The following is a 56688-nucleotide window of genomic DNA, read 5'->3' on the forward strand; positions in this document are numbered from 1 at the left end:
CTCGGTGGTGGCCGCGATCAGGGTCACCCAGCGGTTCTCCACCGCGGGCAGCAGGGAGTCCTGCTGGGCCTTGCTGAAGCGGTGGATCTCGTCGAGGAAGAGGACGGTGTCCTTGCCGTAGGCGCCGGAGGCGCGGCGCGCCCCGTCGATGACACTGCGTACTTCCTTGACTCCGGCGGTGATCGCCGACAGCTCCACGAACCGCTTGTCGGTGGCCTGGCTGACGACGTAGGCCAGGGTCGTCTTCCCGGTGCCCGGCGGCCCCCACAGCAGCACGGAGGAGGTTCCGGCCGGGCCGCCGCCGCCCTCCCCCACCAGGCGGCGCAGCGGAGATCCGGGGCGCAGCAGATGCTGCTGCCCCACGACCTCGTCCAGGGTGCGCGGACGCATCCGGACGGCGAGGGGGCTGGCCGACGGGTCCTTCGCCTGGCGGTCCTCTGCTGCTGCGGTGAATAGGTCGGGCTCCACGACGGAAACCCTAAGTCAGCGCACCGACAGTCGCGGCATCCCGTTCGCCGGGCCGCACGGACCCGGCCTCAGCCGGTCCAGAAGTCCCACCAGCGGGTCAGCACCAGAATGCCGATCACCCCGATGTGCAGCACCGGCACCACCCACGGGAACTCGTCCGCGAAGCCGCGCACCGCCGCGGGAGCCGGCAGGAAACCGCTGCGGACGTTGTGCGCGGTCACGTACCAGAACATGATGATCGTCGCGACCCACGCCAGGCAGCACCACAGGCACAGGTTCCCGATGGTGTACAGCGACTCGTACTGGAGCCAGGTCACGAAGCCGACGCCGAACAGACAGCCCGCGTTGAAGGTCAGCCAGTACCAGCGGGGGAAGGCGGCGCGGGTGAGCAGGGTGACCCCGACGCAGATGACGATGCCGTAGGCCACCAGCCCGATCATGGGGTTGGGCGCGCCGAAGGCCGAAGCCTGGTCGCTCTGCATGATGTTGCCGCAGGCGACGACCGGGTTGATGCTGCAGGCCGGCTTGAAGTCCTTGTCCTCCAGGAGCTCGAACTTGTCGAGCGTGATCACCCAGGCCGCGAGCAGCCCCGCGGCTGCGGTGACGATGAGCATCCAGGAGAAGGCCCTGCTCGCACCGACGGCACCCCCCTTCGGTGTGTTCGCGCCCGTGTGCGCCTCGTCGAGGGGTGCCGTCGTCGTCATAGCCGTTCTCGTCCCGTCATCTGGTCATGGCCGGTTGGGGCACATTCTGCCTCAACCGGCCCGCCGGTCACCGCAGCTCGGCTCGCACTTCGGCCACCACCCGGTCCAGCGGGAGGGCCTGCTGCTCGCCGCTGGCGAGGTCCTTGAGCTGGGCAACGCCCTCGGCGAGGTCGCGGTCCCCGAGCAGCAGCGCGAACCGCGCACCGGAGCGGTCGGCCGATTTCATGGCGTTCTTCATGCCCTTGCCGCCGTAGGCCAGGTCCGCCGCGACGCCTTCCCGGCGCAGCTCGGTGACCAGCCGGAAGAGCGCACGGCGCGCCTCGTCGCCCAGCGGTACGGCGAACAGCTCGGTGGCCGGTGCCAGTTCGAGCTCGACCCCCTCGGCCTCCAGCGCCAGGACCGTGCGGTCCACTCCCAGGGCCCAGCCGACGGAGGGCAGCGCGGGGCCGCCGATCATCTCGGAGAGGCCGTCGTACCGGCCGCCGCCGCCGATGGCGGACTGCGCGCCGAGGCCGTCGTGGACGAACTCGAAAGTGGTACGCGTGTAGTAGTCGAGTCCGCGCACCAGCCGGGGATCGTCCTCGAAGGGCACGCCCGCCTCGGTGAGCAGCGCACGCACCTCCTCGTGGAACGCCTTGCACTCCGCGCACAGGTGGTCGCGCATCATCGGCGCACCGGCCAGTTGCCGCTGCACGCTCTCCCGCTTGTCGTCCAGCACCCGCAGCGGATTGATGTCGATCCGGGCGCGGGTGTCCTCGTCCAGGTCGAGGCCGCGCAGGAAGTCCTGGAGCGCGGCGCGGTAGACGGGGCGGCAGGTGCGGTCGCCGAGCGAGTTGAGCAGCAGCCGGAAGCCGGTCAGCCCCAGCGAGCGGTACGCGTCGCAGGCGAGGACGATCAACTCGGCGTCGAGCGTGGGGTCCTCGGTGCCCACCGCTTCTGCCCCCACCTGCGAGAAGTGGCGGTAGCGCCCCTTCTGCGGGCGCTCGTAGCGGTAGTAGGAGCCCGAATACCACAGCTTCACCGGGAGGTTGCCCGCCCGGTGGAGGTTGGCCTCCAGCGCGGCGCGCAGCACCGAGGCGGTGCCCTCGGGGCGCAGCGCCAGCTCGTCGCCGCCCTTGGTGGTGAGGGTGTACATCTCCTTGGTCACGATGTCGGTGGACTCGCCGACACCGCGTGCGAACAGTTCGACGCTCTCGAACCCGGGTGTCTCCACATATCCGTAGCCGGACCTGCGCAGCGGTGCGGCGATGGCCTCGCGCACGGCGAGGTAGGTCGCGGAGCCGGGCGGCAGAAGATCGTAGGTGCCCTTGGGGGCCTTGAAGGTGCTCATGTGGCTTCTCGTCACATTCCTCGTCGCGGGGCGGCCGCGGCGTCGCTGCCGCCGCCTCCCGGGCCGTGCTCCGCCACCTGTCGCAGAAAGGGGTTGGTGGCGCGCTCGCGGCCGATGGTCGTCTGGTGCATGTGCCCGGGCAGGACCACGGTCTCGTCCTCCAGCGGAAGGCACACGCGGGCCAGGGAGCGGAGGATCTCGTCCGGGTCGCCGCCGGGCAGATCGGTGCGTCCGATGGAGCCGGGGAACAGCAGGTCGCCCGAGAAGAGCACCGGCGGGACATCCGCCTGCTCGGGCATCCGGAAGGTCACCGACCCCTTGGTATGGCCGGGCGCGTGGGCGACGCTCAGCTCCAGCCCCGCCAGGTCCAGGACCGCGCCGTCGGAGAGTTCCGCCACGTCGTCCGGCTCGCCGACGGTCAGCTCGCCCATCAGGGGCTGCCCGATCGTCATGCCCAGCGCCTTCTCCGGGTCGCTCATCATGTAGCGGTCGTCCGGGTGGATCCAGGCGGGTACGCCGTGCGCGCCGCAGACCGGGACGACGGACGCCACATGGTCGAGGTGGCCGTGCGTGAGGATCACCGCGACCGGCTTGAGCCGGTGCTTGGCGACGGCCTCCTCGACGCCCTGCGCGGCCTGATGGCCCGGATCGATGATCACGCACTCCTCGCCGGCGGCGGGGGCGACCAGATAGCAGTTGGTCCCCCAGGCCCCGGCGGGGAACCCGGCAACGAGCACGATCGTCCTTCATTCGTCCGACAGCGGGAGCGGCGACGCGGCCGGGCAGGCCGTTCGCCGGTCAGGAGCTGCCAGCCTACCGGCGCGGGTGCGCGCGGAGCCAACCAGCAGCGGGCGGCGCGTACCCGTGAGGGTGGCGTATACGGTACGTGAGGTCCCGCAGGTGCGACGCCTCGAAGACGCCCTCGCCAGACGCCTCGAAGGAGACGAGACCGTGGTCAGCAGTGAGCAGCGCAGAAAGCAGCTCGCCCGTGAGAAGTACGCGCGGCAGCTCAAGCGGCGGGAGGCGGCCCGCCGCAAGGCCCGTATACGCAACATGTCGATCGCCCTCGGCCTGGTGATCGTGCTGGCCGCGGGCGGGGCCTACGCCGCCTCGGGCGGGCTGAACGGCGACAAGAAGAAGGACGAGTCCGACAGCGCCGCCGACAAGCCCTCCGCGCCGCCCACCAGCAAGGCGCCGGACCCCTGCGACAAGCCGGCCAAGGGCAAGCCGACCGGCAAGCAGTGGAAGAAGGAGCCGGCCATGAAGGTGGACAAGTCGGCGTCCTACACCATGCAGCTGAGCACCACCTGCGGCGAGATCGACATCACGATGGACGCCGGCGAGGCCCCGCACACGGTCAACTCCTTCGACTTCCTGGCGGGCGAGAAGTTCTTCGACCACACTGCCTGCCACCGGATGACCGGCCCGCCCCAGCAGCTCTCCGTGCTGCAGTGCGGCGACCCGACCGGCACCGGCAGCGGCGATCCCGGCTACGAGCTGCCCGACGAGAACCTCAAGGGCGCGACATACCCCGCGGGTACCGTCGCGATGGCCAACAGCGGCCCGGACACCGGCGGCAGCCAGTTCTTCCTCGTCTACGAGGACAGCGAGCTGCCGCCCAAGTACACACCGTTCGGCAAGGTCACCGACTCCGGCATGAAGGTGCTGAAGAAGATCGCCAAGGCCGGGCTGACCCCGATGCGGGTCCAGGGCGACGGGCGGCCCAACGCCACCGTGGTGATCGACGAGGCCACGGTCCGCAAGTCCTGACGCTCCCCGGCCCCCGGCCGGGTTGAGCGCCCGCGGCCGGTCGCCGCCCGCGCGGTACGTTCCCGACCGGCAATTCGCCGCTCGCCGGATGCGGACAGCGCGGGCGCCGGTCGCCTATGTTGGCTGTGACGAGAACCGTGAACGATGCCGGGGGGCCACAGTCCCGCCGGGCATCTTGTGGAGGAGGCGCTGTGAGCAGCGACCCGTGGGGCCGCGTCGACGACGCGGGGACTGTGTACGTGCGTACGGCGGAGGGCGAGAAGGTCGTCGGGTCCTGGCAGGCGGGTTCGCCGGACGAGGCCCTCGCCTACTTCGAGCGCAAGTACGACGGTCTGGTCGTGGAGATCGACCTGCTTGAGCGCCGGGTGAGGACCACGGATCTGGCGGCCAAGGACGCCGAAGCCGCGATCGCGCATCTGCGCGAACAGGTGGACGCGCACCACGCCGTCGGCGACCTGGACGCGCTGCGCACCAGGCTCGACCAGCTCACCGAGGGTGTCGAGAAGCGCCGTGAGGAGCGCAAGGCCCGCAAGGTGCAGCAGGCCGAGGAGGCGCGCCGGGCCAAGGAGGAGCTGGTCGCCGAGGCGGAGGAGCTGGCCGGGAGCGAGCAGTGGCGGGCCGCCGGCGAGCGGCTGCGGGCGCTGGTCGACACCTGGAAGGGCCTGCCGCGGCTGGACCGCAAGAGCGACGACGAGCTGTGGCACCGCTTCTCGCACGCGCGCTCGGCGTTCTCCAAGCGCCGCAAGGCGCACTTCGCGCAGTTGGACGCGCAGCGCGAGGAGGCACGGCAGCGCAAGGAGAAGCTGGTCACGGAGGCCGAGGCGCTCTCCGGCTCGCGGGACTGGGGTCCCACCGCGGCCAAGTACCGCGAGCTGATGCAGGAGTGGAAGGCCGCCGGGCGGGCGCAGCGGGAGCACGAGGACGATCTGTGGGCCCGGTTCCGCGGCGCCCAGGACATCTTCTTCCAGGCCCGCGGCGAGGTCTTCGCCGAGCGCGACAGCGAGCAGCGGGAGAACCTCGCGCGCAAGGAGGAGCTGGCCGCCGAGGCGGAGAAGCTGCTGCCGATCACCGACCTGAAGGCCGCGCGGAGCGCCTTCCGCACGCTCAACGAGCGCTGGGACGCCATCGGGCACGTGCCGCGGGACGCGCGGCCGAAGGTCGAGGGGCGGATGCACGCGGTCGAGCGGGCCGTCCAGGAGGCCGAGGAAGCCGAGTGGCGGCGCAGCAACCCCGAGGCGCGGGCCCGTGCCGAGGGGCTGACCGGCCAGCTCCAGGACGCGGTGGACAAACTGCGCGACCAGATCGACAAGGCCCGGGCCGCGGGGAACACCGCGAAGGTGGCCAAGCTGGAGCGCGAGCTGGAGGGCCGCCAGGCCCTCCTGGACCAGGCGCAGAAGGGCCTGCAGGAGTTCGGCGGCTGAGGCTCTCCTGTGGGGCGGCGGGGCCGCGGGGCACCGGCCCCGCGGCCCCGCGGAACACTGCCGCGGAGCGGTGAGCGCCCCGGTCCGCCTGTGCGGGGGCGCTCCCCGGTCCGACTGTGCCGGGCCCGGTCCCCCTGTGCGCGCCGGAGAGCGTCCGGCGCGGCCCGGGACCGCCCGACGGGCGCACCCCCGACCGCTGCGGGAGCCTCCGGATTACTGCGGGCGCCTGGCCGAGGTGACGCGGTAGACGTCGTAGACGCCCTCGACGCCGCGGACGGCCTTCAACACATGGCCGAGGTGCTTGGGGTCGCCCATCTCGAAGGTGAAGCGGGAGATCGCGACCCGGTCGCGGGAGGTCTGCACCGCGGCCGAGAGGATGTTGACGTGCTGGTCGGACAGCACCCGGGTGACGTCCGAGAGCAGGCGGGAGCGGTCCAGCGCCTCGACCTGGATGGCGACCAGGAAGACCGAGGACTGGGTGGGCGCCCACTCGACCTCCAGGATCCGCTCGGGCTCCCGGGTGAGGGAGTCGACGTTGACACAGTCGGCGCGGTGCACCGAGACGCCGTTGCCGCGGGTGACGAACCCGATGATCGGATCGCCGGGCACGGGTGTGCAGCAGCGGGCCAGCTTGACCCACACGTCGGAGCCGGCGCCCTTGACGACGACGCCCGGGTCGGCGTTGGAGCGGCGCCGGGTGCTGCGCGCGGGCATCGGCGGCGCGGTCTCGGCGATGTCCTCCTTGGCCTCGTCCTCGCCGCCGAGCGCCTGCACCAGCTTGTGGCAGACGTGCTGCGCGGAGACGTGGCCCTCGCCGATGGCGGCGTAGAGCGCCGAGATGTCGGGGTAGCGCATCTCGTGCGCGAGAGTGACCAGCGAGTCGCCGGTGAGGATGCGCTGGATGGGCAGGTTCTGCTTGCGCATGGCCCGCGCTATGGCGTCCTTGCCCTGCTCGATCGCCTCGTCGCGCCGCTCACGGGTGAACCAGGCGCGGATCTTGTTGCGGGCGCGGGGTGACTTGACGAAGCCGAGCCAGTCCCGCGAGGGCCCGGCACCGGACGCCTTGGAGGTGAAGACCTCGACGGTGTCGCCGTTGTCCAGGGTGGACTCCAGCGGCACCAGGCGGCCGTTGACGCGGGCGCCGATCGTCCGGTGGCCGACCTCGGTGTGGACGGCGTAGGCGAAGTCGACGGGGGTGGCGCTCGCCGGGAGCGCTATCACGTCGCCCTTGGGCGTGAAGACGAAGACCTCGTTGCGGGACAGGTCGAACCGCAGGGACTCCAGGAACTCGCCGGGGTCCTCGGTCTCCTTCTGCCAGTCGAGAAGCTGCCGCAGCCACGACATGTCGTTGACCGTCTCGTCCGCGGCACCGCCCTTGCCCGCGCCCTTGGGCGCGTCGGTGCGGACCTTGGAGGCGCCGGCGACCGCCTGCTGCTTGTACTTCCAGTGCGCGGCGATGCCGTACTCGGCGCGGCGGTGCATGTCGAAGGTGCGGATCTGCAGTTCGACGGGCTTGCCGCCGGGCCCTATGACCGTCGTGTGCAGCGACTGGTACATGTTGAACTTGGGCATCGCGATGTAGTCCTTGAACCGCCCCGGAACCGGGTTCCACCGGGCGTGGATGGTCCCCAGCGCGGCGTAGCAGTCGCGGACGGTGTCCACCAGGACGCGGATGCCCACCAGGTCGTAGATCTCCGCGAAGTCCCGGCCGCGGACGATCATCTTCTGGTAGACGCTGTAGTAGTGCTTCGGCCGCCCGGTGACGGTGGCCTTGATGCGCGCCGCCCGCAGGTCGGCCTGGACCTCGTCGGTGACGACGGCCAGGTACTCGTCCCGCTTGGGCGCACGCTCGGCGACCAGCCGGACGATCTCGTCGTACATCTTGGGGTAGAGGATCGCGAACGCGAGGTCCTCCAGCTCCCACTTGATGGTGTTCATGCCCAGCCGGTGGGCGAGCGGGGCGAAGATCTCCAGCGTCTCGCGGGCCTTCTGCTCCTGCTTGGAGCGCTTGAGATAGCGCATCGTGCGCATGTTGTGGAGCCGGTCGGCGAGCTTGATGACCAGGACGCGGGGGTCCTTGGCCATCGCGACGACCATCTTGCGCACCGTCTCGGCCTGGGCGGCCTCGCCGAACTTGACCTTGTCCAGCTTGGTGACGCCGTCGACCAGGAGCGCCACCTGGTCGCCGAAGTCCCGGCGCAGGGTGTCGAGCCCGTACTCGGTGTCCTCGACCGTGTCGTGCAGCAGTCCGGCCATCAGCGTCGCCGGGTCCATGCCCAGCTCGGCGAGGATCGTGGTGACGGCCAGCGGATGGGTGATGTACGGGTCGCCGCTCTTGCGCTTCTGGCCGCGGTGCCAGCGCTCGGCGACCTGGTAGGCGCGCTCGATCTGGCGCAGCGTGGAGGACTCGATCTTGGGGTCGTTGCTGCGCACGATCCGCAGCAGCGGCTCCAGCACCGGGTTGAACGGACTCGACCGCTGGACGCCCAGACGCGCCAGACGGGCGCGTACGCGGTTGGAGGAGCCGGAGCGGCCCGACACTCCGGAGACCGCACGCGCGGGCGCCACACGGTCGCGAGCGCCGTTCTCGGCGCCCTTGGTGCGCTCCCCGCTCTTGCCGCCGCGCGCCGGAGCGGCGGGGGCGCCGGACCGCTGCCCGGCGTGGTCCTGCGCACCGGAGCGGCCGCCGGTCCCGCTCTTCGAGGGCAGCCCGCCGTCGGCCGCGGCGCCGGACCGCTGCCGGGCCGCCTCGCCGGCGGCCTCCGCTTCCTGGCGCTGAGCGGCGGTGAGCTGCTGGGCCTCGTCTGGCAAGAGCACTCCTCGGTGGACCGCAGGTCGGACTGCCATGGTAGCCACCCCGGCCGGACCGGGCGCTCCCGGACGGCGAAGCGGTGGACGCGCGGCCGGGGCGGACCGCGCGGCCGGGCCCGCGAGGACGGCACAGGCGGCCACCCTCCCCGGCTCGGCCCGGGCACTCCCGGGGAACCGTATCGGGTGACCGCCTGGCGCCCGCAGGGGCCGGAGGCCGGTCGGGGACCGGGATTCAGACGCTGACGAGGACCTCGAGCGGCGCACCGGCCAGGGCGCGCTCCAGCCGCTCCCGCCCGGCGAGGAAGCCGAGCTCCAGCAGTATGGCCACGCCCGCGACCTCGGCACCGGTGCGCCGGATCAGCTCGACGGACGCCTCGGCGGTGCCGCCGGTGGCCAGGACGTCGTCGATCACCAGCACCCGGTCGCCCTCGGCGAGCCCCGAGGCGTGCACCTCGATCTGGGCGCTGCCGTACTCCAGGTCGTACGCCTGGGAGAGGGTGGCGCCGGGGAGCTTGCCGGACTTGCGCACGGGGACGAAGCCGATGCCGGCGCGGACGGCAGCCGGGGCGCCGAGGATGAACCCGCGCGCCTCCAGGCCGACGATCTTCGTCGCCCGGTGCCGCTCGGCGAGCCCGGCGAACGCGTCCGTGAGGACGGCGAACGCCCGCGCGTCGGCGAGCAGCGGGGTGATGTCCTTGAACATCACCCCGGGCTTGGGGTAGTCGGGCACATCGTGGATCCGGCTGGTCAGCAGCTCCCGCACCTCGGCGGGGACCGGCAGGGACGGCGAGGTCGGCGAAGCCGGCGAGGAATCCGTGGCACTCATCGGCTCACCTGCGCTTTCCGGAGGGCCTGCCGCGCCCTCGGCCGCGGGCGGGCGGCTGGCGGCGCTGGCCCCCGACTCCCGCACCGGCCGCCGCGGGACCGCCGCCGCGGCCGTTGTCCACGGAGACCGGCGGGCGGACGCCGCCCCCGCCTCCGCCGTCGCCCGGCTCGTCGCCGGGGTCCTCGCCCTGCTCGTCGTCCGGCTCGTTCGCCTCGCGCTCGGCGGCCTTGAGCCGCTTGTTCCGCACGCGCTTGGCGAGGGCCTTCATCTCGGGCTGGCGCTCCTTGAAGTCGGCCACCAGCGGGGTCGCGATGAAGATCGAGGAGTAGGCACCGGCGGCCAGACCGACGAACAGCGAGAGCGCGATGTCGTTGAGCATGCCGCCGCCGAGCATGCCGCCGCCGATGAACAGCAGTCCGGCCACCGGCAGCAGTGCGACGACGGTGGTGTTGATGGAACGCACCAGGGTGCCGTTGATGCTGCGGTTGGCGATCTCGCTGTAGGTGTACTTGGTCTGCTTGGTGACGCTCTTGCTGCTCTCCCGCAGGCCGTCGAAGACCACGACCGTGTCGTAGAGCGAGTAGCCGAGAATCGTCAGCAGACCGATCACCGTGCCCGGGGTGACCTCGAACCCGACGAGCGAGTAGACGCCGACGGTGATCGTGATGTCGTGGATCAGGGCGATGAGCGCGGCGAGCGCCATCCGCCACTCGAAGGCGATGGCGAGGTAGATCACCACCAGGATCATGAAGATCCCGAGCCCCTGCCACGCCTTGTTGGCGATCTGCTCGCCCCAGCTGGGACCGACCAGCTGGGCGTCGATCTTCTCCGGGTTCACCTTCAGCTCGTCGGCCAGCTCCTCCTTGACCTGGGTGGAGGTCTTGGTGTCGACGCTGGCGATCTGCACGCGCTTACCGCCGTCGCCCAGTTCCTGGACGATGGCCGTGTGCCCGGAGACCCGCTCGGCGGCCTCCGTGGTCTGCTGCACGGAGGCCGAGGTCTTGGGCGTGGTGAAGACGGCACCGCCCTCGAACTCGATCCCCATGTTCAGGCCGCGGACGACGAGCCCGACGATGGCCGTGATGGTGATCAGGATCGAGAGGCCGTACCAGAGCTTGCGGTGCCCGATGAAGTCGTAACCGACCTCACCGCGGTACAACCGGGCGCCGAGAGTGCCGAGACGGGACACCTCAGACCTCCTTCGGGTCGGTGCTGACGGTGCGACGGCCGCGCCGCAGCGGGGGCCGGGCTCCGAGCCGCTTGGGGTCGAGTCCGGACCAGGGGTGCCCGTCGGCGAAGAACGGCTTGCGGGCGAGCAGCGTCATGATCGGCTTGGTGAAGAAGAAGACCACGACGACGTCGAGCGCGGTAGTCAGACCGAGGGTGAAGGCGAAACCCTGCACCTTGCCGACCGAGACGATGAACAGGACCGCCGCGGCCAGGAACGAGACGAAGTCGGAGACCAGGATGGTGCGCCGGGCGCGCGGCCAGGCACGCTCGACCGCCGGCCGCAGCGTGCGGCCCTCCCGTACCTCGTCCCGGATGCGTTCGAAGTAGACGATGAACGAGTCGGCCGTGATGCCGATGGCGACGATGGCGCCGCAGACCGCGGGGAGGTTGAGCGCGAAACTCATCGCCGGCCCCAGCAGCGTCATGATCGAGTACGTCATGGCCGCCGAGACGAGCAGGCTGAGGATGGCGATCAGCGAGAGGCCGCGGTAGTAGGCGACGAGGTAGACGATCACCAGCGCGAGCCCGATGGCGCCCGCGATGAGTCCCGCCTTGAGCTGGTCGCTGCCGAGTGCCGCGGTCACCGTGGTGACGTCCGACTCCTCGAAGGAGAGCGGCAGCGCGCCGTAGGAGAGGATGTTGCCCAGTTCCTCGGCGGACTCCTGGGTGAAGCTGCCGGAGATCTCCGCGTTGTTGGTCAGCCGCTGGTTCACGGTCGGTGCCGACTGGACCTGGCCGTCGAGCGCGATGGCGAACTGGTTCTGCGGCTGCGGCTTCTTCATCAGCTCGCCGGTGATCTCACCGAACTGGTCGGAGCCCTTGTCGTTGAACGACATCTGGACGATCCACTGGCCGCGCTGCTGGTCGAAGACGGCCTTGGCCTTGCTGACGTTCTTGCCCTGCACGGCGACCGGCCCGAGCGCGTACTTGATCGGGTCCTTGGCGTCGCAGGCGACGATCGGCTCGGAGCCCTTGGTGCTCGCGGCCTTCTCGCTGGCCTTGGCGCGGGCCTCCTTGGTGGTGCAGTCGAGCGCGTTCAGCTGCTTGGCCAGCGCGGCCGGGACGCCGGGCTGCTGGGGCTGCTGGGGCGGCGCCGTGGGCTGCGGGCTCTTCTTGCCGCCGGACTCGCTCGCCGAGGGGGTGGGGCTCTTGTCCGTCGTGGCGGTCTTGGCGGTCAGCCCCTCGGTCACGGCCCGGCCCTGGCCGGAGGAGTCCGAGGAGGGGTTGGCCTGGTCGCCCTGGCTGCCCTGCTCCTTCTCGTCCTTCTGGTCTTTCTGGTCCTTCTGGTCCTGGCTCTTGTCCTGCTTGCCGGAGCCGGAGGGCGAGGGGGACGAGGAGGGCTGGGGCTGCTGGGACTTGCCGACCTGGGCCAGCGTCAGCACCGGGCGGAACGCGAGCTGCGCCGTGGTGCCCACCTGCTCGCGCGCCTGCTTGGAATTGGTGCCCTTGGGGATGTTGACGATGATGTGCCGGTCGCCCTGGGTCTGGACCTCGGCCTCCGTCACACCGAGACCGTTGACGCGCCGCTCGATGATGCCGACGGCGGTGTTCATGTTGGTCTTGTTGATCGCGTTGGGCTTGCCCGGCTGATTCTTCGCCTCAAGGGTGATGCTGGTGCCACCCGCCAGGTCGATGCCCAGCCGGGGCGTCTTGTGGCCCGAGGCGAACATCCCCGCGACCAGCCCGGCCGTGATCACCAGAATCAGCCCTAGGGAGCGCCATGGCCTCCCCTTGGCGCCGGAGGCCCTGCGACCCCTTTTCGGTGCTGCCACCTTCTCGTCTCTCCCTGTCCAACCGCCCGTGCCGCCCCCGCGAGTTCGGCCGGGCGCGGCACAGCGGCGCGCGAAGTGGTCTGTGGACGTGCTACGCCGCCGGACCCGGTCCTCTCCCCCAGCCCGGCGGCGCTGACCTTACTTGGAGTCGGCGTCCTCGTCCCGCTTGGCGTCCTCGGCCTCGGCGGTGTCGGCCTTCGCCGCGTCCGCGCCCTTCGGCTCGTCGGACGCGTCGGCGGACTCCTCGCCCTCCTGCTTCCCGGCCTCCCCGGCGGCGTCGCCGTCGGCGTCCTTCTTCCGCAGGTCGGGCTTCGCGTCGGAGGAGGCGTCGTCCTCGTCCCGGGTCAGCGAGGAGGCGTCGTCCGGGACGACCGTGTCGACGTCGAACTCCTCGCCCTCGGGACCGTTCGTGATGCGGTCGAACTCCTCGTCGGAGAGCACGGCGCCGATGGCGTTCTTGGCGAAGAGCGCGTGCGTACCGGGCTCGATCTCCACGAGGACGCTGTCCTCGCGGATCTCCTTGACGACGGCGTACATGCCCCCGATGGTGCGGATGCCCGTGCCAGGCTGCATCTGGTCACGCATCTCAGCGGCCTGACGCTGCTTCTTCTTGGCGGAGCGAGTCATCAGGAACATGGCCCCGATGATCACAATGAACGGGAGCAGAGCAATAGGATCCACGGCGGAAGATATTCCTTCGCATGGCCGCGTCTCAGCGGCCTGGGTATTCGGGGTGGGCAAGCCTCCGCAAAGGGAGGGCGTCGGCGGAGTCTAAGCGAGCCTTCGCCGATGGAACAACGTCAAGCATGGCACCGAGGTTCCCCGCCCGACGAGTCTCCGCGCCGTCACGCTCCGAACAGGCCCTGTTGTCCAGGCCCTCCGGAAACCGGCCCCGAGGACTGCTGGGGCGGGGTGAGACCCAGGTGAGCCCATGCGGCCGGAGTGGCCACGCGGCCACGCGGAGTGCGGGCCAGCAGTCCCTCGCGCACGAGGAACGGCTCGGCCACTTCCTCCACTGTCTCACGCTCCTCGCCGACCGCGACGGCAAGCGTGGAGAGGCCGACGGGACCGCCGCCGAACAGCTTCAGCAGCGAGCCGAGCACGGCGCGGTCGAGCCGGTCGAGACCCCGCCCGTCCACCTCGTAGACCTCCAGCGCGGCACCGGCCACCTCACGGGTGATGACGCCGTCCGCCTTGACCTGTGCGTAGTCCCGCACTCTGCGCAGCAACCGGTTGGCGATCCGTGGCGTGCCCCGGGAGCGCCCGGCGATCTCGACCGCACCCTCCGGATCCGTGCGCACCTCCAGCAGCTCGGCGGAGCGGCGTACGACCTGCTCCAGCTCGGCCGGCTCGTAGAACTCCATGTGCGCCGTGAAGCCGAAGCGGTCCCGCAGCGGCGGCGGCAGCAGCCCGGCCCGGGTGGTGGCGCCGACCAGCGTGAAGGGCGGCAGCTCCAGCGGGATGGCCGTCGCACCGGGCCCCTTGCCGACGATCACGTCGACCCGGAAGTCCTCCATGGCCATGTAGAGCATCTCCTCGGCCGGACGGGACATCCGGTGGATCTCGTCCAGGAAGAGCACCTCGCCCTCCTGGAGGGAGGAGAGGATCGCCGCGAGATCGCCCGCGTGCTGGATGGCCGGGCCGGAGGTGATGCGGATGGGGGCGCCCATCTCCGCCGCAATGATCATCGACAGCGTGGTCTTGCCGAGACCGGGCGCCCCGGACAGCAGGACGTGGTCGGCGGTACCCCCGCGGGCGCGCGCGGCGCGCAGCACCAGATCGAGCTGCTCGCGCACCTTCGGCTGCCCGATGAACTCGCCCAACTGCTTGGGGCGCAGCGCGGCTTCGACCGCCTGCTCGTCCCCGTCGACCTCGGCGTCGACGAGCCGTTCGTCGGAGCTCATCGCGTCACCGTGCCCGGTTCAGGGACTGCAGGGCGGCCTTCAGCAGCACACCGACCTGAGGCTCGGCCCCTTCCGCGGCAACCGCCTCGGCCTGCGGTGCGACAGCCGTGACCGCTTCCTCCGCCTCCTTGGCGGCGTACCCCAGCCCGACCAGCGCCGCGTGCAACTGCTCCTGCCAGCCCGCGGCTGCCCCGGCCGCGGCACGCGAGGCGGGCACCGCGCCCAGCGGCGCTCCGAGCCGGTCCTTCAGCTCCAGCAGCAACTTCTGCGCACCCTTCTTCCCGATCCCGGGCACGGCGGTCAGCGCCTTCTCGTCCCCGCCGGAGACGGCCAGCCGCAGCGCGTCGGGACTGTGCACCGCGAGCATCGCCTGGGCGAGCCGGGGCCCCACCCCGCTGGCGGTCTGCAGCAGTTCGAAGGTCTGGCGCTCGTCCTCGTCGGCGAACCCGTAGAGGGTCAGCGAGTCCTCCCGCACGACGAGCGAGGTCGCGAGCCTGGCCTGCTCGCCGGTGCGCAGCCCGGCGAGGGTGCCGGGGGTGCACTGGACCGCCATGCCGACCCCGCCGACCTCGAGCACGGCGGAGTCGGGGCCGAGCGCGGCGACGGATCCCGAGACGGAGGCGATCATCGGACTGTGCCTTTCGTGCGGTGCTGCGGACTGCCGGACTGCGGACGCCGGGCGCGCGCGGAGGGGGCCGGCTGCCGGGCGGCGAGGGCCTGCTGCAGCCGGTTCTGCGCGGGGCCCCGCCAGATGTGGCAGACCGCGAGGGCCAGGGCGTCCGCGGCGTCGGCGGGCTTCGGCGGGGCGGACAGCCCCAGCAGACGCGTCACCATCGCGCCGACCTGGGCCTTGTCGGCCCGCCCCGAACCGGTGACCGCGGCCTTGACCTCACTGGGCGTGTGCAGCGCCACGGGCAGCCCGCGCCGGGCCGCGCACAGCATGGCGACGGCGCTGGCCTGCGCGGTGCCCATGACCGTGCGGACGTTGTGCTGGCTGAACACCCGCTCCACGGCGACCGCTTCGGGGCGGTGCTCCTCCAGCCACTCCTCCAGCCCGCGCTCGATCAGCACCAGCCGGTCGGGGATCTCCGCCTCGGCGGGCGTGCGGACCACGCCGACGCCCGCCATGGTCAGCCGCCGCCCGGCGACCCCGTCGACCACGCCCACACCGCAGCGGGTCAGCCCGGGGTCGACCCCCAGCACACGCAATGCCCTCCCCCTCTCCGTACGCCCTGCGCAATCGTCCTTGTGTTCCCGCAGGTTATCGGGAAGCACCGACAGAACGCAGAACCGACGGCCCGGCGGAGGTGTCTCCGCCGGGCCGTCGGGAGCCGTCGCCGACGAACAGGGCGCGCCACGCGCGCGGGCGGGCCGCCACCGGGTCGCGTCCGCACCACCGCTCGGGCGGCTGTGTCGTGCCGCCGCCTGCACGGCAGCACCGTGTCGCGCTTACGCGGCTGTGTCGTGCCGCCGCCTGCACGGCAGCACCGTGTCGCCGCTTACGCGGCAGCGCCGTGTCGCCGCTTACGCGGCAGCGCCGTGTCGCCGCTTACGCGTCGACCTTCGCCATCACATCGTCCGGCACGTCGAAGTTGGCGAAGACGTTCTGCACATCGTCGCTGTCGTCCAGTGCGTCGATCAGCTTGAAGATCTTGCGCGCGCCGTCCTCGTCCAGCTCGACCTGCATGCTGGGGACGAAGCTGGCCTCGGCGGAGTCGTAGTCCATCCCGGCCTCGACGAGCGCGGTGCGCACCGCGACCAGGTCGGTGGCCTCGCTGATCACCTCGAAGTTCTCACCGAGGTCGTTGACTTCCTCGACACCGGCTTCCAGGACGGCGGCGAGGACGTCGTCCTCGGAGCTGTCGCCCTTCGGGACGATGACGACGCCCTTGCGGTTGAACAGGTAGGAGACCGAACCCGGGTCGGCCATGGAGCCGCCGTTGCGGGTCATGGCGACCCGGACGTCGGACGCCGCGCGGTTGCGGTTGTCGGTCAGGCACTCGATCAGCACGGCGACACCGTTGGGGCCGTAGCCCTCGTACATGATCGTCTCGTACTCGGCGCCGCCCGCCTCCAGGCCCGCGCCGCGCTTGACCGCGCTGTCGATGTTCTTGTTGGGAACCGACTGCTTCTTCGCCTTCTGGATGGCGTCGTAGAGGGTCGGATTGCCCTCCACGTCAGCCCCGCCCATCCGGGCCGCGACCTCGATGTTCTTGATCAGCTTCGCGAAGAGCTTGCCGCGCTTGGCATCGATCACGGCCTTCTTGTGCTTGGTGGTAGCCCACTTAGAGTGGCCGGACACAGCCTCGCTCCTTCACAGTCCCAACTACTTCTCGACGCGGAGATCCTACCGCCAGCCACTCAGTGTGCCGACCGCACCATCTCCGTGAACAGCGCGTGCACCCGCTGGTCGCCGGTGAGCTCCGGGTGGAAGGCGGTGGCCAGCAGATGGCGCTGCCGGACGGCCACCGGGTGGCCGTCGTAAGAGGCCAGCGTCTCAGCCGCCGCCCCCGTCGACTCCACCCAGGGGGCCCGGATGAAGACGCCCTCCACCGGGCCGCCGGGCACGGCCGGCATGTCGACCGCCGCCTCGAAGGACTCGTTCTGGCGCCCGAAAGCGTTACGCCGGACGATCATGTCGATGCCGCCGACGGTCTCCTGCCCGGAGCGGGGGTCGAGAATCTTGTCGGCGAGCATGATCATGCCGGCGCAGGAGCCGTAGGCGGGCATCCCCCGGGACACCCGCTCGCGCAGCGGCTCCATGAGGCCGAACGTGACCGCGAGCTTGCTGATCGTGGTCGACTCGCCGCCCGGGATGACCAGGCCGTCGACGGCGGCGAGTTCCTCGGGGCGCCGTACCTGCACAGGGTCGGCCCCCGACGCCCGGAGGGCTGCCAGATGCTCGCGGACGTCGCCCTGCAGGGCGAGCACGCCGATGGTCGGCGCTGTCACGGTCACGGTGCGGTCCTTCTTCGTCGCTGGACTGTTCCACCGGGCGGAGCCCGGTCCTCGGGCGGCCGGCCGGGCGCCGCGCCGGTGGGCACTGCGGCCGCCCGGCGCGGCGCCGACCGCGTCACCAGCCGCGGCTGGCGTAGCGCTCCGTCTCCGGCAGGGTGTCGCAGTTGATGCCGACCATGGCCTCGCCCAGGCCCCGGGAGGCATCGGCGACGATCTTGGGGTCGTCGTAGAACGTGGTGGCCTTCACGATGGCCGCGGCGCGCTTGGCCGGGTCGCCGGACTTGAAGATGCCGGAGCCGACGAAGACGCCCTCAGCGCCGAGCTGCCGCATCAGCGCTGCGTCGGCCGGGGTGGCGACACCGCCCGCCGAGAAGAGCACGACCGGCAGCTTGCCCGCCACCGAGACCTCCTTGACCAGCTCGAACGGCGCACGCAGCTCCTTGGCGGCCGCATAGAGCTCGTTGTCGTCCAGCACGGTCAGCTTGCCGATCTCGTTCTTGATCTGCCGCATGTGCCGGACGGCCTCGACGACGTTGCCGGTGCCCGCCTCGCCCTTGGAGCGGATCATGGCCGCGCCCTCGGCGATCCGGCGCAGGGCCTCGCCCAGGTTGGTGGCGCCGCAGACGAACGGCGTGGTGAAGGCGAACTTGTCGCTGTGGTTGACCTCGTCGGCCGGGGTCAGGACCTCCGACTCGTCGATGTAGTCGACCCCCAACGCCTGCAGGACCTGCGCCTCGACGAGGTGGCCGATGCGGGACTTGGCCATCACCGGGATCGAGACGGCTTCGATGATGCCCTCGATCATGTCCGGGTCGGACATCCGGGCCACGCCGCCGTCCTTGCGGATGTCGGCGGGTACGCGCTCCAGGGCCATCACGGCGACGGCGCCGGAGTCCTCGGCGATCTTCGCCTGCTCCGGCGTGACGACGTCCATGATCACGCCGCCCTTGAGCTGCTCGGCCATGCCCCGCTTGACGCGGGCGGTGCCGGTCTCGGGACGCTGTGCCGCGGCGGAGGCCCCGGCGGACTCAGTGGCGGTGGACGGAGTTGACACGTTCGACCTCGCTGAAGGGGTGATGTTCGAGGGACCGCTCAGGTCCGAGAAACCACCCTCTCGAACAGGGCGGCCTGCGAAAAGGGCCAATCGCGGGGCTGTGGCCTGTACGGCCCCGCGCAGTCCGGCCACGGACCGCGACGCGCTCGGGGCGGCTGCGCGTGCCGGGGCGGGCACGGGCCGGTCACTCCGCGGAAGGCCCCCGGCCCGGGTCGGCAGGCAGCCGCGGAGGCTCGTCGTCCATCTCGAACGCCAGCGGGAAGGGCGCGTGCCCGGCCAGCCGGAACCAGCGGACCGTACGGTGCCGCCGCAGCGCACGGGCCGCACGTACCGCGTCGTTGTGGAACCGCCGCGCCATCGGCACCCTCCGTACCGCCGCGCTCAGGTCGGCGGCGGTCTCCCGGCCGCCGGGAGCCGCGCGGACGGCCTCGAACTGGGCACTCTCGGCGAAGACGGCGCGCAGCGCCTGGCTCAGCTCGCTCTCCGCGACCTCGCGCTGGTCCTGGTCGGCCTGCCGGGCACCGTGCGCGGCCTGGTGCAGCACCATGGAGGCCGCCGGGTCCAGGACGCCCGCGGTGGCGAGTTCCTGGGCGATGGAGGCCCGGCGCAGCAAGGCGGCGTCCAGCGCCGCCCTGGCCGCGTCGATCCGCGCGTGCAGCCGGTCCAGCCGTCCCGCGGTCCAGCTCAGGTAGACGCCCACGAGCAGCAGCGCGACGACGATCCAGATGACGGTGGTCAGGGTGGGCATATCGGTCCCTGGGCTCAGTCCCGTGCGAGGCCGAACCGGGCCCGCAGCCCGGTGCGCTCGTCGGGGGCGACGGAGGCGGCACCGTCCGTGACCGTCTCGTAGACGGCGAGGATGTCGGCGCCGACGGTGGACCAGTCGAACCGCCGCACGTGCCGCGAGCCGCGCTCGCGCAGGCCGGTGCGGCGTGCGGGGTCGGCCAGCAGGCGTACGGCGGAGTCGGCCAGCGCGTCGGCCCGGCCGACGGGGAACAGCTCTCCGGCCGCTCCCCCGTCGAGCACCTGCTCGAAGGCGTCCAGGTCGGCGGCGAGCACGGGGGCGCCGGCCGACATGGCCTCGACCAGGATGATCCCGAAGGACTCGCCCCCGGTGTTGGGTGCCACGTAGAGGTCCACGCTGCGCAGCAGCCGCGCCTTGTCCTCGTCGCTGACCATGCCGAGGAACTCCACGTTCCCGCGCATGGCGGCCGGGAGCTGCGCCACCGCCTCCTGCTCGTCCCCCCGGCCGGCGACCAGCAGCCGGGTGCCGGGGGCCGCTTCCAGGATGGCCGGCAGCGCCTTCATCAGCACCGGCAGGCCCTTGCGCGGCTCGTCGATCCGGCCGATGAACCCGATCGTGCGGGCGTCGGGGCCGCCCTGCCACGCGGGCTCGGGCTCGGCGCCGGAGAAGAAGCCGACGTCCACCCCGTTGGGGATGGTGACCGCGTCGCCGCCCAGGTGTTCGACCAGGGTGCGGCGCGCGTACTCGCTCACCGCGATCCTGGCGCTGATCTTCTCCAGCGCCGGCTGGAGGATGGGGTACGCCGCGATCATCGCCCGGGAGCGGGGGTTGGAGGTGTGGAAGGTGGCGACGATGGGGCCCTGCGCCGCCCAGCACGCCAGCAGGGAGAGCGAGGGCGTGGCCGGTTCGTGGATGTGCAGCACGTCGAAGCGGCCCTCGTGCAGCCAGCGGCGGACCCGGGCCGCCGACAGGAAGCCGAAGTTCAGCCGCGCCACCGAGCCGTTGTAGGGCACGGGCACCGCACGCCCGGCCGAGACGACGTAGGAGGGCAGCGGCGTCTCGTCGTCCGAGGGCGCCAGTACCGACACCTCGTGCCCCAGCCGGATCAGATGCTCGGCCAGGTCGCGGACGTGGAACTGGACACCGCCGGGCACGTCCCACGAATAGGGGCAGACGACTCCGATTCTCATCCGCGCCCCCGCTCCGCGGCCGGTTCCAGGTCGGCGAGCCAGAAGCGCTGGAGCATGTGCCAGTCCTGCGGATGCGCGGCGATCCCCGCGGCGAAGGTGTCGGCCAGGGTCTGCGTCATGGCCGCGACCCGCTCCCGGCGTCCCTCGATCGGCGGTACCGGGACCGGCTCGTGGACCCTGGCCCGCATCCTGGGCGGCGCCTCGTACCAGAGCGTCACCGGCATCAGCAGCGCACCGGTCTGCTGGGCGAGCAGCGCGGGACCCGCGGGCATCCGGGTGGGCTCGCCGAAGAAGTCGACCTCGATCCCGGCGGCGGACAGGTCGCGGTCCGCGACCAGGCAGACGAAGCCGCCCGCGCGCAGTCTGCGGGCCAGCGTGCCGAAAGCGGAGGCGCCGCCGTGCGCCAGCACCTCCATCCCCAGGCTCTCGCGGTAGGCGACGAACCGGTCGTAGAGGGTCGCGGGCTCGAGCCGCTCGGCGACGGTGGTGAAGGGGGTGCGGGTCGCGGTCACGGCCCAGGCGCCGGCCAGGTCCCAGTTGCCCATGTGCGGCAGCGCGAGCACGACCCCGCGTCCGGCGGCGAGCCCGTCGTGGAGCAGGTGCGCGTCCTGGACGTCGACACTGTCCAGGATGTGCCGCTCGCTGTAGGCGGGCAGCCGGAAGGATTCCATCCAGTAGCGCAGGTACGAGCGCATCCCGGCGCGGGAGAGCTGCCGCAGTTCGGCCGGGGAGGCGTCCGGGACCACCCGGGCGAGGTTGGCCTCCAGCCGGGTCACGCCCTTGCCGCGGCGCCGCCACGCCGTGTCGGCCAGGCTGCGGCCGAGTCCGGCGGCGGCCGGCTCGGGCAGCTTCCGGACGCCCGCCCAGCCCAGTCCGTAGAGCGCGTCGGTCAGCCGGCCCCGCAGCGCGCTCAAGCGGTCCTCCCGGGTTCCTCCGCCTCGTCCTGCGCGGCGTCCTGCACAGCGCCCTCCGCGGCGCTCCCGGCGGCGGCCTTCCGCTCCTCGGCCTCGGCGACCTCCGCGGCCTCCCGGCGCACCGTGACCACCCGCTGGCCGAGCGTGACGGCACTGCCGACGGCGACCACCCACAGCGCGATCGGCAGCAGCACACCGATGTAGGGCACACCGAAGGTGGCCTCGAAGCCGGACAGGCCCGCGAGCACCAGCGTGATCACCAGCCGCTCGGCGCGTTCCACCAGGCCGTTCACGTCCACCGGCAGCCCGATGCTCTCGCCGCGCGCCTTGGTGTAGGAGACGACCTGCCCGCTGGCCAGGCAGAACAGCGTCACGGCACACAGCACCAGGTCGTCGCCGCGGCCCGCGTACCACAGTGCGATCCCCCCGAAGACGGCCGCGTCCGCCACCCGGTCGAGCGTGGAGTCGAGGAACGCGCCCCAGCGGCTGGAGCGGCCGAGCTGCCGCGCCATGTTGCCGTCCACCATGTCCGAGAACACGAACAGCGTGATGACGACGGTGCCCCAGAAGAACTCGCCCTGCGGGTAGAAGACCAGGGCTCCCGCCATCACTCCCAGCGTGCCGACCAGGGTGACGGCGTCGGGGCTCACACCCCGGCGCAGCAGCATCGCGGCAAACGGGGTGAGAACACGCGTGAAGAACGCACGCGCGTACTTGTTCAGCATGACCGTCCCTGGTACGTCGAGGGTGAGCCGGATGACGGTGTGGCCACCGGGTGGCCCATCGTAGTCACGCGGCGGCGGCGCCCGGCGCACACGGTCGGGTAGTGCCGTGTCCCACGTATGGACGCCCGCAGGCGGCGGTGCAAAGCTCGAGGGACCGCGGTCCTTGGCGACCGCTCGGTCCCCCCAGAGCGTGCTCCAGCAGGTGACGACCGGAAGGCGGGACACATGGCCGAGAAAGCGCACGCGCACCCCGGAGCCGCCGGCAGGGCGACGGCGGCCGACCACCCCGGCTCGATTCGGAACGTGGTGCTGGTCGGCCACAGCGGAGCAGGCAAGACGACGCTGGTGGAAGCCCTCGCGCTGGCCTCGGGCGCGATCGACCGGGCCGGAAGGGTGGAGGAGGGCACCTCGCTCTCCGACCACGACGAGATCGAGCAGCGGCGGCAGCGTTCCGTGCAGCTCTCGCTGGTGCCGCTGCGCTGGGACGGCATCCGGGTCAATCTCCTGGACACTCCGGGGTACGCGGATTTCGTCGGGGAGCTGCGGGCCGGGCTGCGCGCCGCGGACGCCGCCCTCTTCGTGGTCTCGGCCGCCGACGGGGTGGACGCGGCCACCCGGCTGGTGTGGCAGGAGTGCGCGGCAGTCGGCATGCCCCGGGCCATCGTCGTGACCCACCTGGACGCCGCCCGCGCCGACTTCGACGAGATGACCGCGAGCTGCCGGCGGGAGCTGGGCGGCGACGACCCGGACACCGTCGTCCCCCTCTACCTGCCCGCGCCGGGCGCCCGGCGCTCCGACGGCACGGCCCCGGTCACCGGTCTGATCGGCCTGCTCACCGGACGGCTGTTCGACTACACGGACGGGAAGCGCACCGAGCGTGACCCGGACGAGGGACATCTGCCGCTCGTCGCCGAGGCCAGGAACCGGCTGATCGAGGGGATCATCGCGCAGAGCGAGGACGAGTCCCTGATGGACCGCTACCTGGCCGGCGAGGACTGCGACACCAAGACGCTCGTCGAGGACCTGGAGAAGGCCGTGGCCCGGGGGACGTTCCACCCCGTGCTGGCCGCCGCCCCCGCCTCCGGGAGTGCGCGGCAGGGGCTGGGCACCGTGGAACTGCTGGAGCTGATCACCGGCGGCTTCCCCACGCCCGAGGAGCACGGGATCCCCGCCGTCACCGCAGCCGACGGCACGCCGCTCCCGCCACTCGGCTGCGATCCGGAGGGTCCGCTGGCCGCCGAGGTCGTCAAGACCTCCTCCGACCCCTACGTGGGCCGGATCTCCCTGGTGCGCGTCTTCTCCGGCACCCTGCGTCCGGACGACACCGTGCACGTCGCCGGGCACGGTGCCACAGCGCCGGATCAGGAGGGCCGCCCGCCGCACGAGGAGGACGAGCGCATCGGCGCACTGTCCGCGCCGTTCGGCAAGCAGCAGCGCACGCTGGACGCGGCCATCGCGGGCGACCTCGCCTGCGTGGCCAAGCTCAGCCGCGCCGAGACCGGCGACACCCTCTCCGCCCGGGACCGCCCGCTGCTGATGGCTCCCTGGCAGATGCCCGACCCGCTGCTGCCCGTCGCCGTCCAGGCCCACAGCAAGGCGGACGAGGACAAGCTCTCCCAGGGGCTGGCCCGGCTGGTGGCCGAGGATCCGACCATGCGCCTGGAACAGAGTCCGGACACCCATCAGCTCGTGCTGTGGTGCATGGGCGAGGCGCACCGGGATGTCGCGCTGGAGCGGCTGCGGTCCCGCTTCGGGGTGCGGGTGGACACCGTCGAGCACCGGGTGGCGCTGCGCGAGACGTTCGCCTCGGCCGCCCGGGGGCGCGGGCGGCATGTCAAACAGTCCGGCGGACACGGCCAGTACGCCATCTGCGACATCACCGTCGAGCCGCTGCCCGCGGGTTCCGGCATCGAGTTCGTCGACAAGGTGGTGGGAGGTGCGGTACCGCGCCAGTTCATCCCATCGGTGGAGAAGGGCGTCCGCACGCAGGCGGCCAAGGGGGTGGCGGCCGGCTGTCCGCTGGTGGACGTGCGGATCACCCTCGTCGACGGCAAGGCGCATTCCGTCGACTCCTCGGACGCGGCCTTCCAGACGGCGGGCGCGCTCGCGCTGCGCGAGTGCGCGGCCGGGGGGAGCATCGCGCTGCTGGAGCCGGTGGCGGAGGTGGAGGTCGTGGTCCCCGACGACTACGTGGGCGCTGTGATGAGCGACCTCTCCTCCCGGCGCGGCCGGGTGCTCGGTACCGAACAGGCGGGTGCGGGCAGCACGGTGGTGCGCGCCTCGGTTCCCGAGATCGAGATCGGCAGGTACGCGGTCGACCTGCGGTCGATGTCGCACGGCACGGGCCGGTTCTCGCGTGCGTACGCACGGCACGAGCCGATGCCGCAGCAGCATGCGGCACGCGTCCTGGATGCGGAGGGCGGCGCCGCCGGACGGTGAAACGCGGAGGCGGAGCCGACAGGACACAGCGGGGCGGAGCCGACAGGACGCAGCGAGGCGGAGCCGACAGGACGCAGCGGGGCGTCGCCGACCGGACGCGGAGGCGCCGCCGGTGGCCGGAGCCGGGGAACCACTCGTGCGGGCGGTCGCTGCCGAGGCCCTCCCTGAGGCAAGATGTGTGCGGACCGCGGCAGTTGGGAAGCCGTCTGGCGTGGTCGGCGGCATCTCACCGGACCTGCGCCGGGTCGGCACCGGGTGCCGTGAGCCTGATCCGAGCGGAGTGGGGGCCCAGTGGCCGGATTCGACGATCTCAGCAGCCAGCCCGACGTGGCAGCGGAGTTCACCCCGGGTGCCCAGGTGCCCATCTCCGGGTCGGGCGGGCAGACGGCGGCCTCCCAGGCACTGGCCTCGGCGGCCTACCGCGACGACGAGGTCGAGAAGCTCGTCGCGGCCAACCCCGACGCCGGTTTCAAGAAGCCGCGGCTCTCCCTGTTCGAGCCCAACCTCGGCGAGGCGTTCTCGCGCGCTGTGCAGACCCGGCTGCTCGGCGGCGCCCGCGCCCCGCTCATCCAGTCCTTCGGTATCGAACCGCAGACCATCGTGGAGCACTGCCTGGCCGCCACCCGGGTGCGCAAGCAGCGCGATGTGCGGCTGACCGGTGTGATGGTCCTCTTCGGGCTGCTGTTCCTGCCCGGGGTGCTGCTGTGGCTGCTGGCCTTCCAGTTGCGCCGCATGATCGCCGGTTCCAAGGACAAGCGCGCCGGGGCTGTCGGCATGGTGGTGCTGGTCGCCGTCGGGGCGCTGGCCGTGCTCTTCGCGATCAAGCTCCCGGTCAGCGGCTTCTGGGGGATCTATCTGCGGGCGATGCTGATCGCGCCGGTGGTCGGCGGGATGTGGGCCAAGCAGATCTGCGAGCGGTACGCCAAGGATCTGCGCGCCCGCTGGCAGAGCCTGCTGGGCGGCACCGGCGTCGGCGCCAAGATCCCCGAAGCGGTGCCCCAGGACCCGGGTGACGCGGGCGCCGAGCGCATCCGGCTGGGCCTGGCCAAGGTCGCCGCCGAGCAGGCCAGCAACCTGATCTACTACGCGGGCCCCAAGGGGATACTGGGCATGGGGACCCGGTGGGGCAGTTGGCAGCTCGCCGAGGAGCTGACGCCCGCGCGGGAGGGCGAGGAGATCAACCCGTTCCGGAGCTGGGACGTGATCCGCGCCATCCACGACCAGCTCCGCCTCCTGGAGCGCGGCCCGCTGCACACCGGCGGCTTCCCCACCCCCTCGATACGGCACTGGGTGGTCTCCCCCATCGCCGAGGGCGCCAAGGCGGTCAAGCGCCCCGAGGGCCAGGAGGTGGAGGGGTACCGCATCAAGGACTTCGAGATACAGCGGATCTGCAACGAGCAGCAGTTCGGCGCCGGCAACCGGCACTATCTGGGCGTCCAGTTCGTGCTGTGGGACGGCCAGTTGGTGATCACGCTGCTGATCAGCGTCACCGTGCTGCACCACACCCTGCGCATCGAGGTCACCGGCCACGCCCTGGGTCCCGTCGACGGGCTGTTCACCAGCGGTCCGCAGGCCAAGACCAAGGAGGTCGCCAAGAGCGTCAAGTTCTGGGAGACCCGAACGGTCAACCTGCCCCTGGTGGAGACCAAGGAGGTGGTGCGGCTCGCCGCGCGGGCCCCGCTGACCTGGTTCCCGCCCGTGCTGGACTTCCTCGGCGGCAAGCTCTCGCTGCCCGAACCGTTCGGCCTGCGGCACGCCTGGGCGAAGAAACCGTGGCGGCACCGCTTCATGGCCGACGACGCGATGCGCGCCGCGACGCCGGTCCTGCGGGTCGTGCACGCGGCCGCCATCAGCGTACTGGAGGAGAACGGCTGCAACGTCGAGCGGTTCGGCTCCCGTTCGCTCAACCTCAGCGCCGCCGTGCAGGACGCCAAGCCGTTCAAGGCCGACGTCTACGACGCCTGAGGCGGACGGGCGGCAACGGCGTTCACGGCTCCGTTCACAGCGCCAGGGCGGAGGGCCGCGGGATCACCAGGCCGCGGCCAGCATCGCGCGGGTGTCCGCCAGGAGCTGCGGCAGTACCCGGGTATGGCCGACGACCGGCATGAAGTTGGTGTCGCCGCCCCAGCGCGGCACCACGTGCTGATGCAGGTGGGCGGCGATACCGGCGCCCGCGACCGCGCCCTGGTTCATGCCGATGTTGAAGCCGTGCGCTCCGGAGACCCGCCGCAGCACGGTCATCGCGCGCTTGGTGAACGCCGCCAGTTCCAGGGTCTCGGCCTCGTCCAGTTCGGTGTAGTCCGCCAGGTGCCGGAACGGCACGGTCATCAGATGGCCGCCGTTGTACGGGTAGAGGTTGAGCACCGCGTAGACCTTCTCACCGCGGGCGATGATCAGACCGTCCGCGTCGGACTTCTCCGGGATGGTGCAGAAGGGGCAGCCGTCCTCGGCGCCGGGGCCGCTCGGCTTGTTCTCACCCTGGATGTAGGCCATCCGGTGCGGTGTCCACAGGCGCTGGAACTGGTCCGGTGCCCCCACTCCGATCTGCTGCTCCGGCTCACTCGTCATGCCCGCCAGCTTATGCGCCGGGCGGCGCGGGACACGAGGAGGGGGCGGACCCGCGGCACGGCCGCCCCCTCCTCCTCGCGTCACAGCGGATGCACCCGGGGTCACACCTGGATACGGCGCTCCACGGCGTCGAGGATCTCCGCGATCGCCTCGTCCTGGGGGATGCCGTTCTTCTGCGAGCCGTCGCGGTAGCGGAAGGACACCGCGCCGTTGGCCACGTCCTCGTCACCGGCGATCACCATGAACGGCACCTTGGACTTCTGGGCGTTGCGGATCTTCTTCTGCATCCGGTCGGAGGAGGAGTCCACCTCCATCCGCAGGCCCTTGGCCTTGGCGGCGGCGGCGAACTCCGCCAGGTACGGCACATGGTCGTCGCCGATCGGGATGCCGACCGCCTGCACCGGCGCGAGCCACGCCGGGAAGGCACCCGCGTAGTGCTCCAGGAGCACGGCGAAGAACCGCTCGATGGAGCCGAACAGCGCGCGGTGGATCATCACGGGCTGCCGGCGGGAGCCGTCGGCGGCGGTGTACTCGAGGCCGAACCTGGCGGGCTGCTGGAAGTCGACCTGGATGGTGGACATCTGCCAGGTGCGGCCGATGGCGTCCCGGGCCTGGACGGAGATCTTGGGCCCGTAGAAGGCGGCCCCGCCCGGGTCCATGACCAGTTCGAGGCCCTGCTTGCCCGCGGCCTGCCGCAGCGCCTCGGTGGCCTCCTCCCACTCCTCGTCGGTGCCCATGAACTTGTCCGACTCGGGGTCGCGGGTGGACAGTTCCAGGTAGAAGTCGCTGAGGCCGTAGTCACGCAGCAGGTTCAGGACGAAGGTGAGCAGGTTGTCCAGCTCGTCCGGCATCTGCTCCTTGGTGCAGTAGATGTGCGAGTCGTCCTGGGTGAAGCCGCGGGCGCGGGTGAGCCCGTGGACGACGCCGGACTTCTCGTAGCGGTAGACGGTGCCGAACTCGAACAGCCGCAGCGGCAGCTCCCGGTAGGACCGACCGCGGGCGCGGAAGATGAGGTTGTGCATCGGGCAGTTCATCGCCTTGAGGCGGTAGTTCTGCTCGTCGAACTCCAGCGGCGGGAACATGCCGTCCGCGTAGTGCGGCAGATGCCCGGAGATCTCGAAGAGCCGCTCCTTGGTGATGTGCGGCGTGTTGACGAAGTCGTAGCCGGACTCCTCGTGCCGCCGGCGCGAGTAGTCCTCCATCACCTTGCGGACGACACCGCCCTTGGGGTGGAAGACGGCGAGCCCCGACCCCAGCTCCTCGGGGATGGAGAAGAGGTCCAGCTCGGTGCCGAGCTTGCGGTGGTCGCGCTTCTCGGCCTCGGCGAGGAACTCCAGATACTGCTTGAGCTCGTCCTTGGTGGGCCACGCGGTGCCGTAGATCCGCTGGAGCTGCGGGTTCTTCTCGCTGCCGCGCCAGTAGGCAGCCGCGGACCGCATCAGCTTGAAGGCGGGGATCAGCCGGGTGGAGGGCAGGTGCGGGCCCCGGCACAGATCCTTCCAGCACAGCTCGCCGCTCTTGGCGTCGAGGTTGTCGTAGATGGTCAGCTCGCCGGAACCGACCTCGGCCGAGGCGCCCTCGGCTGCGTCGGCCGCGTTGCCCTTGAGGCCGATCAGCTCCAGCTTGTACGGCTCGTCCGCCAGTTCCTCGCGGGCGTCCTCGTCGGTGGTGACGCGGCGGGAGAAGCGCTGGCCCTGCTTCTGGATCTGCTGCATCTTCTTCTCGATGCGCTTGAGATCGTCGGGAGTGAAGGGCTCGGCCACGTCGAAGTCGTAGTAGAAGCCGTCCTTGACGGGCGGGCCGATGCCGAGCTTGGCGTCCGGGAAGAGCTCCTGGACGGCTTGGGCCAGCACGTGCGCGGTGGAGTGGCGCAGCACGGCCAGTCCCTCGTCGCTGCCGATCTCGACGGGCTCGACCTCGTCGCCGTCGGCCAGCGGACGGTCGAGGTCCCGCAGCTCGCCGCCGATGCGGGCGGCGACGACGGAGCGCTCCCCCTCGAAGAGCGCGGCGGCCGTAGTGCCCGTGGTCACCACGCGCTCTTCCCGCTCGGAATCGCGTTGGATGGTCACACGGACATCTGACACCGGTCTCTCCTGACTCTCACCTGGGATACGCGGCCCGCGCCGCGCCGTCGAATCGTACCGAGCCACAGCGCCTGACCGCGAAACGGTCACGGTCCGCGACGGGAATCGGCCGCCGCATCCGGTCGCGGCCGCTTGCCGGGCCCCGGGGGACACCGCCGCGGCCCGCATTCGCCCGCGGCATCCCGCGGGCGGTTCGGCCGCCGGCCGGCCGCCCGTGCCGAGCCGGGTCAACCGCCCATGCCGCGCTCGAAGTCGTCGAGGGCCTTCCGCAGCCGCTTCAGCAGGCGCTCCCGGGCTTCTCCGGGCACCGGGACGGGGGCGACGTCGTGCGCGCCGCTCAGCCGCCGGAAGCCGCCCCGGCTCTCCAGCAGCCCGGCGATCCGCAGCGGCAGCCCCGCCAGATGGGAGTGCACGGCGCGGAGGTAGCCCTCGTCGTCCAGCCGGGCCCGCACCTGGGTCACCTCGGCCCCGGCCAGCACGTCGAGGCGTACCGAACCGGGCTCGCCGGGCCGGGCGCGGCGCAGCCGTACGACGGTTCCCGTCACCCGCACCGGGACCGAGGGCTCGACGCGCACGTAGTGCCGCCCGGCCAGTTCGAGTGCGGGCAGGTCGGCCGGGGTGAAGACGAGGGCCGGGGGCCGTCGCGGGCAGTCCCGCGGTGCTCCGGCCGTGCGCGACCAGGCGAGGGTGATCCGCACCTCTTCGGTGCCGCGCAGCAACTGGCACAGCGCGTCGGTGAGTTCGGCGCAGCAGCCGTCGGCGACGGCGGCGTCGAAGTGCTCGGTGGCACCGCTGGCGCGGTAGCGGCACACGGCCTGGGCGGTCGCCCGCAGCGCACGGCACAGCACGGCCAGCTCCCGGCCGCCGCCGTCCGGCGGCCCGGGCGGAGCCGAGGCGGTCAGCGCCCGCCCCGCCGCGCTCTCCTCGGATTCCTCCGCGTACCGCGCCCGCTGGGTGAAGGCGTCCGCCCGGCGGTCGCCGCGGGCTCCGTGGAACCCGGCGCTCCGCTGTGTCGCCAGGGCTCCGGCGCGGAGCATCGCACGGGCTGCCGTGTCCAGCTTCTGGCGCGCCCGCCAGGCGGCTGCCGTGTTGCCCGCGGGCAGTTCGCGTCTCCAGTGGATCTCGTCGTCGTCGGCGACGCCTCGCATCACGCTCTCCGTGTCCCGGCCACTCCCTTCCTTCTCCTGACCGTGGAGCGGGGCCGCAAAACGGAGCGAACAGCGGCAGATCGGAGGAGTCCAGGGGGCGGACACGCGAAAGGCCGCAGTGTCTGCAGACGCTGCGGCCTCGGGTACTCCTCCACGGATACCGGGTGGGCGATACTGGGTTCGAACCAGTGACCTCTTCGGTGTGAACGAAGCGCTCTCCCACTGAGCTAATCGCCCCGGGTGTTCCGCCGTCGGCCCGGCGGCACGTGCAGAACAATACAGTGCGTCTCACTCTTCATCCAAACCCCTTTCCAGCAGGGTCCGCAGGCCGTGCCGACCGCCGCGCATCATCAGCCGGTGGTTGGCGACGAAGAGGGGCCGGGCGGGGACGGCCAGCAGGCGCAGCAGACGCTTGCCCATCTCCACGTCCTGGGTGAAGAGCGCGACGCTGCCGCCGTCGGCGGGGCGGACGGTCCAGCGGGCCCGGCCGTCCAGATCGCCGCTCATGCCGACCTCCAGAATCCCGGCCGCCGGGTCGCGGCGGCGCGTGTGAAGGGCGATCGAGAGCCGGTAGGGCAGCGCGGCCCGGATGTGCAGGACACCGCTGTCGTCGCCGGTCCGGGTGAACCCGCGCACCTGGGGCCACCATGCGGGGTACGCCTCGATCCGCTCCAGTGCGGCGTACACCCGGCTCGGCGGGGCCGCCACCGGCCAGACCGCGCGGAAACGGTAGTGGTTCAGACCCACGCCGACCTCCCGGGAACGGGGACCCAAAATGCCGCAGGGCCCGGAAGCCGATCGCTTCCGGGCCCTGCGTGTGGCGTGGGCGATACTGGGTTCGAACCAGTGACCTCTTCGGTGTGAACGAAGCGCTCTCCCACTGAGCTAATCGCCCGCCGGCGGGCCCAACATTACCGCATGTCAGCGGGTGGTCATGACCATCAGGAGGACTGCCGGGCCGCCTTGCGCTCCTTGCGGGCGGCGCGGCGGTCCTTGAGCCACCGGGTGCCTTCCCGGTACTTGCGCTTGGTCCACCGCAGCACGTGCTGTGCCCAGACGAACTCGGTCGCCCAGACCGCCATCCCGCCGAAGATCACGAGCCAGCCGGGACCGGGCAGCGGAAGCATGATCACGCCGCCGGTCACGATCGCCAGACCGACGATGAAGATCACCACGCGCCAGCTCAGGTGCAGCGGCCTGGACGCCTGGACGAACCTCGGCGCACGGGAGCCGAGGGGCTTCTCCTCCCGGACCTCAGGCGGCATCGCGTCACTCTCCGCAGTCATGACAGACAAGGTACCTGACTCTTTTCAGCCAGGGCTGGTTCACTGGAATGGAGGCACTTCCCAAACCTACAAGAGCCGTACGAAGGAATCGATTCCGTACAAAACAGTCAGAGGGGTTTACAACCGGCGCGTAGGTGGCATGTCGATTTCGCCGACGTGCGAATCCCCGAGCGCACACTGAGCGAAAGGCCCTGGCGCTTATGAACACAACGGTGAGCTGTGAGCTGCACCTGCGCCTCGTTGTTTCGAGCGAGTCCTCACTGCCTGTACCAGCGGGCCTGCGGTACGACACGGCGGACCCCTACGCCGTGCACGCCACCTTCCACACCGGTGCCGAGGAGACCGTGGAGTGGGTCTTCGCCCGCGACCTCCTCGCCGAGGGGCTGCACAGGCCCACGGGCACCGGGGACGTCCGAGTCTGGCCGTCCCGCAGCCACGGACAGTCCGTGGCCTGCATCGCCCTCAGCTCCCCGGAGGGCGAGGCCCTGCTCGAGGCCCCGGCGCGGGCACTGGAATCCTTCCTCAAGCGGACCGATGCGGCTGTTCCGCCCGGTACCGAGCACCGCCACTTCGACCTCGACACCGAGCTCTCGCACATCCTCGCGGAGAGCTGAGACCGCCGGTCACCGCGGCCGTCCGACTCGGGGCGACGGCCGACGGTCCGGCAGCCGTGTGCCACGGCACCGCTTCGTGTAACGGCACACTGCGACGCCGCCGCCGCGTACTCGTACGCGGCGGCGGCGTCGCTGCGTGCGGCGACAAGGCGGACACCGTCCGGAAACACCTGCCGGCGGGCCGGAGCCCAGCGACTAGGCTTCCCCACAGGCCGGAGAATTCCCCCGGACACGGCAGGAGCGACCCGTGCAGATCAACCACGACACCCGGTGCGCGCTCGACCAGGCGGTCGAGCTGCTGAACACCATGGCGGACGGCGATTCCCCCGACACGCTGGTGTCCGTGGCAGACCTGCGCTCCTACACGGAGCGCACCAACGTCAGCGGGGTCGGCGCACTGTCCGAGGACGACGTGCGTGCCGTCCGCGCGGTACGGGAGCGCTTCGCCCAGGTGTTCGCCACCGAGGACACGCGCACCGCGGCGAGGCTGCTCAACGCACTGGTCGCCGAGGCGGGCACCACGCCCCAGCTCACCGACCACGACGACTACGACTGGCACGTGCACTACTTCGCGCCCGGCGCCTCCGTCGCCCAGCACCTGGCGGCCGACTGCGGGATGGCGCTGGCGTTCGTCCTCGTCGCGGGTGAGCGCGACCGGCTGCGGCGCTGCTCGGCGCCCGACTGCCGACGGGTCTTCGTGGACCTGTCCCGCAACCGCTCCCGCCGCTACTGCGACAGCCGCACCTGCGGCAACCGCCTCCACGTGGCCGCCTACCGGGCGCGCCGGCGGGAGTCGGCCGGGAGCAGCGTCCCGCGCTGAGCACCCGGCTCTGCAGCGGCAGCCACCCCTGCCCGGCCGTGGCCGGCCCTGTCAGAGCAGCAGCAGATCGTGCACCCCGGCGGCACCGAGCAGCACCGCGATCACGGCGAGGAACAGCATCAGCGGCGGTTGGGAGAGTGCGTACAGGCATCCCTTGGGCTCGGAGGGCGGCAGCTCGTCGAGCTCGATCGCGGAGTTCGGCGTCGTGTCCATCTCGCCGCGATCATGTCGCAGCCCCGGCGGCCCCGGGCGACTGCTCCACCCCTTTCCCGGTGGTTTCCGCCGGAAAGCCCGTTGCGCTGCGGGCACGCGTGCTAGGGCAGACCGGCACGCGGGGACGGCAGGTGCCCGGCCCGGACGAGCCGAGTGGAGGAGCTAGATGCCGTGCTTCTTGAGGATCGCCTCGATGTCGGAGAAGTCCTCGCTCGGCTCGGCACCCTTGCCCTTGCCCTTGCCGGCGCCCTCGCCGGATGCGGACCTGCCGGACACGGGCTGCTGCCGGGTGGCGGGTGGCCCGGACGTGCCGAGCGCGGGGGCTCCTGCGGCGGGCTCCGCGGCCCGGGTCTCCCGGCGGGACGCCGCCGATCCGCTGCGGGCCGCGGCGGCGCGGCCGATGATCCACAGCACGACGGCGCAGGCCAGCACGGCGAACCCGGCCCAGACGGTGGGCTTGAGCACCAGATCGGCCGCCCAGCCGCCGACCGCCCTGCCGATCTTGCCGCCGAGCCCGACCAGGCCGGACATCGCCAGCCCGACCGGCACCAGCGCGACGGCGGCCAGTCGCGTCGCGGCGGCGAAGCGGCGCCGCCACGCCGTGAGGAAGGCAATGGCCAGGCCGGCCGCGGAGAGCGCGGCGCAGACGGTGGTGGTGAGCATGTCTCCATGGTCGCACCGGCCGGGCGGTGACGGCCATGGCCGGGTCCGCGGTTCAGGGAGATCTCCGGGTAGGCCCCCTCCTGGGGGCTGAGAGACTGTCGCCATGGACAACCCCACCGACTCCGGCACCGCCCTCCCGCAGCCCCGCGCCACCCTGGAGGTGTGGTGCGAGCTGCAGTGCCCGGACTGCCACCGCGCCCAGGCCGATCTGCGGGCCCTGCGGGAGCGGTACGGCGACGCGCTGGAGATCCGGCTACGGCACTTCCCGCTGGAGAAGCACAAGCACGCCTATGCGGGGGCCCAGGCGTTCGAGGAGGCGTACGAACAGGGCAGGGGCGCGGAGTACGCCGAGGCGGTGCTGGCCCGCACCGGGGAGCTGACCGAGCGGGGCGAGGCGCTGCTGCTCGAGGTGGCCCGCGACCTGGCCCTGGACGCCGAGGAGTTCGAGACGGCCCTCATCGACGGGCGGCATCTGCTGGTGGTCGACGCCGACCAGGCCGAGGGCAAGGCGATCGGGGTGACGGGTACCCCGACGTACGTCCTCGACGGGCAGCGGCTGGACGGCGGCAAGAGCCAGGAGGGGCTGCGCGAGCGCATCGAGGAGATCGCCGACCGGCTGCTGGGGCGCTGAGCAGCGGCCGTCACAGCAGCGTCTTGAGGTAGTGACGCTCGACCGTCCGGTAGCCGAGCGAACCGTAGAGCCGCCGGGCCGGTGTGTTGCCGGCGAAGACATTGAGTCCGAGGCATTCGGCCCCGGCGTCCAGACAGACGGATTCCGCGGCCAGCATCAGGGCGCGCCCGTGGCCCTCGCCCCGTCTTCCGGGCAGCACGCGGACGTCGTAGACCCAGGCGTGGACATCGCTGCGGGGCAGCCCGGTGAAGCCCAGCCAGATCGCCCCGACCGCGGTCCCCTCGCAGGTGAGGACGCGTAGTGCGGCCCCCGCCGAAGCTGCGCCGTCCGGCAGGTGCGTACGCCGTACGGCCGTGGACCGGGCGAGGGCCTGTTCCCGGGAGTGGCCCTGCTCGACCAGCCCGGCGACGAAGGTGGCGGCTCCCTCCTCCCACCAGGCGTCGAACTCGGCGTCGGCCAGCGGGCGTATCGCGCGGCCCGTGGGCAGCGCGGGGCGCGCGTGCAGCGGCTTGGTCAGGTGGCTGCTGCGCTCCGCGTAGCCGAGCGCAGCCAGCAGGCGCACCCCCGCGGGCGCCCGCTCGCCGCCCGCTTCGGCGTCGGCGGGCGCTTCGGCCCCGGCGGGCGCCTCGGCGTCGGCGGGCGCCTCGGCGTCGGCGGTCAGCGGGACGCTCGCCTCGACGCGGGTGCAGCCCCAGCCGCGGAGCACCTCCTCGGCGGCGAGTGCCGCCACGGCACCCCGGCCCCGCCGCCGCTCCGCCGGCTCGACGTACAGCCGCAGCCGTCCCAGCGCCGGGCCGTCCTCCGGCGCACGGCTGAGATGGACGGTGCCCACGGGACGGGAGTTGACCCGGATCTCGTAGGCACGCGCACGGCCGCCCTCGGGCGGGCGGCTCTCCGGACCGGTGGGGCGCAGAGTGGTCGTCACGGTGTCGTTCTACCCGGGCGGCCGCCCGGTGCCCACCTGCCGGGCACCGGATCCACGCGGATCGGCAAGCGCCCCCGCGGCGGCGTCCGGCACCGCTACGGGTCGATGTCGGCCGCCGAACGCTCCTCGAAGATCCGCATGGCCTTGGCGGTGACCGGGCCCGGCGCGCCGGGCAGAACGCGTCCGTCCAGCCGCGCCACGGCCTGCACGTCGCGCAGGCTGGAGGTCACGAAGACCTCCTCGGCCCGCTCCAGCGCCGCCATCGGCAGATCCGTCTCGTGCGCGCCCGCCCACTCCAGGACCAGAGCACGGGTGATCCCCGCCAGGCAGCCCGAGGCGAGCGGCGGCGTGTGCAGTTCGCCGTCGAGGACGACGAAGACGTTGGACCCGGTGCCCTCGCACAGCCGTCCGTGGGTGTTGGCGAACAGGGCCTCGGTGGCGGCCTGTTGCCGGGCACGGGCGAGCGCGACGACGTTCTCCGCGTACGAGGTGGTCTTCAGCCCGGTGACCGCACCGCGCTCGTTCCGGGTCCAGGGGACGGTGACGACCGAGGTGGTGTCCGGGCGGCGGGTCGCCTCGCCGAGGGCGACCACGAGGGTGGGGCCCGCCGCACCGCGGTCCGAGCCGAGCGGTGAGACGCCCCCGGTGTAGGTGATCCGCAGCCTGCCGTAGGGCATCGGGTTGGCGGCGGTGACCGCTTCGCAGGCCCGCCGCACCTCGTCCGCGTCGGGCTCGGGCAGGCCGAGGCCGCGCGCCGAGGAGGCGAGCCGCCGCAGATGCCGGGTGAGCGCGAACGGGGTGCCCTCCACGGTCCTGAGCGTCTCGAAGACCCCGTCCCCGACTGTCAGTCCGTGATCGAACACGGAGACGTTCGCGCTGTGTGCGTCCTGGAGTCCGCCGTCGAGCCAGATCTTCACTGCTGTTCACCTCGGGGAGCCGCTGGGGGCCGCTGTGTCACCGGACGGGTGCCGGGCGCGGCCGATGCACGCGCTGTGGTGGCCTCGGCGTTCTTGCCGTTCCCGGCGTTCTGGGAGTTCATGGTGTTCTCCCCCGACGCTACCGCGAGCAGCCGGGAAGCCTTCAGTTCCGTCTCCCGCCATTCCTGCTCCGGGTCGGAGTCCCAGATGATGCCCGCGCCCGTGCCGAAGCGCAGCAGGGGGCGGGGGTGGTCGCGCTCGATCCAGAACGTGCGGATGCCGACGGCCAGCGCTCCCGTCCCCCGGTCGGCGTCGACCCAGCCGATGCCGCCGGTGTACGGACCGCGCGGCGCCGTCTCCAGCGCGTCGATCAGCCGCAGCGCGGAGGACTTGGGCGCGCCGGTGATCGAGCCGGGCGGGAAGGTGCCCGCCAGCAGCCGCGCCCACCCGCCGGCACCGCCGACGGAGGGCCCGGCGTCCTCCGGCAGCTCGCCGCGGACGGTGGAGACCAGGTGGACCAGGTTCCGGTAGGGCTCGGGCGCGCACAGCGCGGGGACGGTGATGGAGCCGGGCACGCACACCCGGCCGAGGTCGTTGCGGACCAGGTCGGTGATCATCACGTTCTCGGCCCGCTCCTTCTCGCCCAGGTCGGCCGCAGAGCGGCCGGTGCCCTTGATGGGGCCGGACTCGACGGTGCGGTCCGCGCGCCGCAGGTACAGCTCCGGGGAGGCCGTGGCGATCTCCACGCCGTGCGCCGGCAGGCGCACGGTGCCCGCGTAGGCCGCGGGGGTGCCGACGGCGAGCCGGGCGGTGAGCTGATCGATGTCGGCGGCCCCGGGCGCGGGGTCCGGCAGCGGCGCGGACAGCACGCGGCAGAGGTTGACCTGGTAGACGTCGCCGGTGCCGATCGCCGCCCGGATCCGCCGCACACCCTCGGTGTAGGCGGCGCGGTCCAGCGAGCTGACCCAGTCGCCGGCTGCCGGGCCGCGCCAGCGGCCGGGCAGCGGCGCGGGGAGCGGCGCCGGGCGTACGTCGCCGAAGCGGGCGCAGCACAGCCCGCCCTCGTAGTCGGCGACGACGGCCCACCACCCCGAGGAGTCGAGCGCCTCGGGGTCGCTGGTCACGTCGCGGAGGTCGGTGGCGAGGTGGCCGCCCAAGCGGGCGAGCGGGGTCAGATCGGACACGGTTTCGAGTCTATGAGGAGGGCGGGGGCGGCCACGCTGCGGAAACGGAATTTGAGCTGGCACGGGAATCCGCTAAAGTTCAACACGTCGCCGAGGCGCAAGCGCCCCGGGGACGGCCTCCCGGGTGCGTCCCGGAAAAGGCACTGCGGACGTGGCTCAGTTGGTAGAGCATCACCTTGCCAAGGTGAGGGTCGCGAGTTCGAATCTCGTCGTCCGCTCGATGTGGGGACCTCCCGGGCCCCACACCTGGTGGAGTGGCCGAGAGGCGAGGCAACGGCCTGCAAAGCCGTCTACACGGGTTCAAATCCCGTCTCCACCTCCAAGGACGATTAGCTCAGCGGGAGAGCGCTTCCCTGACACGGAAGAGGTCACTGGTTCAATCCCAGTATCGTCCACCGGGTCCGGTCACCACCGGACCTTCCGCGCGGTTAGCTCAGCGGGAGAGCGCTTCCCTGACACGGAAGAGGTCACTGGTTCAATCCCAGTACCGCGCACGGACGATTAGCTCAGCGGGAGAGCGCTTCCCTGACACGGAAGAGGTCACTGGTTCAATCCCAGTATCGTCCACACCTGATCGAGGGCCCCCGGCGGTTTCGCCGGGGGCCCTCGTCCGTGTTCCGGGCTCCCGTGCTGCGGGCTCTCCTGTCGGCTCCCCCTGTCGCGGGCTCCCGTGCCCGGAGGCGGATCCGCGCTCAGGAGGAGAAGAGCATCCGTCCGAAGCCGCGGCGCCCGTGGTGGCCATGGTGGCCGCCGTGGTGCCCGTGACCGTACGAGCCGTGCTGCGGCGCACCCCAGGCCGGTCCGGCGGGGTAGCCCTGCGGTCCGGGCGGCGGCGGAGGCGCCGACTGCCCCCACTGCGCCTCCAGCCTGGTGAGAGCCTCCAGCTCGCCGTAGTCGAGGAAGATTCCCCGGCAGCTACCGCACTGCTCGATCTGCACACCGCTGCGGTTGTACGTGTGCATCGGCGCACCGCACTTGGGACACTGCATCATTCGTCGGATTCCTCTCCCTACCGGTTGCCCACCGGTTCCCTCACCGGTGACCGGACACCCCCGGCCCCGGTCGGCACTGCTCCAGCCTACGGCCCCCGGGCCGCGAGGAGTTCGGCACCTGCGAAAGCGCCGCGATCCGGGCGCACGCGGCCACGCACGCCTCCTCCGCCTCGTCCAGGGAGCGGCCCTCGGCACCGGCCTTCGCGACGCCGAGTGCCGCGCTCTGCACCGTCAACGCCCGGGCCGGCGCGTCGAGATACGGCCACGGGTCGGAACCGGCCAGGGCATGCGGCAGGTGCTCGCCGGGGGCGGCACCGGCCGCCGCGGCGCCTTCGACGGTCCGGGCGTAGGCGCCGAGAAAGCACTCCCACTCCGCGGCCGGGAGGAGGCCGGCCGCGAACCAGGCGGCGGGGCGCGCCAGGTCCCAGGCGGGGTCGCCCAGTCCGACGTCGTCGATGTCGATGAGCTGCCAGGGTCCGTCGGGCCGCGGATGGCGGACGAGCTGGCCGAGGTGGAAGTCGCCGTGGCACAGGGTGCGGGAGGCCGGGCCCGGCTCCTCGTCCCGGCACCAGGGCGGCAGCCCGGCCCATGCGCGCTCGACGACCTCCGCCGACGCGCCCTGCCCGCCCCGGGGTGCGCGCCGCATCCGGGCCAGGGCCCGGGCCGCCTTGGCCGGGCCGCGCATCGGCGGCAGTGGACCGGGGAGCCGCCCGGGCGCCGGGAGCGGCGCCGTGTGCAGCCGGGCCAGCAGCACACCCGCCGCTCCCCAGGGGGCTGCCGCCGCGTCGTCCGGGTCGACCGGGGTGCCGAGGGGCCAGGTGCTGCCGAGCCGCCCGCCGGGCAGCCGGGAGGTGGCGCCGCCGGAGGCGGGGGGCAGCAGCACCCCGCGGTACTCGGGGGCGGCCGCAATCCGGATCCGCACGTCCAGCGCGGGCGCCTCGGCGTCGGGCGCGTGCGCCTTGGCGACCCGGTCGCCGACCCGCACGACCACGGCGTCGGAGCGGTCGGCGAGCACCTCGCCGACCCCCCGGGGGTCACCGGCGAGCACGGCGAGGGCCCGGTGCAGCGCGCGGTTGCCGCCAGGGCTCTCAGGATCGGCCACGAGTACTCCACAGGTTCGACGAGGGCACCGTACGGCGCGCCGCTGCTCCGGGGGCGCCGAGCTCCGGACCGGCCGCCGGATACGCGAGGGCCCGGGCAGCTCCCCAGCTGCCCGGGCCTCGTGCCGTCCGCCGCACCCCCGTCCCCACGGGGCTGTAGAGCCGGAAGTCCCCGACCCGGTCCGCTCCACCGGGCCCGGGGCCGCTCAGGACCCCAGCATTCCGGCCACGGACGACGCCTGTGTCAGCACCATCCGGCCCCAGCCCGAGACGAGGCCGAGGAGGAGGGCGAGTGGCAGCACCATGGCGGCGGCCACCAGCGGATGGCGACGGCCTCCGGGGCGGGCGCCGAGATCGGCGAGCGCCGAGAGCCGTCCCTTTCCCGCGGGCGCCGTGCGCCCGGCCGTGTACGCCATGATCCGCTCCTGATCGTTGTCTGGAGCGGCGGACGTCCGACCTCGGGGGACGAGTGCTGCGCCCGCCGCTCGACAACCACATTAGGCAGGGCTGCCCGGGGCGGCGTCATGCGCGCGTACCGACTCGGGGCCTCCCGCAGGATGACGTGCGACGGGGCCGCCTACTCCCCAGGGTGGAGGGCATCCTCAGCCCTCCCAGGGTCTTCCCCCAGGGGGTACCGCCGCCCGGTCCCCCGCACGGCCCGAGGGGGTGAGTTGCCTCACTCCCCCGCCGCCGCCCCGCGCCGGTCGAGCCGCTCCCTCCGGCCCGGCGAGGCGGGCGGCACAGGCTGCTCCGCGCCGTCGGCCACCGCCGCGCCGGGCGGATCCGTCAGGGCGTCAAACACCCTGCCGCGGGGCTGTTTTGACGGAGCGGAACCGCGGGCGCGGAGGAGTGCGGAACCGGCGCGTCCGGTGGAGTCCCCCTCGGCCGCCGGGCTCTGACATCCCGTCTGGCGCCGCGTGCGCGGCCTATCGTCGGCTCGCCGCGGCAGTCCGTAAGCTGTGGTCGTCAGACGGACCGGACACCGGCGGGCTGCTCCCCGGCCGGGTGCCGGAGGTGGGCCATCCGCCCACCGGACACCGGAGGTAGGAACGGACATGGCGATGATGCGGCTCCGGCGCGAGGACCCGCGAGTCGTCGGCTCGTTCAGGCTCCACCGGCGCCTGGGAGCCGGCGGCATGGGCGTGGTCTACCTGGGTTCCGACCGGCGCGGCCAGCGGGTCGCGCTGAAGGTGATCCGGCCGGACCTGGCCGAGGACCAGGAGTTCCGCTCCCGCTTCGCGCGCGAGGTGTCCGCCGCGCGGCGGATCCGCGGCGGGTGCACCGCCCGGCTGGTGGCCGCGGACCTGGAGGCCGACCGCCCCTGGTTCGCCACCCAGTACGTGCCGGGCCCCTCGCTGCACGACAAGGTGAACGAGAGCGGCCCGCTGCCCGCCGCGCAGGTCGCCTCGATCGGCGCCGCACTCGCCGAGGGCCTGGTGGCGGTGCACGAGGCGGGCGTCGTGCACCGTGATCTGAAGCCGTCGAACATCCTGCTGTCCCCCAAGGGCCCGCGCATCATCGACTTCGGTATCGCCTGGGCGACCGGGGCGAGCACGCTGACGCACGTGGGCACAGCGGTCGGCTCTCCCGGGTTCCTGGCACCCGAGCAGGTGCGGGGCGCGGCGGTCACCCCGGCGACGGACGTGTTCGCGCTGGGCGCCACGCTGGCGTACGCGGCCACGGCGGACTCGCCGTTCGGGCAGGGCAGTTCCGAGGTCATGCTCTACCGCGTGGTGCACGAGGAGCCACTGCTGGACACCGTGCACGCGGCACTGGCCCCGCTCGTCCACGCCTGCCTGGTCAAATCGCCGGAGGACCGGCCCAGCACGCTGCAGCTCTCGCTGCGGCTCAAGGAGATCGCGGCGCGGGAGGCCCGCGGGCTGTCCGACGGCGGGGATCCCGCGCCGGGCGCCCGGGCGGCGTGGCACGGTGAGCGGCCGGGGACGGGCGGACGGCCGCTCCCCGGCGGGAGGGCCACCGGGGAGCGCCGCCCCCGGGATCCGATGCAGCAGCGCACCCAGCGGGACACCGTCGGCTGGGAGCGCGAGCGGGCGGCGAGCGCGCCCCGGGCCTCGACTCCCCGCTCGGCGCGTTCGACCACGTCCGGCGCCTCGCGTGCCGCGCGGGACGCCGCACATCCGACCGGCAGCGGTACGCGCAGGGGCGAGCGCCCGCCCCGCCGCCCGGCGGCGCCGCCGGCTCAGCGGAGCGGGCGGACGGCGGGCGGCAGACCGACCGGGCCACGCCAACGGCCCGCCGCCCGGCGCGGGCGCCCCGGCGGGCTCGGTCCGGCCGCCCGCAAGAGGAGGCTGCTGCGGCAGCGGCTGATCGTCTTCGTCACCGTGACCCTGCTGGTCGCCCTGGGCATCGCGCTGGCCCAGGGGTGCGAGGGCCCCGCCCGCGGGCTCGGCAGCGCCTCCGTGCAGGTGCCGTGACCGGGGAGCGGCGGGTGCCGTGACGCGGCGGCCGGCCTCGGGCGCGCGGGTCCGGCGGGGCGGCCACGCTCCAGTGGTCGGCGGCCGGGGACGGCCGGCCTCGGGCGCGCGGGTCCGGCGGACCGGCGGCGCGTCCCGCGGGCCGGGATGCCGCGCCGACGGCGGACTCCGGCGGCTCCGCAGCAGACGCCCGGTGTGCCGGTCGGCCCGCCGTCTCAGTCGGACTGCCGCGCGACCGCGTAGAAGGCGACGGCTGCGGCGGCGCCCACGTTGAGCGAGTCGACTCCGTGTGCCATCGGGATGCGGACCCATTCGTCGGCGGCGCGCAGCGCGCGGGTGGACAGCCCGCTGCCCTCCGCGCCCAGCAGCAGAGCCGCGCGGTCGCCACAGCGCCGGGTGGCGGTGTCGATGGGGACGGCCTTCTCGTCCGGCGTGAGGGCGAGCAGCGGGAATCCCGCGTCGCGTACCGTCTCCAGGCCCTGCGGCCAGCTCTCCAGCCGGGCGTAGGGCACGGCGAACACGGCGCCCATCGAGACCTTGACCGAGCGGCGGTAGAGCGGGTCGGCGCAGTCGGGGGAGAGCAGCACGGCATCCATGCCCAGTGCGGCGGCGCTGCGGAAGATGGCGCCGATGTTGGTGTGGTCGTTGACCGACTCCATGATCACGACGCGGCGGGCCGTGGCCAGCAGGTCCTCCGGCCTCGGCAGCGGCTTGCGCTGCATGGAGGCCAGGGCGCCGCGGTGCACGTGGTAGCCGGTGACGCGCTCGGCCAGGTCCGGGCTGACGGCGTAGACGGGTGCGGGCACCTCGTCGATGACGTCGCGCATGACGTCGATCCACTTCGCGGACAGCAGCATCGAGCGCATCGCGTACCCCGCCTGCCGGGCCCGGCGGATCACCTTCTCGCCCTCGGCGATGAACAGCCCTTCGGCGGGCTCGCGCCTGCGCCGCAGTTCGACGTCGGTCAGGCCCGTGTAGTCGCTCAGCCGGGGGTCGTCGGGCGCGTCGACGGTGACGAGCCCGCCGGCCGGCGGGTCGCCGGGGGTGCCGGGGGAGGATGAGGTAGCCACAGGCCGATACTGCCCTGTCCCGCTCGAAGTGCCAATGCGTCGATACCGCCGCGTAGGGGTGCTTGTCCGGGGCGTTCCCGGCCGGTCACGGCGCGGTCGGGCCCACCGCCACCACATCGCCGATCACGACGACGGCCGGGGGCCGTATGTCCTGCGCAGCGGCGCGGTCGGCGGCCGTCGCCAGGGTGGCGTCGACCCGCCGCTCGGTGGCCATGGTGCCCTCCTGGACGATGGCGACCGGGGTGTCGTCGGGGCGGCCGTGCGCGCGGAGCGCAGCGGCGATGGCACCGAGGTTCTCCACGGCCATCAGCAGCACGAGGGTGCCGCGCAGCCGGGCGAGCGCGGTCCAGTCGACCAGCGAACGCGGGTCGTCGGGCGCGACATGGCCGCTGACGACGGTGAACTCGTGGGCCACGCCCCGGTGGGTGACGGGGATACCGGCCGCGCCGGGCACGCTGATGGCGCTGGAGATGCCCGGGACGACGGTCACCTGCACCCCTTCGGCGGCGAGTTGCTCGGCCTCCTCCATGCCGCGGCCGAAGACGAACGGGTCGCCGCCCTTGAGCCGCACCACGGACCGCCCGGCCTTGGCGTGCTCGACCAGGACCGCGTTGATGGCCTCCTGCGCCATCGCCCGGCCGTAGGGGATCTTGGCCGCGTCGATCACCTCGACGTGCGGCGGGAGTTCGTCCAGCAGGTCGCGGGGGCCGAGCCGGTCGGCGACGACCACGTCGGCCTGGGCCAGCAGTCGGCGGCCCCGCACGGTGATCAGATCCGGGTCGCCGGGTCCGCCGCCGACGAGAGCGACGCCGGGGGTGCGGGGCCCGCGCTGTTCCGCGCCGAGCGTGCCGTCCCCGAGCCGGGCCACGACGGCGTCCCGGATGGCGGCCGCGCGGCGCGGGTCCCGTCCGGCCGCGCCGTGCTCCCCGCTGGTGAGGACGGCGACGGTGATGCCGTCGCTGCGGCCGGTTGCCGGGGTCCACGCGGTGCCCCGGTCCGCGTCGTCCGCACGGACGCACCACACCCGGCGGGCCTCGGCCTCCGCGACGATCGCGGCGTTGACGGCGGCGTCGTCGGTGGCCGCCAGCGCGTACCAGGCGTCCGCGAGGTCGCCGTCCCGCCAGGCGCGGCGCTCCCAGGTGATCTCCCCGGCGGTCGCCATGGCCTCGACGGAGGGCGTGGCCTCGGGCGCGACGAGGGTGACCCGCGCACCCGCCGCCAGCAGCGCCGGGAGGCGGCGCTGCGCCACGGTGCCGCCGCCGACCAGTACGACGCGGCGACCGTCCAGGCGGAGTCCTACGGGGTAGGCGGGAGTGGCGGAGGTTTCCGACATCTGGGACGGCATCCTTCTCGAGAGGGCGGGCCGGCTCGTCCACCGGGCCGAGGGCGACGCCGCTGCGGCAGTGGAGCGGCGGGGACGGTGAGGAACAGCCTATGCGGGACCGCCGAGCGGCGCTGTCTCGCAGGCCACGGGGCAGGTCGGCACCCCCGCGCTACCGGGGTGCCGCGACGGAGGGGACGGGCCGCGCTGCGGGGCGCTCCGGCGTCCACCGGAGCGCCCCGCGGCGCGGGACCGGTCAGCTCTTCTCGGTGACGCCGGCCGCGTCGAACGTGGCGACCTCGTGCATCGCGCGGGCCGCGCTCTGCACCATGGGCAGGGCCAGCAGGGCGCCCGTTCCCTCGCCGAGCCGCAGGTCGAGGTCGAGCAGCGGGCGCAGTCCCAGTTTGGTGAGCGCGGCGACGTGGCCGGGTTCGGCGCTGCGGTGCCCGGCGATGCATGCGGCGAGCGCCTCGGGGGCCACGGCTCGCGCCACCAGCGCGGCGGCCCCGGCGCTGACGCCGTCCAGGATGACGGGGGTGCGCAGCGAGGCACCGCCGAGGATCAGCCCGACCATCGCGGCGTGCTCCAGTCCGCCGAACGCCGAGAGCATGCCGAGCGGGTCGGCCGGGTCGGGCTGGTGCAGTTCCAGCGCGCGGCGCACGACCTCGACCTTGCGGGCGTGCGTCTCGTCGTTGATGCCCGTACCGCGTCCGGTGACCTCAGCGGGGTCGGCGCCGGTGCAGGCGGCGATCAGCGCCGCGGAGGCGGTGGTGTTGGCGATGCCCATCTCGCCGGTGAGCAGCGCCTTGTTGCCGGCCGCGACCAGATCGCGGGCGGTCTCGATGCCCACCTCCAGGGCCCGCTCGACCTCTTCCTGGGTCAGCGCGGGGCCGGCGGTCATGTCCGCCGTCCCGGCCCGTACCTTGCGCGGCAGCAGGCCGGGGGTGGTGGGCAGTTCGGCGGCGACGCCGACGTCCACGACGCACACCTCGGCACCCACCTGGTTGGCGAACGCGTTGCAGACGGCGCCGCCGCCCAGGAAGTTGGCCACCATCTGCGCGGTGACCTCCTGGGGCCAGGGGGTCACACCCTGCTGGTGCACCCCGTGGTCCCCCGCAAAGACCGCGACGGCTGCCGGTTCGGGCACCGGGGGCGGGCACTTGCGGGAGAGGCCGCACAGCTGGGCCGAGATGATCTCCAGCATGCCGAGCGCCCCGGACGGCTTCGTCATCCGCTTCTGCCGCTCCCATGCCTCGCCGAGCGCCTTGGCGTCCAGCGGGCGGATGGTGCTGAGCGTCTCGGCCAGCATGCCGGTGGGCTCGGCGCCGGGCAGCGCGCGGCGCCCGTAGGACTCCTCGTGGACCACCCACGACAGCGGGCGCCGCTTGGACCAGCCGGCCTGCATCAGCTCGGGCTCGCCCGGGAACTCGTCGACGTAGCCCACGCACAGGTAGGCGACGACCTCCAGATGTTCGGGCAGTTCCAGCGCGCGGACCATCTCGCGCTCGTCGAAGAAGCTGACCCAGCCCACGCCCAGCCCCTCGGCCCGCGCTGCGAGCCACAGGTTCTCCACGGCCAGCGCCGAGGAGTAGGGGGCCATCTGCGGCTGTGTGTGCCGCCCCAGCGTGTGCCGCCCGCCGCGCGTCGGGTCCGCGGTGACGACGATGTTGACGGGGGTGTCGAGGATCGCCTCGATCTTCATCTGCTTGAACTGCTTCGCCCGGGCCTTGGGCAGCGACTTGGCGTAGGCGTGGCGCTGCCGCTCGGCCAGCTCGTGCATGGCCCGCCGGGTCTCCTCGGAGCGGATGACCACGAAGTCCCAGGGCTGCGAGTGCCCGACGCTGGGCGCGGTGTGCGCGGCCTCCAGGACGCGGAGCAGCACCTCGTGCGGGATCGGGTCAGGGCGGAAGCCGTTGCGGATGTCGCGGCGTTCGCGCATCAGCCGGTGCACGGCTTCCCGCTCGGCCTCGGCGAACCCGGGCGCGGGCTCACCCGCGGGGGCGGCGGCCACGGGCTCCTCCTGCGCGGCCCCGCCGTCGGGGGCCTCGCTCCCGGAAGCCTGTGCGTCGGGGGCCTCGCTTCCGGCGTCTTCGCTTCCGGGATCTTCGTTCCCGGCGGGCTGATCGGCGGTGGGTTCACCGCCGGTGGCCGGGTCGACGGTGACGGCGTCGGGGACCGGTTGCCCGGTGGACTCCGCCGTGCCCGGCTCCGGCGCGCCGGTGGACCCGGGGGCGGTGCCCGCGTCGGCGGCGAGTGCCTCGTCCGGTGTTCCGGCAGGGGCCTCGGGGCCGGCTGCGGCTTCGGGCCCGGGCCCGGGCCCGGCGGGAGCGGCCTCGGGGGCCGGGGCCGCCGGATCCGCGGCCTCGGCAGCGGCAGCCGCTTCGCCGGACGACGGTGCGGGGCCGGGCGCAGCACCGGTGTCCGCGGCCTCGGTGGAGGCGCCGTCGGCGGCCTGCGCCGCGGAGGTCGCGCCGTCGGCGGGCACGGCAGTGCCGTCGGAGGGGGCCGGGGGCTCCGCACCGGGCCCGGTCGGCGGTGCGTCGGCGGCGTGCTGCTCGGCGGCCGGGTCGGGCGCCGGGGTGCCGTCCTCGGGCACCGGCTCCGCGGCGGGCTCTCCGCCGGAAGCGTCGGTGTCCGCGGCGGGCGGCTCGGGTGCGGCGGCCGGAGCGGGTTCCGCTGCGGGCTGCGCGGCAGCGGCGGAGTCGTCCGCGGCGGAGTCCGCCTCCTGGGCGGTGGGCCCGGCCGGGGTCTGCGGCGCCTCTCCCCCGGTTTCGGCCTCCGGTGCCGCCGGGGCCGGTGCCGCGCCCGCGTTCTGCGGTGCGGCCTCTGCGGCCGGTGCGGGGACGGCGGCCTCGGGGTGCGCGGTGGCGTTCGCGGCGGAGCCGGGGGGCGCGTCCGCCGCCGTCCCGGGAGCAGCGGCTTCGGGGACTGGCATGGACTCGGGCTCCTTACCGGGCTGTGCCTCGGACGCGGTGGTGCCCGGGGAGTCTGGTGCTGTTGCCTGCTCGGGGATCACGGGGCTGTCCGGCCGGGGGGCGGCGGGCTGCTCCGGATCCTGGTTTATCGGCGGAGCGGTCGACGGCGGTACGGCCGCCTCCTGCTGCGGCACCGGTGTACCACCCTGCGCGGGAACGGTGGGCGTCTCACCGGGCTGCGCCTCCCGGCGCGGTCCGGGCACGGTGTCGTGGACGGGGCCGTCCTGCCCGGGCGCGTCCCCTTCCGGTTCCGGGGGGAGCGCGGCGGCGGGGGCCGGGCCGCTCTCGGCGGGTGCTGTCCCGGCTGCCGTTCCCTGGGGCTGGGCGGGGTGCTGTGGTGCGCCGTCCCCCTGCCCTTCCGGCGGTGCGGGAGCCGCGGCGGCGTCGGCCGCGGCGGGCGCCGCGGGGGCGCCGGGGGCGGACTCGTCCGCGGCGGGGGCGGAAGCCTCGGCGGGGACGGGCTGCGGGGCCCTGTCGTCCTGCTGGGGCGGGAGCTGGCCCAACTGCGGTCCCGGCAGCGGCTCCTCGGCGGAGGGTGCGGCCTGGCCGGGCTGCGAAGCCGGGTCCTGCGCGGTGGCGGCCGGGTCCTGCGCACCGGTCTCCGGTGCGGACTGCTCGGCTCCGGGCTGCTGGGTCTGCTGGGGCTCTGCTGAAGCCTGCGCTCCGGACCGACCGGCAGCCGGTGCGGGCGGGGCGGCGGACTGCTCGGGCGCCGCCGGAGCGGTGCTCTGCGGGTCCATGACAGCAGGTGCTGTCCCCGGGAGGGCGTCGGCCTGCTGCTCGGCCGGAGCAGCGCCCGCGACCTCCGCAGCCTGCGTGTCCTCCGCGGCCTGCGTCTCCTCCGCGGCGGAGGGAACGGATGCCTGCTGAGCGGGCATCGGGGGCTGCTGCTCGGCCGCGGGTCGGCCGTCCCCGGCGGCGGACGGCTGCGGCGCGCCCTGCACGGGTGCGGCCTGCGGGGCCGCGGCGGCCGGCTGCGCGGTGGCGCGTTCGGAGAGCGGGCGCACGGTGCCGGACTGCTCGGGCACCGGCGGTCCGAGGTGCAGCGGGCGGCGCGGGCCGGAGCCGGAAGTGTTCTGCTTCGCGGTGGGCGCGGGCTGCGGCTGCTGGGGGGCGCGCACGGCGCTCATGTCGTACGCGCCGGAGTCCCGGCCGTCGGCCTCGTGCGCTCCCTGGGCCGGGCCCGGCGCCTCGGCCTGCTCCTCGGCCGGGGCGGGCTGGGCGGCGGCCTGTGCGTCCTGTTGCTGCGCGGCGTCCTGCGGCCCGTACCCGTGCTGCGGGTGCGCGCCGGTGCCGGTCGCGTCCTGCGGTGCCGGGGCGCCGTCCGGTCCGTACTCCGCTCCGGAAGGGAACCCGCCGTCCTGCGGCAGGGGTCCGGCGGCCTGCTGCGGCTGCCCGTACGGGTCGTACCCGTATCCGTAGCCGCCCTCCTGCTGGGGCTGCGGGGCCGGCTGCCCGGGAGCGGGCACCGGCTGCTCGTTCCAGGCGCCCTGCGCGGAGGGCATCAGCAGCAGGTCCTCTTCCTCATAGGACTCGTGGGCCTCGTGGGCCTCGTGGGTCTCGTGGGGTTCGTGGTTCGCATGAGGATCGTGGTGAACGTGCGCGGCGTGAGTGGAGTGCGCCTGGACCGCTTCCTGGACGTCACCGCTGCCGTCGGCGAAGGAGTAGCCGCCGGAGCCCGGGATGTCCGGCTGCCCCTCCGGCTGCTGCCCGCCTGCGTTCTCCGGCAGCCCCTCGCCCGGGATCTGACCGGTGTCAGTCATGCGTTCCCCTCGCCCATCGCTAGTGCTCCTTCCGACCGGCGGACGGACCGCCGCGCCCCGCAGATGAAGAACGACCACGCACTCTGTGCGGCACGTGCCTCCCGCTACACCATTCGGACAACGGCGGACGAAGCGTCAACCCCGAACGGTGGCACAACAGTCCATCAGCCTACCCGGCACGGCGGACCCCGCCCGCCAGGGGTGGGAGAGAAAGCGCACTTCGTCGCGGTTCGTCACGCACGACGTCACAGAGGTTCAGTTCCGGACAGCGGACAGCAGGAAGACGACGGAGCGTTCGGTCTCCGTCCACCCGGCCGTCTCCAGCCGCACCGACTGGAGGAGGGCGCACTCGACGGCGTATCCCCGCTCCCCGAGGGCCCGTCCGGCGGCCTCGGCCTCGTCGCGGGTACCGGCGTGCGTCACGATACGGGCGGGGCGGCGGTCCGCCACGGCGGTGACGGTGGCCGTGCCTCCGGCGCCGATCCGCACCACGTCGGGCTCCGGCAAGTCCTCCAGGATGTGCGGCGCGACGCCGTGCACGATCTCCAACTGGACGCCGAACCGCCGCGCGGCGGCGTAGCCGCGGCCGCAGGCGTCGGCGTCGCTGTCGACGGCGATGACCGCGGCCCCGAACCGTGCGGCCTCCACGGCGAACGCGCCGCTGCCCGCGCCGATGTCCCAGACGAGGTCTCCCGTGCGGGGCCCCAGCCAGGCCAGTTGGGCGGCACGCAACTGCGCCGACTCACCCGCTGCGGGCCCGGCGCCGCTCCCCTCCGCCGGCTCTCCGGCGTACTCGGCCGGCGGCAGGGCCCAGCCGCGGACCGCGGGCGGGTAGCCGACCTCGTGGCCCGCGAGCCATCCGGTGCCCTGGGTGGCGCCGCTGTCCGCGCCCGCCCCGCTGCCGCCGACGACGATCACCACGTTCGGGTCGCGCCAGGTGTGGTCGGCGACCTTGTCCGAGGTGAGGACGGTGACCTGCTCGCGGTCGGTGCCCAGCGCCTCGCAGATGACGAAGGTGCGGTGGACCCCGTTCAGCAGCAGGGCGAGTTCGGCGGGCCCGGCGCCGGGCGAGGTGAGGACGGCGACCTTGTTGTGCGCCCGGCAGACGTTGACCGCGCGGCGCAGCGTACGGCTGGTGGCGACCACGAGCTGGGCGTCGTCCCAGGGCATCCCGGCGCGGGCGAAGGCGGCGGCGACCGAGGAGACGGCGGGCACGACCTCGACCTCCAGACCGTGCTCGGGGGCGCGCAGGGTCCGCACGACGCCGAAGAAGCCGGGGTCGCCGTCGGCCAGGACGACGGCCGTGCCGCGGTGGCGTGCGATGCGCCGTGCCGCGAGGGAGGTGCTGCCGAGCCGGATGCGCTCGGCGCGCGGCGGGACCTCGGGCAGGGCGAGATGGTGCGCCGCTCCGGCGACGAGGGTGGCCGCCGCGAGGGCCGAGCGGGCGGCGTCGGTCAGCGGCGAACCGTCCCACCCGATCACGGTGACGCGGTCGGCCATGGTGGGTGTCTCCTGGCTGGTCTGTGCACATCGCAGGTCGGGCCCACAGAGCGTACCCCCTGTCGCGGCGGCGCAGCGCCCGCGCACCCCGCCGCGTCCGGCGGTCCGCGCTCCCGGGCCCGGCGGGCGGTGTGTCAGCGCCCCCGCGGCCAGCCGGGGTGGGGCGCGTAGCCGCCGGTCCCGGCGAACTGGTCGAAGCTGCCCTCCAGGTCCTCGGGCAGCAGGCTCCAGACGATGAGGTCGGTGCGGATCTCCGCCCAGCCGCCTTGGGTCCCGGTCTGCGAGGACCCGAAGTTCTCGGTGCGGGTGCGGGCTATCCACGCGTTGCGCAGCACCCCCTCGCTGATGCAGCCCAGCTTCTGGGCGACCTGCTGGGCCGCGGTGTTGTCGGCCGCCGTGCGCAGCTCCAGGCGTTCGAACTTCTGGTCCTGGAAGAGCCAGTGGGCGACGGCCGCCAGCGACTCGGAGGCGTACCCCTCGCCGCGGGCCCAGGAGGCGGTGGCGTAGAGCGCGTGGGCGGAGAGCACCCGCCAGTCCGCACCGTGCAACTCGACCAGGCCGACGAGCCGCTGGGTGAGCAGTTCGGTCACGGCGAAGACGATGCCGTCGCCGGAGGTGCGCCGGGCGGGGGCACCGCGGGTGACGAAGTCCCGGGCCCGGTCCTCGCCGTAGGGCACGGGCGACGCCAGCCACGCGGTGATCTGGTCGTCGGCCATCATCGCGGTCAGCGCGGGGACGTCCGCTTCCTCGAACGGGCGCAGCACGAGCCGGTCCGTGCTGATCGAGATGTCCGGGAAGGTCGAGGTCATGCGCCGCTCCTACACGTCGGGGTGCACAGCATGCAGCATCGGCACCAGGATGCGCAGCGCCGGGCCCGCCCCGACAGGCGGACCCGGCGCTGATCAGAGACTTGTCGACACGGGGACTTTCCCCGGTTCAGGCCGTGGGGTCACGATCCCACAGGCCCGAAGACCGGTTCGATCGCCCCCTGGTACTTGTCCTCGATGAACTTCTTCACCTGGGGGGAGTTGAGCAGCTCGGCGAGCTTCCGGATCCGCGGGTCGTCCTGGTTGCCGTCCTTGACCGCGAGGAAGTTGGCGTACGGGTTGCCCTCGGCCTTCTCCGCCACCAGCGCGTCCGAAGCGGGGTTGAGCCCGGCGTCGACGGCGTAGTTGCCGTTGACGACGGCGGCGTCCACGTCGTCGAGAGCGCGGGGGACCGCCGCGGCCTCCAGTTCCTTGAACTCCAGGCCCTTGGCGTCGGCGATGTCGCCGAGGGTGGCCTCCGGCCCCGCGCCGGGCTTCAGCCCGATGAGCCCGTGCTCGTCCAGCAGGTGCAGGGCGCGGCCCTCGTTGGTGCTGTCGTTGGGGACGGCCACGGTGTCGCCGGACCCGATGCCCTTGAGGCTCTTCTCCTTCCTGGAGTAGAGGCCCAGCGGCTCCAGCTCGACGTTGACGACCGGCCTGATGTGGGTGTGCTGCTTCTCGTTGAAGTCGTCGAGGTAGGGCTTGTGCTGGAAGAAGTTGGCGTCGACCTCGCCGCTCTCGGTGGCGGTGTTGGGCACCACGTAGTCGTTGAACCTGCGGATGTCGAGCTGCAGCCCCTCCTTCTCGGCGAGGTGCTTCTGGACGTACTCCAGGATCTCGGCGTGCGGGGTGGGCGAGGCGGCGATCCTGAGGGTCTGCTCGTCCTCACCGCCCCGGCCGAGGCCGTAACCGATCAGGGCCAGCGGGACGACGACGGCTGCGGCCACCGCGGCGGTACGGCCGCGCCCCAGCCTGGCGAGCCGCCGCCCGGCGCCCCCGTCGGCGCCGTGCCCGCCGCCGCGGGCCGTCAGCAGCCGTACGGCGGCATCGCCGACGAGCTGCACCGCGGTGACGACGACGATCAGCGCGACGACCGTGGCGACCATGACGCCGGTCTCGAAGCGCTGGTACCCGTACTGCACGGCCACCGAGCCGAGTCCGCCGCCGCCGACGGTGCCCGCCATCGCCGAGTATCCGATCAGCACGATCACGGTGGTGGTCAGTCCGGCGACCAGGGACGGCAGCGCCTGCGGGAGCAGCGCCTTGAAGACGACGGTGGGGGTGCCGCCGCCCATCGCCTGCACCGCTTCGACCAGGCCCCGGTCGACCTCCCGGACGGCGGTCTCCACCAGCCGTGCGAAGAACGGGATCGCGCCGATGGCGAGCGGCACCACGGCGGCCGTGGAGCCGACGGACTGGCCCACGACGAAGCGGGTGAAGGGGATCAGCGCGATCAGCAGGATGATGAACGGCAGCGATCTGCCCACGTTCACCAGCGCGCCGAGCACGCGGTTCACCGGCCTGTTCCGCAGCATGCCGCCCTTGTCGGTGAGGACGAGCAGCAGCCCCAGGGGCAGGCCGCCGACCAGCGCGACGAGTGCGGAGCAGCCGACCATGTAGAGGGTGTCCCAGAAGCCCTGGAACAGCAGCGGCTGCATCTGCGACCAGCTCATTCGGCACCTCCCTCGGCGCGTGCGGCGGCCTGCCCCGCGGGGGCCGCCACCGCTTCCGCGCTCCGTTCGCCGGGCGGGGCGCCGGCGTCGCCTGCGGCGCCGTCGGCGACCGCGGCGACGTCGACGGTCAGGCCCTGCTCGCGCAGGAATCCGATCGGCACCACGTTCTCCTCGAATCCGCCGGGCAGTTCGATCCGCATCCGGCCCACCTGCTTGCCGGCGACGGTGTCCATCGCGGCGCCCAGGATGGAGATGTCGACGTTGTAGGTCCGCGACAGCTTGGAGATCACCGGCTCGGTCGCCGTCTCGCCGTGGAAGGTCACGTCGACGACCGTGCGGCCGGGCGCCGAGGGCTCCCCGCCGACCGGGAAGAGTTCACCGGCCAGCTCGGAGCCGGGCGTGGCCAGCAGTTCGGCGACGGTCCCGGACTCGGTGACCCGCCCGTTCCGCATCAGCGCGGCCGAGTCGCAGACCGCCTTGACGACGTCCATCTCGTGCGTGATCAGCAGCACCGTGAGGCCGAGCTGCTCCTTGAGGTCGCGCAGCAGCCGGAGGACGGAGCGGGTGGTCTCCGGGTCGAGCGCGGAGGTCGCCTCGTCGGAGAGCAGCACCTTGGGGTCGCCAGCGAGGGCGCGCGCGATGCCGACCCGCTGCTTCTGGCCCCCGGAGAGCTGGCCCGGGTAGGAACCGGCCCGGTCGGCGAGTCCGACCAGGTCGAGCAGCTCGCGGGCCTTGCGGGTGCGCTGCTGTCCGGAGTGGCCCAGGATCTCCAGCGGCAGTTCGACGTTGCCGAGCACGGTGCGCGAGGACAGCAGGTTGAAGTGCTGGAAGACCATGCCGATCCGGGCGCGGGCCGCGCGGAGCTCCTTGCCCGCGCGGTTGCCGCTGCCGGAGCGGGCGGCCAGGGCCGTCAGGTCCTGGCCGTCGACGGTGACGGTGCCGGAGGTGGGGCGTTCGAGCAGGTTGACGCAGCGGATGAGGGAGGATTTCCCGGCGCCGCTGCGGCCGACGACGCCGAACACCTCGCCTTCTTCGACGTGGAGGTCGACGCCGTCCAGTGCGGTGACCTCGCGGTCCCGCGTGCGGTAGACCTTTGTGAGGTCCGTTGTGGTGATCACAGAATCGTCCGTGGTGTCGGTGGGATGAGCGCTTGCGGTGGCGTCCGGGCAGGCGTGCGGCAGCGGTACGGGCAGAGCGGATCCACGGTGGTGCAGTGCGCGGGGCGCGCGGGCGGTGTGTGCTCCCCGGCGTCCGGCCCGGCGGGCGGGGACGGCGGGAGCGGCTCTGCCCGCGGTGCTCGGCACGCGGGCTCGTGACTCGCTTCGGGGCGCGAGTCGCCTCGGTCAGCTCAGGCGGGGGCCCTCAGCGGGCACACATTCGCCCGATGGGCGACGGCCAGGCGCGCACAGGCATACAACGAGCACCGGGCGCCATCGTCGCCTCGGTCGCCAGGGTGCGGCAGCTCGTCGTGTTCATGGGGCACAGTAAATCAGACGGGTTCGGCCGCACGGCGCACTCTGTCCGCATCGCGGACGGCCGGATGGACACCGTGCAGCGGTCCCGACCGCGGTCAGTCCTCCGCGACGACGGTCACGCCCGAGGCTGTGACCTGGGCCGTCACCGAACCGAGGTGCTCGACGACGACGTCGGCGCGCAACTCGTCGCGGGGGTGCGTTGTGGCCAACCCCACGGTGCCCATGCCCGCCCTGCGGCCCGCCTCCAGTCCGGCGGGTGCGTCCTCGAAGACCACGCACCGCGCGGGGTCGGCGCCCAGCTTCCGCGCCGCCAGCAGGTAGGGCTCCGGGTCGGGCTTGCCGCGGGTGATGTCGTCGGCGGCCACGAGGAGCGGTGCCTCGACACCCACCGCGCGCAGCCGGGCCTCGGCCAGCTCGCGGGTGGCCGAGGTGACCACGGCCCAGCTCCCCTCCGGCAGCGCGGCCAGCAGTGCGGCCGTGCCGGGCAGGGCGACGGCACCGCCGCGCGCCACGTCCTCGATCTCCAGCCGGCCGATCCGGTCCACGGCCTCGGGGACCCGCTCGGCGGGCAGCAGATCGCCCACGATGTCCGCGGCCGGGCGCCCGTGCAGCTCGACGGCGGCGAAGTCCTCCGGGCTGATCCCGTACTCCCGCGCCCAGGCGGTCCAGCAGCGGAGCACCGAGTCCATCGAGGAGAGCAGGGTGCCGTCGTTGTCGAACAGCAAGGTCACGGGGGCTTCGAACTTCATGCCGGGCAGCGTACGCGGGCGTCCGGGGGCGCACGTCGGCGGGCTCGGGCGCCCTTCTAGACTCCTTCACATGCTCACCCCGCTCACCGTCACGCTCGCCGTGGCCGCGCTCGTGCTGGCGGCGTGGTGCGGCTGGGCGGCCTACCGCGACCAGCCCACCAAGGACTGGCACTTCGTCGGCATGGCCGTGGTGACCCTGCTCGCGCTGGCCCAGCTCGTGGTCGGCATCGTCCAGGCCGCGCGGGGCCACACCGCCGCCGACGGCTCGGTGATCTTCTTCTCCTACCTGGTCGGCGTGGTCGCCTGCGTGCCGGTGGTGGGACTGCTCTCGCTGACGGAGCGCACCAAGTGGGGCTCGCTGACGGTGGTCGCGGGCGCCGTCGTGCTGGCGGTGCTCCAGGTGCGGCTGTACGACATCTGGGGAGGCGGTACCGGTGGCTGAGGACACGAGGGACGAGGCGGCCGGCACCCCGGCGGACGGTACGGCGAAGGCCGCGGCCGGGCGCGCGGGGATCAGCAGCGGGCCGGGCAAGCTCCTGGTCACGCTGTACGGGATCTTCACGGTGGGCGCGGCCTCGCGCTCGGCGGTCCAGCTCTCCACCCGCTTCCACGAGGCGCCGCTGGCCTATCTGCTCTCGGCGGCCGCCGCGCTGGTGTACGCGTTCATCACGCTGTCCCTGGTGCGCGGCGGCGAGGGGGCCAGGAGGGCCGCACTCGCCTGCTGCGCGCTGGAGCTGTTCGGCGTGCTGGCGGTGGGCACCTGGACCCTGGTGGAACCGTCCGCGTTCCCGGACGCCACCGTGTGGTCGGACTACGGCATGGGGTATCTGTTCATCCCGGTGCTGCTGCCGGTGACGGGGCTGTGGTGGCTGCGGCGCGGCCACCACAGCCCGGCGGCTGCCGAAGGCTAGGCGCTCGCGGCGTACTCGGCGGCGTCCTTGGCGAGCGCCACCAGCGTCACGCGGCGGTCGCGCTCGGTGCCGACCGGGGTGTAGCCCAGCCGCCGGTACAGACGCAGATTGCCCTCGCTGCGGCTGCCGGTCACCAGGTGGTAGCGCTTGGGTCCGAACGCGTCGGCCAGGTGGGACTCGACGGCGGCGAGCAGCCGCCCGCCCAGTCCGTGCCCCTGGAGGCGGGGGTGCACGCACAGCCTGCCGATCTGCGCCGTGCCCTCGGCGTCGACCCTGCCGCGTACGGTGCCCACGACCTCCTCGCCCAGCCGGGCCACCAGCACGCAGCCCGCGGCGAGCTCGGCCCGCAGTTCCTCCAGCGTCTGGACCAGCGGCTCGATGCGGTAGTCGCCGTAGAGCTCCGCCTCGCTCTGGAAGCAGAGGTACTGGAGCTTCAGTATCTGTTCGGCGTCGTGTTCGTCCGCCGCAGAGATGGTCACGCTCATGCCCATGTGCGCATGCCTCCCCAAGTTGTGTGCGCACGGGCACGGGAGAGTGAGGGTGCCGTGTCCGTGCTGTCTGCCCTGGTGACGCCGGTTGCCTCTCGCACCCTTCCCCTGAGTCC

At 73.1% G+C, this 56688-nt stretch carries 51 protein-coding genes, 7 tRNA genes and 1 pseudogene (1 of these 59 only partly in view); 15 read left to right on the plus strand and 44 right to left on the minus strand.

Translation table 11 applies throughout. The annotated features are described in order from the left end of the window. The 4 genes from BMX65_RS12475 to BMX65_RS12490 all read right to left on the minus strand — a co-directional run. Positions 1–468, minus strand: a 468-nt coding sequence (locus tag BMX65_RS12475) for an AAA family ATPase (RefSeq protein WP_143081842.1), incomplete at its 3' end; no start/stop codon positions are given. Positions 469–536: 68 nt separating this feature from the next. Beyond that, positions 537–1172, minus strand: coding sequence for a vitamin K epoxide reductase family protein (locus BMX65_RS12480; protein WP_075000324.1), 636 nt, complete (start codon positions 1170–1172; stop codon positions 537–539). Between the two features lie 67 nt (positions 1173–1239). Then, entirely contained in the window at positions 1240–2502 is a 1263-nt protein-coding gene (gene hisS / locus BMX65_RS12485; protein WP_075000325.1) for a histidine--tRNA ligase, read from the minus strand. A gap of 11 nt (positions 2503–2513) precedes the next feature. After that, positions 2514–3239 (minus strand): MBL fold metallo-hydrolase, encoded by a 726-nt coding sequence (locus BMX65_RS12490; RefSeq protein ID WP_075000326.1) that lies wholly within the window; start codon positions 3237–3239, stop codon positions 2514–2516. 214 nt (positions 3240–3453) lie between these two features. On the opposite strand from BMX65_RS12490, the gene BMX65_RS12495 reads away from it, so the two are divergent. Both BMX65_RS12495 and BMX65_RS12500 read left to right on the plus strand, forming a co-directional pair. Beyond that, positions 3454–4272, plus strand: coding sequence for a peptidylprolyl isomerase (locus BMX65_RS12495; RefSeq protein ID WP_075000327.1), 819 nt, complete (start codon positions 3454–3456; stop codon positions 4270–4272). Between the two features lie 191 nt (positions 4273–4463). Next, entirely contained in the window at positions 4464–5693 is a 1230-nt protein-coding gene (locus BMX65_RS12500; RefSeq protein WP_075000328.1) for a DUF349 domain-containing protein, read from the plus strand. Between the two features lie 213 nt (positions 5694–5906). On the opposite strand, the gene BMX65_RS12505 is transcribed toward BMX65_RS12500, so the two are convergent. The 15 genes from BMX65_RS12505 to pgsA form a co-directional block, all read right to left on the minus strand. Further along, complete coding sequence (locus tag BMX65_RS12505; RefSeq protein ID WP_398764121.1) at positions 5907–8402, minus strand: RelA/SpoT family protein; 2496 nt, start codon at positions 8400–8402, stop codon at positions 5907–5909. A 334-nt stretch (positions 8403–8736) separates the two neighbouring features. Next, positions 8737–9330 carry an adenine phosphoribosyltransferase gene (locus tag BMX65_RS12510; protein ID WP_075000330.1) on the minus strand — a complete coding sequence of 198 codons (594 nt, stop codon included), beginning with the start codon at positions 9328–9330 and terminating at the stop codon, positions 8737–8739. 4 nt (positions 9331–9334) lie between these two features. After that, positions 9335–10519 (minus strand): protein translocase subunit SecF, encoded by a 1185-nt coding sequence (secF, locus tag BMX65_RS12515; RefSeq protein WP_075000331.1) that lies wholly within the window; start codon positions 10517–10519, stop codon positions 9335–9337. Between the two features lies 1 nt (position 10520). Beyond that, the gene (gene secD / locus BMX65_RS12520; protein WP_075000332.1) at positions 10521–12332 is read right to left on the minus strand and encodes a protein translocase subunit SecD; all 1812 of its coding nucleotides are present in this window, start codon (positions 12330–12332) and stop codon (positions 10521–10523) included. A gap of 138 nt (positions 12333–12470) precedes the next feature. Next, positions 12471–13013: a preprotein translocase subunit YajC gene (gene yajC / locus BMX65_RS12525; protein WP_026005157.1), complete on the minus strand. Its 543-nt coding sequence runs from the start codon at positions 13011–13013 to the stop codon at positions 12471–12473. Positions 13014–13177: 164 nt separating this feature from the next. Further along, positions 13178–14236 (minus strand): Holliday junction branch migration DNA helicase RuvB, encoded by a 1059-nt coding sequence (ruvB, locus tag BMX65_RS12530; protein WP_075000333.1) that lies wholly within the window; start codon positions 14234–14236, stop codon positions 13178–13180. Positions 14237–14240: 4 nt separating this feature from the next. Next, a complete protein-coding gene (ruvA, locus tag BMX65_RS12535; protein WP_075000334.1) occupies positions 14241–14864 on the minus strand; it encodes a Holliday junction branch migration protein RuvA in 624 nt (207 codons plus the stop codon). Next, positions 14861–15445 carry a crossover junction endodeoxyribonuclease RuvC gene (ruvC, locus tag BMX65_RS12540; protein ID WP_075000335.1) on the minus strand — a complete coding sequence of 195 codons (585 nt, stop codon included), beginning with the start codon at positions 15443–15445 and terminating at the stop codon, positions 14861–14863. Before ruvC ends, ruvA begins: the two co-directional genes overlap by 4 nt. Positions 15446–15785: 340 nt before the next feature. Continuing rightward, the gene (locus BMX65_RS12545; protein WP_075000336.1) at positions 15786–16538 is read right to left on the minus strand and encodes a YebC/PmpR family DNA-binding transcriptional regulator; all 753 of its coding nucleotides are present in this window, start codon (positions 16536–16538) and stop codon (positions 15786–15788) included. 59 nt (positions 16539–16597) lie between these two features. Continuing rightward, complete coding sequence (pdxT, locus tag BMX65_RS12550; RefSeq protein ID WP_075000624.1) at positions 16598–17188, minus strand: pyridoxal 5'-phosphate synthase glutaminase subunit PdxT; 591 nt, start codon at positions 17186–17188, stop codon at positions 16598–16600. A 121-nt stretch (positions 17189–17309) separates the two neighbouring features. Beyond that, a complete protein-coding gene (pdxS, locus tag BMX65_RS12555; RefSeq protein ID WP_075000337.1) occupies positions 17310–18248 on the minus strand; it encodes a pyridoxal 5'-phosphate synthase lyase subunit PdxS in 939 nt (312 codons plus the stop codon). Positions 18249–18432: 184 nt separating this feature from the next. Continuing rightward, complete coding sequence (locus tag BMX65_RS12560; RefSeq protein WP_177214254.1) at positions 18433–18996, minus strand: hypothetical protein; 564 nt, start codon at positions 18994–18996, stop codon at positions 18433–18435. 14 nt (positions 18997–19010) lie between these two features. Next, the gene (locus tag BMX65_RS12565; protein ID WP_075000338.1) at positions 19011–20183 is read right to left on the minus strand and encodes a glycosyltransferase family 4 protein; all 1173 of its coding nucleotides are present in this window, start codon (positions 20181–20183) and stop codon (positions 19011–19013) included. Then, positions 20180–21097 (minus strand): phosphatidylinositol mannoside acyltransferase, encoded by a 918-nt coding sequence (locus tag BMX65_RS12570; RefSeq protein ID WP_075000339.1) that lies wholly within the window; start codon positions 21095–21097, stop codon positions 20180–20182. The genes BMX65_RS12565 and BMX65_RS12570 overlap by 4 nt, the downstream gene beginning before the upstream one ends. Continuing rightward, positions 21094–21822, minus strand: coding sequence for a phosphatidylinositol phosphate synthase (gene pgsA, locus BMX65_RS12575; RefSeq protein WP_075000340.1), 729 nt, complete (start codon positions 21820–21822; stop codon positions 21094–21096). Before pgsA ends, BMX65_RS12570 begins: the two co-directional genes overlap by 4 nt. 225 nt (positions 21823–22047) lie before the next feature. Here pgsA and BMX65_RS12580 point away from each other — a divergent pair, with 225 nt between their 5' ends. Together BMX65_RS12580 and BMX65_RS12585 are read left to right on the plus strand one after the other, a co-directional pair. After that, the gene (locus BMX65_RS12580) at positions 22048–24261 is read left to right on the plus strand and encodes an elongation factor G-like protein EF-G2 (protein ID WP_075000341.1); all 2214 of its coding nucleotides are present in this window, start codon (positions 22048–22050) and stop codon (positions 24259–24261) included. 291 nt (positions 24262–24552) lie between these two features. Next, complete coding sequence (locus tag BMX65_RS12585) at positions 24553–26226, plus strand: hypothetical protein (protein WP_075000342.1); 1674 nt, start codon at positions 24553–24555, stop codon at positions 26224–26226. A gap of 63 nt (positions 26227–26289) precedes the next feature. On the opposite strand, the gene BMX65_RS12590 is transcribed toward BMX65_RS12585, so the two are convergent. From BMX65_RS12590 to BMX65_RS12620, 7 genes and pseudogenes are all read right to left on the minus strand, one after another. Further along, the gene (locus BMX65_RS12590; RefSeq protein ID WP_075000343.1) at positions 26290–26829 is read right to left on the minus strand and encodes an HIT family protein; all 540 of its coding nucleotides are present in this window, start codon (positions 26827–26829) and stop codon (positions 26290–26292) included. 101 nt (positions 26830–26930) lie between these two features. Then, a complete protein-coding gene (gene thrS / locus BMX65_RS12595; protein WP_162637630.1) occupies positions 26931–28898 on the minus strand; it encodes a threonine--tRNA ligase in 1968 nt (655 codons plus the stop codon). Between the two features lie 242 nt (positions 28899–29140). Further along, positions 29141–30061 carry a hypothetical protein gene (locus BMX65_RS12600; protein WP_075000345.1) on the minus strand — a complete coding sequence of 307 codons (921 nt, stop codon included), beginning with the start codon at positions 30059–30061 and terminating at the stop codon, positions 29141–29143. 165 nt (positions 30062–30226) lie between these two features. Continuing rightward, positions 30227–30298, minus strand: a tRNA-Val gene (locus BMX65_RS12605). Between the two features lie 51 nt (positions 30299–30349). Continuing rightward, positions 30350–30808: an SRPBCC family protein gene (locus tag BMX65_RS12610; protein WP_075000346.1), complete on the minus strand. Its 459-nt coding sequence runs from the start codon at positions 30806–30808 to the stop codon at positions 30350–30352. Between the two features lie 76 nt (positions 30809–30884). Then, positions 30885–30956, minus strand: a tRNA-Val gene (locus BMX65_RS12615). Positions 30957–31032: 76 nt separating this feature from the next. Then, positions 31033–31347 (minus strand): annotated as a pseudogene (locus BMX65_RS12620) (TIGR02611 family protein); the annotation flags it as partial. A gap of 200 nt (positions 31348–31547) precedes the next feature. Between BMX65_RS12620 and BMX65_RS12625 the strand changes: the two are divergent. Both BMX65_RS12625 and BMX65_RS12630 read left to right on the plus strand, forming a co-directional pair. Further along, positions 31548–31961 (plus strand): SsgA family sporulation/cell division regulator, encoded by a 414-nt coding sequence (locus BMX65_RS12625; protein WP_026005227.1) that lies wholly within the window; start codon positions 31548–31550, stop codon positions 31959–31961. Positions 31962–32208: 247 nt separating this feature from the next. Beyond that, a complete protein-coding gene (locus BMX65_RS12630) occupies positions 32209–32781 on the plus strand; it encodes a CGNR zinc finger domain-containing protein (protein WP_075000348.1) in 573 nt (190 codons plus the stop codon). 51 nt (positions 32782–32832) lie between these two features. Here the strand turns inward: BMX65_RS12630 and BMX65_RS12635 are convergent, their stop codons facing one another. Then, positions 32833–32994, minus strand: coding sequence for a hypothetical protein (locus tag BMX65_RS12635; protein WP_177214255.1), 162 nt, complete (start codon positions 32992–32994; stop codon positions 32833–32835). A 162-nt stretch (positions 32995–33156) separates the two neighbouring features. Further along, positions 33157–33657, minus strand: a complete 501-nt coding sequence (locus tag BMX65_RS12640; RefSeq protein WP_075000349.1) for a hypothetical protein — start codon at positions 33655–33657, stop codon at positions 33157–33159. Between the two features lie 103 nt (positions 33658–33760). On the opposite strand from BMX65_RS12640, the gene BMX65_RS12645 reads away from it, so the two are divergent. Beyond that, a complete protein-coding gene (locus tag BMX65_RS12645) occupies positions 33761–34288 on the plus strand; it encodes a DsbA family protein (RefSeq protein ID WP_075000350.1) in 528 nt (175 codons plus the stop codon). 10 nt (positions 34289–34298) lie between these two features. Here the strand turns inward: BMX65_RS12645 and BMX65_RS12650 are convergent, their stop codons facing one another. The 3 genes from BMX65_RS12650 to BMX65_RS12660 form a co-directional block, all read right to left on the minus strand. Continuing rightward, positions 34299–35213: a GNAT family N-acetyltransferase gene (locus BMX65_RS12650; RefSeq protein ID WP_075000351.1), complete on the minus strand. Its 915-nt coding sequence runs from the start codon at positions 35211–35213 to the stop codon at positions 34299–34301. A 95-nt stretch (positions 35214–35308) separates the two neighbouring features. Then, complete coding sequence (locus tag BMX65_RS12655) at positions 35309–36130, minus strand: aminotransferase class IV (RefSeq protein ID WP_075000352.1); 822 nt, start codon at positions 36128–36130, stop codon at positions 35309–35311. Beyond that, positions 36127–37314 (minus strand): chorismate-binding protein, encoded by a 1188-nt coding sequence (locus BMX65_RS12660; RefSeq protein ID WP_075000353.1) that lies wholly within the window; start codon positions 37312–37314, stop codon positions 36127–36129. Before BMX65_RS12660 ends, BMX65_RS12655 begins: the two co-directional genes overlap by 4 nt. A 145-nt stretch (positions 37315–37459) precedes the next feature. Between BMX65_RS12660 and BMX65_RS12665 the strand changes: the two genes are divergently transcribed. From BMX65_RS12665 to BMX65_RS12685, 5 genes are all read left to right on the plus strand, one after another. Then, positions 37460–37532, plus strand: a tRNA-Gly gene (locus tag BMX65_RS12665). Between the two features lie 30 nt (positions 37533–37562). Then, a tRNA-Cys gene (locus tag BMX65_RS12670) sits at positions 37563–37636 on the plus strand. Between the two features lies 1 nt (position 37637). After that, positions 37638–37709, plus strand: a tRNA-Val gene (locus tag BMX65_RS12675). 27 nt (positions 37710–37736) lie between these two features. Next, positions 37737–37808: transfer RNA gene (locus BMX65_RS12680), tRNA-Val, on the plus strand. Between the two features lies 1 nt (position 37809). Continuing rightward, a tRNA-Val gene (locus tag BMX65_RS12685) sits at positions 37810–37881 on the plus strand. 125 nt (positions 37882–38006) lie between these two features. Here BMX65_RS12685 and BMX65_RS12690 read toward each other — a convergent pair. From BMX65_RS12690 to BMX65_RS12700, 3 genes are all read right to left on the minus strand, one after another. Next, complete coding sequence (locus BMX65_RS12690; protein ID WP_177214256.1) at positions 38007–38306, minus strand: TFIIB-type zinc ribbon-containing protein; 300 nt, start codon at positions 38304–38306, stop codon at positions 38007–38009. A gap of 40 nt (positions 38307–38346) precedes the next feature. Next, positions 38347–39408 carry a phosphotransferase gene (locus BMX65_RS12695; protein WP_075000354.1) on the minus strand — a complete coding sequence of 354 codons (1062 nt, stop codon included), beginning with the start codon at positions 39406–39408 and terminating at the stop codon, positions 38347–38349. A gap of 204 nt (positions 39409–39612) precedes the next feature. Beyond that, complete coding sequence (locus BMX65_RS12700) at positions 39613–39822, minus strand: hypothetical protein (protein WP_075000355.1); 210 nt, start codon at positions 39820–39822, stop codon at positions 39613–39615. Between the two features lie 639 nt (positions 39823–40461). Between BMX65_RS12700 and BMX65_RS12705 the strand changes: the two genes are divergently transcribed. Then, positions 40462–41841: a serine/threonine-protein kinase gene (locus BMX65_RS12705; protein WP_075000356.1), complete on the plus strand. Its 1380-nt coding sequence runs from the start codon at positions 40462–40464 to the stop codon at positions 41839–41841. A gap of 215 nt (positions 41842–42056) precedes the next feature. Here BMX65_RS12705 and BMX65_RS12710 read toward each other — a convergent pair whose 3' ends face one another. The 8 genes from BMX65_RS12710 to BMX65_RS12745 all read right to left on the minus strand — a co-directional run bounded on the left by BMX65_RS12710 (position 42057) and on the right by BMX65_RS12745 (position 55173). Continuing rightward, on the minus strand, positions 42057–42911 hold the full coding sequence (locus BMX65_RS12710; protein ID WP_075000357.1) for a TrmH family RNA methyltransferase: 855 nt from the start codon (positions 42909–42911) through the stop codon (positions 42057–42059). Between the two features lie 85 nt (positions 42912–42996). Next, positions 42997–44244 carry a uroporphyrinogen-III C-methyltransferase gene (gene cobA, locus BMX65_RS12715; protein ID WP_075000358.1) on the minus strand — a complete coding sequence of 416 codons (1248 nt, stop codon included), beginning with the start codon at positions 44242–44244 and terminating at the stop codon, positions 42997–42999. 244 nt (positions 44245–44488) lie between these two features. Continuing rightward, the gene (gene cobT, locus BMX65_RS12720) at positions 44489–48970 is read right to left on the minus strand and encodes a nicotinate-nucleotide--dimethylbenzimidazole phosphoribosyltransferase (RefSeq protein ID WP_075000359.1); all 4482 of its coding nucleotides are present in this window, start codon (positions 48968–48970) and stop codon (positions 44489–44491) included. A 255-nt stretch (positions 48971–49225) separates the two neighbouring features. After that, entirely contained in the window at positions 49226–50470 is a 1245-nt protein-coding gene (gene cbiE / locus BMX65_RS12725) for a precorrin-6y C5,15-methyltransferase (decarboxylating) subunit CbiE (RefSeq protein ID WP_075000360.1), read from the minus strand. Between the two features lie 134 nt (positions 50471–50604). Then, complete coding sequence (locus tag BMX65_RS12730; protein WP_075000361.1) at positions 50605–51279, minus strand: GNAT family N-acetyltransferase; 675 nt, start codon at positions 51277–51279, stop codon at positions 50605–50607. Positions 51280–51419: 140 nt separating this feature from the next. Further along, positions 51420–52949: a MetQ/NlpA family ABC transporter substrate-binding protein gene (locus BMX65_RS34275; protein WP_075000362.1), complete on the minus strand. Its 1530-nt coding sequence runs from the start codon at positions 52947–52949 to the stop codon at positions 51420–51422. Further along, complete coding sequence (locus tag BMX65_RS12740; protein WP_075000363.1) at positions 52946–54067, minus strand: methionine ABC transporter ATP-binding protein; 1122 nt, start codon at positions 54065–54067, stop codon at positions 52946–52948. Before BMX65_RS12740 ends, BMX65_RS34275 begins: the two co-directional genes overlap by 4 nt. Positions 54068–54519: 452 nt before the next feature. Further along, on the minus strand, positions 54520–55173 hold the full coding sequence (locus BMX65_RS12745; RefSeq protein WP_075000364.1) for an HAD-IA family hydrolase: 654 nt from the start codon (positions 55171–55173) through the stop codon (positions 54520–54522). A 70-nt stretch (positions 55174–55243) separates the two neighbouring features. Between BMX65_RS12745 and BMX65_RS12750 the strand changes: the two genes are divergently transcribed. Both BMX65_RS12750 and BMX65_RS12755 read left to right on the plus strand, forming a co-directional pair. Then, positions 55244–55615 carry a hypothetical protein gene (locus BMX65_RS12750; protein WP_075000365.1) on the plus strand — a complete coding sequence of 124 codons (372 nt, stop codon included), beginning with the start codon at positions 55244–55246 and terminating at the stop codon, positions 55613–55615. Beyond that, positions 55608–56084 (plus strand): hypothetical protein, encoded by a 477-nt coding sequence (locus BMX65_RS12755; protein ID WP_075000366.1) that lies wholly within the window; start codon positions 55608–55610, stop codon positions 56082–56084. The genes BMX65_RS12750 and BMX65_RS12755 overlap by 8 nt, the downstream gene beginning before the upstream one ends. Here BMX65_RS12755 and BMX65_RS12760 read toward each other — a convergent pair. Beyond that, positions 56081–56575, minus strand: a complete 495-nt coding sequence (locus BMX65_RS12760) for a GNAT family N-acetyltransferase (RefSeq protein ID WP_075000367.1) — start codon at positions 56573–56575, stop codon at positions 56081–56083. The two genes, BMX65_RS12755 and BMX65_RS12760, sit on opposite strands and share 4 nt — an antisense overlap. Next, positions 56566–56688: the end of a sigma-70 family RNA polymerase sigma factor gene (locus tag BMX65_RS12765; protein WP_075000368.1), read on the minus strand. It continues 558 nt past the right edge of the window; only the last 123 of its 681 coding nucleotides appear in the window; its start codon lies beyond the right edge, outside the window; the stop codon is at positions 56566–56568. The genes BMX65_RS12760 and BMX65_RS12765 overlap by 10 nt, the downstream gene beginning before the upstream one ends.

Source organism: Streptomyces qinglanensis (assembly GCF_900111245.1).
GTDB lineage: Bacteria > Actinomycetota > Actinomycetes > Streptomycetales > Streptomycetaceae > Streptomyces > Streptomyces qinglanensis.

Coding starts and splice junctions, on each gene's coding strand:
- BMX65_RS12480 (WP_075000324.1), bottom strand. CDS start 1,172: ATGACGACGACGGCACCCCTCGACGAGGCGCACACGGGCGCGAACACA.
- hisS (WP_075000325.1), bottom strand. CDS start 2,502: ATGAGCACCTTCAAGGCCCCCAAGGGCACCTACGATCTTCTGCCGCCC.
- BMX65_RS12510 (WP_075000330.1), bottom strand. CDS start 9,330: ATGAGTGCCACGGATTCCTCGCCGGCTTCGCCGACCTCGCCGTCCCTG.
- ruvB (WP_075000333.1), bottom strand. CDS start 14,236: ATGAGCTCCGACGAACGGCTCGTCGACGCCGAGGTCGACGGGGACGAG.
- ruvA (WP_075000334.1), bottom strand. CDS start 14,864: ATGATCGCCTCCGTCTCGGGATCCGTCGCCGCGCTCGGCCCCGACTCC.
- BMX65_RS12560 (WP_177214254.1), bottom strand. CDS start 18,996: ATGCCCACCCTGACCACCGTCATCTGGATCGTCGTCGCGCTGCTGCTC.
- BMX65_RS12565 (WP_075000338.1), bottom strand. CDS start 20,183: ATGAGAATCGGAGTCGTCTGCCCCTATTCGTGGGACGTGCCCGGCGGT.
- pgsA (WP_075000340.1), bottom strand. CDS start 21,822: ATGCTGAACAAGTACGCGCGTGCGTTCTTCACGCGTGTTCTCACCCCG.
- BMX65_RS12580 (WP_075000341.1), top strand. CDS start 22,048: ATGGCCGAGAAAGCGCACGCGCACCCCGGAGCCGCCGGCAGGGCGACG.
- BMX65_RS12590 (WP_075000343.1), bottom strand. CDS start 26,829: ATGACGAGTGAGCCGGAGCAGCAGATCGGAGTGGGGGCACCGGACCAG.
- BMX65_RS12600 (WP_075000345.1), bottom strand. CDS start 30,061: ATGCGAGGCGTCGCCGACGACGACGAGATCCACTGGAGACGCGAACTG.
- BMX65_RS12625 (WP_026005227.1), top strand. CDS start 31,548: ATGAACACAACGGTGAGCTGTGAGCTGCACCTGCGCCTCGTTGTTTCG.
- BMX65_RS12635 (WP_177214255.1), bottom strand. CDS start 32,994: ATGGACACGACGCCGAACTCCGCGATCGAGCTCGACGAGCTGCCGCCC.
- BMX65_RS12640 (WP_075000349.1), bottom strand. CDS start 33,657: ATGCTCACCACCACCGTCTGCGCCGCGCTCTCCGCGGCCGGCCTGGCC.
- BMX65_RS12645 (WP_075000350.1), top strand. CDS start 33,761: ATGGACAACCCCACCGACTCCGGCACCGCCCTCCCGCAGCCCCGCGCC.
- BMX65_RS12690 (WP_177214256.1), bottom strand. CDS start 38,306: ATGATGCAGTGTCCCAAGTGCGGTGCGCCGATGCACACGTACAACCGC.
- BMX65_RS12700 (WP_075000355.1), bottom strand. CDS start 39,822: ATGGCGTACACGGCCGGGCGCACGGCGCCCGCGGGAAAGGGACGGCTC.
- BMX65_RS12705 (WP_075000356.1), top strand. CDS start 40,462: ATGGCGATGATGCGGCTCCGGCGCGAGGACCCGCGAGTCGTCGGCTCG.
- cobA (WP_075000358.1), bottom strand. CDS start 44,244: ATGTCGGAAACCTCCGCCACTCCCGCCTACCCCGTAGGACTCCGCCTG.
- cobT (WP_075000359.1), bottom strand. CDS start 48,970: ATGACTGACACCGGTCAGATCCCGGGCGAGGGGCTGCCGGAGAACGCA.
- cbiE (WP_075000360.1), bottom strand. CDS start 50,470: ATGGCCGACCGCGTCACCGTGATCGGGTGGGACGGTTCGCCGCTGACC.
- BMX65_RS12730 (WP_075000361.1), bottom strand. CDS start 51,279: ATGACCTCGACCTTCCCGGACATCTCGATCAGCACGGACCGGCTCGTG.
- BMX65_RS34275 (WP_075000362.1), bottom strand. CDS start 52,949: ATGAGCTGGTCGCAGATGCAGCCGCTGCTGTTCCAGGGCTTCTGGGAC.
- BMX65_RS12745 (WP_075000364.1), bottom strand. CDS start 55,173: ATGAAGTTCGAAGCCCCCGTGACCTTGCTGTTCGACAACGACGGCACC.
- BMX65_RS12750 (WP_075000365.1), top strand. CDS start 55,244: ATGCTCACCCCGCTCACCGTCACGCTCGCCGTGGCCGCGCTCGTGCTG.
- BMX65_RS12760 (WP_075000367.1), bottom strand. CDS start 56,575: ATGGGCATGAGCGTGACCATCTCTGCGGCGGACGAACACGACGCCGAA.